This is a genomic window from Pedobacter segetis (assembly GCF_016623585.1).
Taxonomy (GTDB): Bacteria; Bacteroidota; Bacteroidia; order Sphingobacteriales; family Sphingobacteriaceae; genus Pseudopedobacter; species Pseudopedobacter segetis.
In genome coordinates this window covers 1-57,671 of sequence record NZ_JAEHFY010000016.1, presented here as the reverse complement: position 1 = coordinate 57,671, position 57,671 = coordinate 1, and the positions used below count along the sequence as shown (strand labels likewise).

Annotated in this window: 45 protein-coding genes (1 of these 45 running past the window's edge); 17 read left to right on the top strand and 28 right to left on the bottom strand. The window is 36.1% G+C overall.

Translation table 11 applies throughout. From position 1 onward, the window contains the following. A protein-coding gene (locus I5M32_RS11985) for an FUSC family protein (RefSeq protein ID WP_200586644.1) crosses the window boundary here: on the top strand, positions 1 to 1,500 show its 3' portion. Its footprint begins 621 nt before the window's first position; only the last 1,500 of its 2,121 coding nucleotides appear in the window; the start codon falls outside the window, past its left edge; its stop codon occupies positions 1,498 to 1,500. A gap of 2 nt (positions 1,501 to 1,502) precedes the next feature. On the opposite strand, the gene I5M32_RS11980 is transcribed toward I5M32_RS11985, so the two are convergent. The 4 genes from I5M32_RS11980 to I5M32_RS11965 all read right to left on the bottom strand — a co-directional run bounded on the left by I5M32_RS11980 (position 1,503) and on the right by I5M32_RS11965 (position 7,404). Beyond that, positions 1,503 to 1,727: a CDGSH iron-sulfur domain-containing protein gene (locus tag I5M32_RS11980; protein WP_200586643.1), complete on the bottom strand. Its 225-nt coding sequence runs from the start codon at positions 1,725 to 1,727 to the stop codon at positions 1,503 to 1,505. A 90-nt stretch (positions 1,728 to 1,817) separates the two neighbouring features. Continuing rightward, positions 1,818 to 3,917 carry an OmpA family protein gene (locus I5M32_RS11975; protein WP_200586642.1) on the bottom strand — a complete coding sequence of 700 codons (2,100 nt, stop codon included), beginning with the start codon at positions 3,915 to 3,917 and terminating at the stop codon, positions 1,818 to 1,820. An 11-nt stretch (positions 3,918 to 3,928) separates the two neighbouring features. Continuing rightward, entirely contained in the window at positions 3,929 to 4,858 is a 930-nt protein-coding gene (locus I5M32_RS11970; RefSeq protein WP_200586640.1) for a PorP/SprF family type IX secretion system membrane protein, read from the bottom strand. Between the two features lie 5 nt (positions 4,859 to 4,863). Beyond that, a complete protein-coding gene (locus I5M32_RS11965) occupies positions 4,864 to 7,404 on the bottom strand; it encodes an Ig-like domain-containing protein (protein ID WP_200586634.1) in 2,541 nt (846 codons plus the stop codon). Positions 7,405 to 7,844: 440 nt separating this feature from the next. Here I5M32_RS11965 and I5M32_RS11960 point away from each other — a divergent pair, with 440 nt between their 5' ends. The 9 genes from I5M32_RS11960 to I5M32_RS11925 all read left to right on the top strand — a co-directional run bounded on the left by I5M32_RS11960 (position 7,845) and on the right by I5M32_RS11925 (position 18,277). Then, positions 7,845 to 8,507: a TolC family protein gene (locus I5M32_RS11960; protein WP_200586632.1), complete on the top strand. Its 663-nt coding sequence runs from the start codon at positions 7,845 to 7,847 to the stop codon at positions 8,505 to 8,507. Next, positions 8,507 to 10,705: an exopolysaccharide transport family protein gene (locus tag I5M32_RS11955; RefSeq protein WP_200586630.1), complete on the top strand. Its 2,199-nt coding sequence runs from the start codon at positions 8,507 to 8,509 to the stop codon at positions 10,703 to 10,705. The genes I5M32_RS11960 and I5M32_RS11955 overlap by 1 nt, the downstream gene beginning before the upstream one ends. Further along, entirely contained in the window at positions 10,706 to 11,875 is a 1,170-nt protein-coding gene (locus I5M32_RS11950) for a glycosyltransferase (RefSeq protein ID WP_200586628.1), read from the top strand. It abuts the gene before it with no gap. 10 nt (positions 11,876 to 11,885) lie between these two features. Further along, on the top strand, positions 11,886 to 12,017 hold the full coding sequence (locus I5M32_RS16880; RefSeq protein WP_262895602.1) for a hypothetical protein: 132 nt from the start codon (positions 11,886 to 11,888) through the stop codon (positions 12,015 to 12,017). Next, on the top strand, positions 12,017 to 13,507 hold the full coding sequence (locus tag I5M32_RS11945) for an O-antigen ligase family protein (RefSeq protein WP_200586622.1): 1,491 nt from the start codon (positions 12,017 to 12,019) through the stop codon (positions 13,505 to 13,507). Before I5M32_RS16880 ends, I5M32_RS11945 begins: the two co-directional genes overlap by 1 nt. Positions 13,508 to 13,584: 77 nt before the next feature. Continuing rightward, complete coding sequence (locus tag I5M32_RS11940) at positions 13,585 to 14,793, top strand: glycosyltransferase (RefSeq protein WP_200586620.1); 1,209 nt, start codon at positions 13,585 to 13,587, stop codon at positions 14,791 to 14,793. A 2-nt stretch (positions 14,794 to 14,795) separates the two neighbouring features. Continuing rightward, the gene (locus I5M32_RS11935; RefSeq protein WP_200586618.1) at positions 14,796 to 15,896 is read left to right on the top strand and encodes a glycosyltransferase family 4 protein; all 1,101 of its coding nucleotides are present in this window, start codon (positions 14,796 to 14,798) and stop codon (positions 15,894 to 15,896) included. Between the two features lie 3 nt (positions 15,897 to 15,899). Then, complete coding sequence (locus I5M32_RS11930; protein WP_200586617.1) at positions 15,900 to 17,327, top strand: MBOAT family O-acyltransferase; 1,428 nt, start codon at positions 15,900 to 15,902, stop codon at positions 17,325 to 17,327. 2 nt (positions 17,328 to 17,329) lie between these two features. Next, positions 17,330 to 18,277, top strand: a complete 948-nt coding sequence (locus I5M32_RS11925) for a hypothetical protein (RefSeq protein ID WP_200586616.1) — start codon at positions 17,330 to 17,332, stop codon at positions 18,275 to 18,277. 172 nt (positions 18,278 to 18,449) lie between these two features. On the opposite strand, the gene I5M32_RS11920 is transcribed toward I5M32_RS11925, so the two are convergent. From I5M32_RS11920 to nagB, 22 genes are all read right to left on the bottom strand, one after another. Continuing rightward, positions 18,450 to 19,730 (bottom strand): sugar MFS transporter, encoded by a 1,281-nt coding sequence (locus I5M32_RS11920; protein ID WP_200586615.1) that lies wholly within the window; start codon positions 19,728 to 19,730, stop codon positions 18,450 to 18,452. 28 nt (positions 19,731 to 19,758) lie between these two features. Next, entirely contained in the window at positions 19,759 to 20,388 is a 630-nt protein-coding gene (locus I5M32_RS11915; protein ID WP_200586614.1) for a carbohydrate-binding family 9-like protein, read from the bottom strand. Positions 20,389 to 20,522: 134 nt separating this feature from the next. Continuing rightward, on the bottom strand, positions 20,523 to 21,521 hold the full coding sequence (locus tag I5M32_RS11910; protein ID WP_200586613.1) for an endo alpha-1,4 polygalactosaminidase: 999 nt from the start codon (positions 21,519 to 21,521) through the stop codon (positions 20,523 to 20,525). A gap of 166 nt (positions 21,522 to 21,687) precedes the next feature. Continuing rightward, positions 21,688 to 23,034, bottom strand: a complete 1,347-nt coding sequence (locus I5M32_RS11905; RefSeq protein WP_200586612.1) for a Gfo/Idh/MocA family protein — start codon at positions 23,032 to 23,034, stop codon at positions 21,688 to 21,690. Positions 23,035 to 23,149: 115 nt separating this feature from the next. Then, on the bottom strand, positions 23,150 to 25,174 hold the full coding sequence (locus I5M32_RS11900; protein WP_200586611.1) for an alpha-amylase family protein: 2,025 nt from the start codon (positions 25,172 to 25,174) through the stop codon (positions 23,150 to 23,152). A 4-nt stretch (positions 25,175 to 25,178) separates the two neighbouring features. Next, positions 25,179 to 28,292, bottom strand: coding sequence for a T9SS type A sorting domain-containing protein (locus tag I5M32_RS11895; protein WP_200586610.1), 3,114 nt, complete (start codon positions 28,290 to 28,292; stop codon positions 25,179 to 25,181). A 26-nt stretch (positions 28,293 to 28,318) separates the two neighbouring features. Then, positions 28,319 to 28,867 (bottom strand): DUF6252 family protein, encoded by a 549-nt coding sequence (locus I5M32_RS11890; RefSeq protein ID WP_200586608.1) that lies wholly within the window; start codon positions 28,865 to 28,867, stop codon positions 28,319 to 28,321. A gap of 27 nt (positions 28,868 to 28,894) precedes the next feature. Beyond that, the gene (locus tag I5M32_RS11885) at positions 28,895 to 29,446 is read right to left on the bottom strand and encodes a DUF6252 family protein (RefSeq protein ID WP_200586606.1); all 552 of its coding nucleotides are present in this window, start codon (positions 29,444 to 29,446) and stop codon (positions 28,895 to 28,897) included. A gap of 137 nt (positions 29,447 to 29,583) precedes the next feature. Continuing rightward, positions 29,584 to 30,702 (bottom strand): acyltransferase family protein, encoded by a 1,119-nt coding sequence (locus I5M32_RS11880; RefSeq protein ID WP_200586604.1) that lies wholly within the window; start codon positions 30,700 to 30,702, stop codon positions 29,584 to 29,586. After that, positions 30,702 to 32,198, bottom strand: a complete 1,497-nt coding sequence (locus I5M32_RS11875; protein ID WP_200586602.1) for a DUF4832 domain-containing protein — start codon at positions 32,196 to 32,198, stop codon at positions 30,702 to 30,704. Before I5M32_RS11875 ends, I5M32_RS11880 begins: the two co-directional genes overlap by 1 nt. A 20-nt stretch (positions 32,199 to 32,218) precedes the next feature. Then, complete coding sequence (locus I5M32_RS11870; protein WP_200586600.1) at positions 32,219 to 33,793, bottom strand: right-handed parallel beta-helix repeat-containing protein; 1,575 nt, start codon at positions 33,791 to 33,793, stop codon at positions 32,219 to 32,221. 100 nt (positions 33,794 to 33,893) lie between these two features. Then, positions 33,894 to 35,045: a hypothetical protein gene (locus I5M32_RS11865; RefSeq protein ID WP_200586598.1), complete on the bottom strand. Its 1,152-nt coding sequence runs from the start codon at positions 35,043 to 35,045 to the stop codon at positions 33,894 to 33,896. Positions 35,046 to 35,164: 119 nt separating this feature from the next. Further along, entirely contained in the window at positions 35,165 to 36,022 is an 858-nt protein-coding gene (locus I5M32_RS11860) for a PKD domain-containing protein (RefSeq protein WP_200586597.1), read from the bottom strand. Positions 36,023 to 36,059: 37 nt separating this feature from the next. Next, positions 36,060 to 37,391, bottom strand: coding sequence for a DUF4832 domain-containing protein (locus I5M32_RS11855; protein ID WP_200586593.1), 1,332 nt, complete (start codon positions 37,389 to 37,391; stop codon positions 36,060 to 36,062). A gap of 75 nt (positions 37,392 to 37,466) precedes the next feature. Continuing rightward, positions 37,467 to 38,933, bottom strand: coding sequence for a RagB/SusD family nutrient uptake outer membrane protein (locus tag I5M32_RS11850; protein WP_200586591.1), 1,467 nt, complete (start codon positions 38,931 to 38,933; stop codon positions 37,467 to 37,469). 23 nt (positions 38,934 to 38,956) lie between these two features. After that, positions 38,957 to 42,397 carry a TonB-dependent receptor gene (locus I5M32_RS11845; protein ID WP_200586588.1) on the bottom strand — a complete coding sequence of 1,147 codons (3,441 nt, stop codon included), beginning with the start codon at positions 42,395 to 42,397 and terminating at the stop codon, positions 38,957 to 38,959. Between the two features lie 238 nt (positions 42,398 to 42,635). Beyond that, complete coding sequence (locus I5M32_RS11840; RefSeq protein ID WP_200586587.1) at positions 42,636 to 43,772, bottom strand: FecR family protein; 1,137 nt, start codon at positions 43,770 to 43,772, stop codon at positions 42,636 to 42,638. A 169-nt stretch (positions 43,773 to 43,941) separates the two neighbouring features. Further along, positions 43,942 to 44,493, bottom strand: a complete 552-nt coding sequence (locus I5M32_RS11835; protein ID WP_200586585.1) for an RNA polymerase sigma factor — start codon at positions 44,491 to 44,493, stop codon at positions 43,942 to 43,944. 211 nt (positions 44,494 to 44,704) lie between these two features. Next, on the bottom strand, positions 44,705 to 45,778 hold the full coding sequence (locus I5M32_RS11830; protein WP_200586583.1) for a substrate-binding domain-containing protein: 1,074 nt from the start codon (positions 45,776 to 45,778) through the stop codon (positions 44,705 to 44,707). 123 nt (positions 45,779 to 45,901) lie between these two features. Continuing rightward, positions 45,902 to 47,032, bottom strand: a complete 1,131-nt coding sequence (locus I5M32_RS11825) for a phosphotransferase enzyme family protein (RefSeq protein WP_200586581.1) — start codon at positions 47,030 to 47,032, stop codon at positions 45,902 to 45,904. A gap of 7 nt (positions 47,033 to 47,039) precedes the next feature. Further along, positions 47,040 to 48,425 carry a phosphoglucosamine mutase gene (gene glmM / locus I5M32_RS11820; protein WP_200586580.1) on the bottom strand — a complete coding sequence of 462 codons (1,386 nt, stop codon included), beginning with the start codon at positions 48,423 to 48,425 and terminating at the stop codon, positions 47,040 to 47,042. 197 nt (positions 48,426 to 48,622) lie between these two features. Beyond that, positions 48,623 to 50,548, bottom strand: a complete 1,926-nt coding sequence (nagB, locus tag I5M32_RS11815) for a glucosamine-6-phosphate deaminase (protein ID WP_200586570.1) — start codon at positions 50,546 to 50,548, stop codon at positions 48,623 to 48,625. Between the two features lie 290 nt (positions 50,549 to 50,838). On the opposite strand from nagB, the gene I5M32_RS11810 reads away from it, so the two are divergent. Then, positions 50,839 to 51,096 (top strand): hypothetical protein, encoded by a 258-nt coding sequence (locus I5M32_RS11810; RefSeq protein WP_200586568.1) that lies wholly within the window; start codon positions 50,839 to 50,841, stop codon positions 51,094 to 51,096. Between the two features lie 691 nt (positions 51,097 to 51,787). Here I5M32_RS11810 and I5M32_RS11805 read toward each other — a convergent pair. Next, positions 51,788 to 52,432, bottom strand: coding sequence for a nucleotidyl transferase AbiEii/AbiGii toxin family protein (locus I5M32_RS11805; protein ID WP_200586566.1), 645 nt, complete (start codon positions 52,430 to 52,432; stop codon positions 51,788 to 51,790). Then, positions 52,432 to 53,004, bottom strand: a complete 573-nt coding sequence (locus I5M32_RS11800; RefSeq protein WP_234461946.1) for a helix-turn-helix transcriptional regulator — start codon at positions 53,002 to 53,004, stop codon at positions 52,432 to 52,434. The genes I5M32_RS11805 and I5M32_RS11800 overlap by 1 nt, the downstream gene beginning before the upstream one ends. 61 nt (positions 53,005 to 53,065) lie before the next feature. Between I5M32_RS11800 and I5M32_RS11795 the strand changes: the two genes are divergently transcribed. The 6 genes from I5M32_RS11795 (at position 53,066) to I5M32_RS11775 (ending at position 57,491) form a co-directional block, all read left to right on the top strand. Then, positions 53,066 to 53,230, top strand: a complete 165-nt coding sequence (locus I5M32_RS11795) for a hypothetical protein (protein ID WP_200586564.1) — start codon at positions 53,066 to 53,068, stop codon at positions 53,228 to 53,230. A gap of 98 nt (positions 53,231 to 53,328) precedes the next feature. After that, positions 53,329 to 53,457 carry a hypothetical protein gene (locus tag I5M32_RS16875; RefSeq protein ID WP_262895601.1) on the top strand — a complete coding sequence of 43 codons (129 nt, stop codon included), beginning with the start codon at positions 53,329 to 53,331 and terminating at the stop codon, positions 53,455 to 53,457. A gap of 624 nt (positions 53,458 to 54,081) precedes the next feature. After that, a complete protein-coding gene (locus I5M32_RS11790) occupies positions 54,082 to 54,726 on the top strand; it encodes a tetratricopeptide repeat protein (RefSeq protein WP_200586562.1) in 645 nt (214 codons plus the stop codon). A 6-nt stretch (positions 54,727 to 54,732) separates the two neighbouring features. After that, positions 54,733 to 56,280 (top strand): tetratricopeptide repeat protein, encoded by a 1,548-nt coding sequence (locus I5M32_RS11785; protein WP_200586560.1) that lies wholly within the window; start codon positions 54,733 to 54,735, stop codon positions 56,278 to 56,280. Between the two features lie 326 nt (positions 56,281 to 56,606). Continuing rightward, on the top strand, positions 56,607 to 56,870 hold the full coding sequence (locus I5M32_RS11780) for a hypothetical protein (RefSeq protein WP_200586558.1): 264 nt from the start codon (positions 56,607 to 56,609) through the stop codon (positions 56,868 to 56,870). Positions 56,871 to 56,948: 78 nt separating this feature from the next. Beyond that, positions 56,949 to 57,491 (top strand): hypothetical protein, encoded by a 543-nt coding sequence (locus I5M32_RS11775; protein ID WP_200586556.1) that lies wholly within the window; start codon positions 56,949 to 56,951, stop codon positions 57,489 to 57,491. Positions 57,492 to 57,671: the final 180 nt, after the last annotated feature.

Sequence of the window (57,671 nt, the reverse complement as noted above, 5' to 3'; positions counted from 1 at the left end):
ATTAAGGTAAATAATCATTTAGATAATGTAAGGGAGGCTTTATTTAAAACACGAAAGCTATTAAACGACTCTACCAATGCTGGCAGGTTAATGGTAAAAATATTTGTGGATATGGTAGATCTTTTTGAGCAAACCATGGCTACCAACAATGATTATGATACGATCAGAAGAAAATATGAGGGCAAAGATGTTTTAATTCATTTTAATGAGTTGATCTTAAAACTCTCTAAAGAAGTGAATTACATTGGTTTTTGCTTAGTTCACCAAGAAAAGCCCAATAATAAAACGGTAACCATCAAAGATTTAGATCATCTTAAATATAAAATCGATTTGTTAGAGAAATCTGGCGAAAATGTTTTGATACTTAAAAAGATATTGATCAACCTGAGGAACATTTATAAAAGGACGTTGGCGATCCAGAATTATTTTGGCAAGGAGACCCAAGAATTAAAGAGCAGCTCTACCCCTGCCGAGTTATCTCGTTTTGTGAACCATCAAAGTTTTGATTGGAAACTTTTTAAGAATAACCTAAACCTAAATTCATCTGTTTTTAGGTTTTCTTTAAGGCTTGCGGTGGTTTGCCTTTTGGGTTTTATGATCGGGAAACTGTTTTCTTTTGGGCACCATAGTTATTGGATCATACTTACCATCTTGGTGATCTTAAAACCGGGTTTTAGCAATACTAAGCAAAGAAATTTTGAAAGGGTAATAGGGACAATTATTGGTGGGATTTTAGGTGCTTTAATTTTAACGTTTGTTGTTAGCCAAACCTTAAAGTTTATCATTTTATTAGTAGCCATGCTTATTACTTACAGCTTTATACGGGTAAGGTACATTGTATCTGTTATCGCCATGACTCCTTTTGTTCTGATATTGTTCAATTTTATAAACACCACAAATAACACTGCCATTTTAGCCAGCGAAAGAATCTTGGATACTTTATTGGGTTCTTTATTGGCAATTTTGTTTAGTTACTTCTTTTTACCGGGATGGGAATCTTTACAGTTTAAATCTTATTTGGGGAATATCTTAAAAGCAAACCTCAATTATTTTGAGCATATCATTTTAAGGCAATCTTTAATGCCGGTTTCAGAAACAGAATATAAACTAGCAAGAAAAGAGGTTTATGTAAATACGGCAAACTTGGCCGCTGCTTTTCAAAGGATGATCAAAGAGCCTAAAAGCAGGCAAAACCATGTAAATGAAATCCATAAGTTTGTGGTTTTAAACCATATACTCTCTTCTTATTTGGCTAATTTATCTGCCATGTTTTTAGATAATAAATCTGCCATTAACTCAGAACAATTAAAATTGATAAGAAAAAGCAGGTTTTATTTAGAAGAGGCCATTGAAAAGGTAAATGACCGAATGAAAGGAACAACCAAGAACAAATTGCACATCCATTTATCAGAAAATAAAGCCGATCAAGAAGTTACAGAACAATTGCAATCAATAAACAAGCTTTCCGCAGATTTGAATAAAATAAGCGAAAAGCTATAATCTTAAACTTTTTTTGGGGGCAGATCAAAGGCTATGGCCTCATGATCAAAGTTCCCTTTATGAGAACCATCACAAAATGGTTTGTTGGCGGATAATCCACACCTGCAGATAGAAACTATATCTCTACCCTGTAAATTATATTCGTTCCCATCTTTATCAACTATTTCAAAATCGCCATGTACTTTTAGCGATCCATTACTGTTTACCGTAAGTTTTGTTTTAGACATCTTTATCGTTTTGGTTTCAAAAGTAGGTAATATTAGCACAAAAAAATAGCGTCATCGGTAAGAAAGACGCTATTTAAAATGATTATTGTTCTATTTACAATCTATCAAAGCTAGGTTGATACCGTTATAAACAATCTCGAACTCGGTTCTTCTGTTCATTTGCTGTTGGGCCTCTGAGCATGGTACACCATCTGTGCAGCCATTTACCAATCTGCTTTTTCCGTAATATTCTACACTTATCCTGTTGGCGGCTATTCCTTTTTTTACCAAGTAAGCTTTGGCAGATTCTCCCCTGTTGTAAGACAACACCCTGTTATAGGCTTCTGAAGCCCTGCTATCACAATGGCTTCTGGTAATTACCTTTATATCAGGGTATTTAGTCATTAAATCTACCACCTTATTTAGATTATATTCTGCATCTGGCCTGATGTAGTATTTATCCAAATCATAATAAATATTATCTACGTTAAATACCTTTTTAAGAGAATCGCAATGATCAATTACAAACTTTTGCAGATCGTTAACCCCTTTAAGTTTTATAGGGATATAAATGATGGTGTCTTTTGTAATGCCATCGGTCCCGATATATCTTCTCTCTGGTAGATAATCTTTAAGTACTCCACGTAGTTCATAACCTTGGTCTTTCGCCAAGGGTTTTTCAAACTCTCCATTTTCGTTTAATGGCAATATTTCTTCATCATCGCCATTACGTAAAGTAACTTTTGCCAACATTAAGGGTTTGCCCGTATTGGCATCGGTAACTTTTCCTTTAAGGATAATCCCAAATTCTTTCTTTACAAAAGAATAGATATTATCATCGCCCAAGCGGTTAGAGCTCATATAGCCCGTTAATTTACCTGTTTTGGCCACTCCAAAATCATCATAAGGAGAATTAAACGGTGCACCTAAATTTTTTGGTAACCCAACTGGTTGTAAATCTTTTAGTTTGATAGAAAAAACATCTAAACCGCCCAAACCCGCTAAACCGTTAGAAGAAAAATAAAGGGTGTTATCATCATCTAAAAAAGGAAATTCTTCATCACCTTCTGTATTTATTTTTCTTCCCAAATTAACGGGACGGCCCCATTCACTTTTTTCGTTCAATCTTACAGAATAATATAGATCTACACCACCAGAACCACCGGGCATATCAGAGGCGAAAATCAATATTTTACCATCTTTACTTACCGTTGGGTGCCCAACAGAATATTGATCGTTGTTGTATGGGAAGGGAACTATTTCTGAAAGGTTCTCTCCCTTTGCGGTAAACATTTTTAGTTTTACCTTGCCATCTTTGCTGGTTGATTTGCTGGATCTATAATAATTATTACGAGTAAAGATGATTCCTTCTGGCACCACTGCCGATGGGCCTTCGTGAAACTTAGTGTTGATCCTATCAGTTAGTGGTACTATCTCATCTGTTGCATTTACGGCAATAGAAGTATAAACTTTTCTATCATAAACACCTACGATCTTTGTATCGTTAGCTGTTGGTGCAGTATTATCATCATTATAGATACCCTGTGTAGTTTTGGATGTAATGGTACTATCGCCAGAACTAGGTTGAGATTCTTTAATGGAATTTCTGTCTTTTATATAATAAAGATCGGAGAAGGGTGTGTTGTTCCAAGCAAAAACATATTTTACCGGTTTGCTGTAATACCTGTTGCTGGTAAACACAAGCCCGTTTTTATAAAGCATTGGGCTGTATTCTGATGCCGAGGTATTAAAATTTAGATAGTTTATAGTCCAGCTAGATTCTTTCCCAAAAGAATTTATATCCGCTTTTGAAAATGAGGCTGCCCTCCTATCGCTTGGCACCATGCTCAAATACCTTCTGTACCAAAGTTCAGATTTTTCATATTCTTTATCGGTTGCCAAGGCTTCTGCATATCTTAAAACCCATTCTGCTTTTAAATCGCTCTTTTTACTTAGGTTTTCATACCATTTTAAAGCTTGTGGATATTGCTTTGTTAAACGATAGCTATTTGCCAACATTTCTACAGCATTAGTATTAGAACTGTCTTTGGCAACTATTGGCAGCAATTGTAAAATTGCATCACTGTATTTTAAATTATTGTATGAATTGGTTGCAGCAACCATTTTAGCTTCTTTAGATTGAGCCATACTTAAATGCCCAACCATTAACATTAAAATAAAAAAGCCTAATTTTTTATATAATTTTTTCATTTTCAATATCGTTAAAAGAATCTAGGTGAAATAAATTTATCTTTCTCAAAACCAAACTCATAACGCAACATAATCTCATGACTGCCGCTGTTAAAACTCTGTAATTTTGTGGTACTGTGATCATAAGAATAACCAATTCTTATTTGTGGCGTTACTTGTAATTCTAACAAACCAGAAATATCTGCATTGGTACGGTATTGCCCTCCAATACCAAGTATATCTTTAATCCAAAAAACAGCATTTAGATCACCTTCAATTGGTGCGCCTTTTACTTGTTTTATCAAAACAGAAGGTTTAAGCTTTAAATCATCTGATAAAGAGGCAACAAAACCGGCAGCCAAAAAGAGATGTATCTGCTGTGTAGAAAGCCCAGATGAAGATTGTGCACCGTATAAAGTTGCTAAAAGCTCTGGAGCCGATAATCCCAAATAAAACTTATCCGAATTATAATATATACCACTCCCGATATTGAAGTTTGTTCTTTTAACAAATTCTTGAAAAGCTGGGTCTATAGAAGTGCCCGTGGGATCTAGTTTTACTTGGGTATAATCGGCTTTTCTAATGTTCAAGCTGCCTTGTAAGCCAAAAGACAATGTCCCTTTTTCCATTCTTATCCTATAAGCAGATGATAAAACCAGACCGGTTGTATTGGTAATACCCAACCTATCGTTAAAAATCTGTAAGCCCAACCCAATCTTTTTATCGTTAACGGGGGCATCTATTGAGAAAGTGCTAGTTTTTGGCGCACCGTCATAACCTGTCCATTGGTTGCGATATAAAGCGGTTGCAGAAACTACATTTCTACTACCTGCATAGGCAGGGTTGATGGCCAAGGTATTAAACATGTACTGTGTGTACATGGCATCTTGTTGTGCTTCGGATTGTTTGGCAAAACCTATCAGCAACAAAAAGAAAATGCTCTTATATATAATTTTTTTCATGATGTTTATCTGTTTAGAGTTAGGTATCCATTGTATTTTTTACCGTTGTAAACCACTATGTAATAGTAAGTGCCTACGGGTAAATCCTGGCCAATCAATAAACCCTTATTAGAGGTTCCGTTCCAAGTATTTAAATAATCTGCAGATTTGTAAACTATGTTTCCCCAACGGTTGTAAACCTCAAGATCTACGGGGGTTAAGCCCGCGTTAGGAATCACAAATTTATCATTGGTGCCATCTCCGTTTGGAGAGAACCCGCCCGGAATAAATATCTTATCTACAATAAATTTAACAGGTGTTGGAACGGCTGGGGTTACATCGCCAGGTGTTATTGGATCTGGAGTAACGCCGTCTGTAGATTGATCCGTGGTTTTTGTCCCATCGGTAACGGATGCTCCTTCTACAAATGAAGTGTTAGTAAAACTAAAGTTGTTACCAGGGATAAGAATATTAACTAAAAGCTCTACTTGTGCCGTTGCGCCACTAGGTAATTGATTGTTTCCCGTTAATAGTTCTGTTATAGAAGTTCCGTTAAAAGCGTTATTGGTGTTTAAATTGTTTGCTCCGGTAGAAGCTAGAGTTATAACCCTGATGGTTGTGCCGGGAAAAGCAGCGGCCAAATCATCTTTAAGAGATATATCTTGTAACACCACATTCCCATAATTTTTAATATTGAATTGGAACTTCACATTAAAAGAACCATCTGCTTGATTATCGATACTTAAAAGAGATTTTGCCAAACCTATTTTAGGGGGTGCCGGCACTGCAATAGTAACTGTTGCAGGGTTAGATTCTGCTCCTCTATTATCCTTAACGGTATAAGTAAAGCTATCTGGCCCAGAGTAACCCGCATTTGGGGTATAAGTAACTACACCTGTTGTTGGGTTAACCGTTAGCGTTCCGTTAGTTGGCTGCGTTTTGATCACTACGCTAGTATTATCAATTGTTGCGTTTCCGTCTCTATCCGTATCGTTATTAATAACATTTATTTGTGTTGGCGAATTTACATTCCCGTTTACAATATCATTAACAGCAACTGGGATAGCATTGATAATAACCTGAATATCATCTGTAACCGGACACTGGCTTTGGGCTGTTAGCGTATAAGTGAAAACATACGTTCCGTTTGGCCCTGTTATGGCTGTGGATGCAGCGTTAGGAGAATTTATTACCGCACCATTAGGACCTGATTTTTGCACCCATTTACTGGTAGAGTTTGCAGGCGAGTTACCCGTGATGGTAGTAGTACCTGTTGGTGAACCAATGTTTATCAGCTGGTCTATACCCGCATTTGCCATGATGGTTGTTACAGGTTCTGCAATGGTAATGGTTGCTGGAGCAGATTTATAACCAAAGTTATCTGAAATGGTATATTTAACAGTAACAGTTCCGGTTACGCTGCTGTTTAAAGGGGTAAAAGTAACCGTACCGTCATTATTGGCGGTAAACACACCTTTGCCTGCAACTAAAAAGCTTTTTTGTTCGCCAGAGACAAAAGGATCTAGATCTATAGAATTTAGATCGATATTGCCGCCCGGGTTTGTAGAGGCATCATTACCTGCAACATTAATAGTACTTGTTTTTCCTGCGCACTCGGTAATTTGATCGTTCAGCGCTATTGGGCTGGTAAACGGACGCTGATAAATATCAATCCTAACATTTCTGATCTCGTGGAAATTGGTTAGATCACCTGTGGATGATGCGATACCATATCTTACCAATGCTGGTGCAGCATCGGGATAATAATAATTATCTATAACCGTAGTAGTTTTTGTAGGTGTGCCCCCTACCTTTATCCTAACAGAAACATTGTAACCACCGTTAACGTTTGGTTGTAAATCTATGTAAGCTTTTCTGTAGCCCAATTGTGTGCTATCCGGCGAACGCATGGTTGCTGCACCATCATCAACCAAATCTACCCCTTTATCACTTGCGCTTACAGAGGTTAGGTATCTATAATTATCTGGGGTTTGTGCGGCACCATTACCTTTGCCCCTTAGTACAACAGATTTGGATGATATACCGTATAAGCCTGGGCCAACGATCCCACCTTGCCTACCTTCCCTTGGGTTAGGAAAGTTTCCAAATTCATCTAATGCAACACCTATATAACCCTTACTAACCCCTGGCGAAACCGGATCGGTAAGATTAAATTGGGCATAACCCAAAGAACCGCCAAAACCGCCAATATTAAACGGGCTGGCGGTTGCATCAAATAAAAAGAAACAGATCCCATCGGCACCGCTACCTCCGTAAGTGAAATACTCAAAAGAAATACTTAAACCTTGGTTGGTAGAAAAATTATCTGTTCCGTAAACGTATCCTTTTTGGTTAAGCAAACCGTTTGTTAACCTTAAGTACCCTGCCCCTGGCGCATCTATACCTGCGGCTGCAGTTAAAACTGCAGTTGGCGAACCCCCAAATTGGATATTGTTTGCAGTTGTCTCTTTAAAACTTTGGAAATAGGGTAACTGTGCTTTTGTTAATAAACTCGTTAGCACAAATACCATAGTCAAGATAAGACTTGGTAAAGATTTAATTTTCATACTGAGCGTTGTTTAGTTGAGTACAATTTTACAATTGCGTTATCATATAACCAAATATCAAACCACTAAACCAGTTTTTTGAGATGTTTTATCCATAGCCATCCCTGTGCATTATATGCTAATATTTATTCTTTTTTTGCGATGGTAAAAAAAGTTGCTCTATAAAATTCTTAAAGAATTAATTTCCACAATTAGGTATAAAATTCCCCGATAATCAACTTCTATCCCAGTAGCGTATTTCTTGGATAAAAACCATCCATAACCTTAAAGTAGGCTTGGTTATCTTCAAAGCCCACTACCTTTTAGATTTTATGTTAAGAGGCAAAGTTGGCATTATATTGTATTAAGTTGGGGATAAAGCGTTAAAAGGCATAAGCTTTTTTTTAGCTTCTAAACGTAAACGAAATAACATGAATTGCTCTCTTAAAAAAATTAATTGTTTGTTACTGATTGTTTTGGCTTTTGTGGTATTTACGCCTAAGGTAAAAGCGCAGCAAAGTATGGTGCAAGATGTTAATTATCTTTTTTTAGAAAAGCTGTTGGCAACCGCCAGGCAGAATTACCCTATCGTAAAACAATATGAGATTCAAAAAAACATCGATAACCTTAACATTAAGGGCCAAAAACTAAATTGGTTTTCCCCGCTTAACTTTTCTTATTTATCATCACCCAATAACACCATCAATTTTGTAGATCCCAGATTTTTTACTGGCTACCAATTTGGTGTTAACATTAACGTGGCAGATATATTACAGAAACCAAACAAGATAAAAATTGCAAAGCAACAACTTCTGTTAACAGAGGCCAATGAAAGCCAATATGCACAAACCTTAGAGATAGAGGTTAAGAAAAGATACTTTCTTTATATACAAGAGCTTAATACGGTTAAACTTTTTTCTAAAAGTGTGCAAGATGCGGAAGGGCTTTTGAATGATTTGAGGGTAAAGTATGAAAGAGGTGAAGTAGAGTTTAGGGTTTATAGCGAAGCATTGGTAAACTTTAGCAGTATCAGTAAACAAAAACTAGAGGCAGAGGCAAATTACCTTACCGCAAAAGCTTCTATAGAAGAATTAACCATAACCAAACTAGAAGACATCAAATAATGGAAGAATTAAAAAAGTTTTATAAGCTACTGTACAAGTATAGGTTTGTAATCGTATCGGTCCCGATCATCACCATCATTATTGCTTTTTTTCTAGTGCGCAACCTAGAAGATCAATATGTGGCAGAGGGGCAAATTGCAACAGGCATAGTAGATGAAACACAGGTTTTATCAAATACTGCCGATAAGCAGGAAGGCAGCGTAATTAGAGAGTTTAGTAACTTGATAGAGATTATGAAGTTGCAAAAGATAGTAAACATGGTTTCCTATCAGTTGATCATCCATGACCTAACTTCTGATAAGCCTTTTAGAGAATGGAGCGGAAAGATCAAAGATTTATCTGAGGTTGATAGGAGAAAGCTTTTAAACAGTTTTAAAAGAAAATTCTCTTTAAGGGAACCGATCAATAGGTTTAATGATGACAACAAAAATCTCTATGACGTTTTGAAATCTATGAATTATACCTCTGAGGATATTCTGGATAATTTAAGTGCAGACAGATTAGAGAATAGCGATTTCATTTCTGTAAAATATACTTCAGAAACGCCAGAACTATCTGCTTTTGTTGTAAATACAGAATGTACAGAGTTTGTAACCTATTATACATCTATCTTAAAAGAGAACCAAACAAAAGCGGTAAAATTCTTGTCGCAAAAGGCTCAGCAAAAAAGTGATACCCTTAACAAAAACGTACAGGCATTAAAACAGTACAAGATAAAGAACAGGATCATCAATCTGCAAGAGCAATCTAGAAAGATGTACGAGCTTTCTGCCGAGTACGAAAGAAGAGAACAAGAGGCAGAAAAAGATATCATCTCTTTAAAAAGTACCATATCAAACATAGACAAACAATTTGACCCCAACCAAAGAAGGTATTTTGAAGCATCTCTAACCAAAATAAACCAAGCCTTGGTACAAACCAAAAAAGAGTTGGGCATTGTTACAGAGAAGTATGTGCAAAGTGGCTTTGATGAATCTTACAAAACATCGATAGACTCTTTGATGGATATCATGAACAAGCAGATACTTACGGCATCCGATAAATACATAGATAATCCTTTGAACCAAAAAAGGGATCTAATAACCAAAAAATTAGGCCTTCAGGTAGAGTATGATATTGCCAGGTATAGTTTAGGGCTTTTGAAAAGAGAATTGGCGGATATGAATAACCGATTTGATAAATTGGTTCCCCATGAAGCAGTGATACAATCTTTAGAGCGTAAAATCGATATCTCAAGTAAGGAATACCTTGATATTTTGGATAAATACAACGATGCCAGTTTAGAGGCAAGCCTAACATCAAGATTGAGGCAGGTGCAAGTGGCAAACCCCGGGGTAGAACTACCATCCAAAAAAATGCTGTTGATCATTTTAAGCGGCATCATCAGTTTTGTTTTTTGCTTATTGGTTTTCTTTATCATCTTTTATTTTGATAATAAGATCGGTACGCCAAGAGAGCTTGCACAAATTACAGAAATACCGGTTTTGGGTAAAATAAACCGTGTAAATTCTACAAGTTTGGCTTTAAAAGAGATATGGAGCAATCTGCACTCTAACCCAGAAATGCAAGAACTCAAAAAACAGTTAAGATCTGCCAGGTATGAGATTAGCAGGGAAATGGTACCAAAGGTAAACACCAAGGGGCAGGTTTTAAATATCACAAGTATGAACAACTCTGAAGGTAAAACCTTATTGGTGGCTTGTATTGCTTATTCTTATGTGGTAATCAGCAAAAAAGTACTTTTAATTGATGGCAATTTCGACCATCCTAGTATTACGGAAAACTCTAATTCTAAATTTTTTATCGAAGACTATTTAAAGAGCGGGAATTTGGGATCTGCCGAGTTTAGCGCAGGGATAATGGTTATGGGAAATAAAGGAGAGGATAAATCATTATTCGAGATTGCAGATGAAGAAACCGTTAAACAGCGTTTTGATCAGCTAAGATCTGAGTTTGATCTAATCTTAGTAGAGACACCTTCTTTAGAAACATTGAGTAAAGCAAAAGAATGGAATTCCATTTCTGATAGGGTAATGGGCGTATTTGAAGCAAACCAAAGTTTAACCACGGGTAAAAAACAACATATCAATTACTTAAAATCTTTAAACGGGCAGTTTATAGGCTGGGTTATCAACAAGGTATCGGCAGAAACTAATATCAAAACAGAAAGTAATTTTAATGCTAACTTTATAGAATAAATGGTAAAAGAAGCAATAGAGATCAGTTGGTTGGTTATTCAAATCCTCATCGGGTTCCACCTATTTTTCCCTATTGCTTTGTTTTGTTTTAGTAAAATTGGCGGGCAAGCAAAACCTCGGGCAAATTTAGGTCTAGCAAATTTAGATTACGCAATAATTTTAACAGCATACCAAGAAACCTTTCAACTACAAAATGCGGTTGCTTCTATTTTAAATCAAAGTTACCAGCATTTTATCGTTTATTTGGTTGCCGATGATTGTGATATATCGTCTCTAATTTTTGATGATGAAAGGATAATTGTACTGAGACCAGAAAGGGTAATAGGTAGCAATACCGGGTCGCACCAATATGCAGTAGAACACTTTATCCGCAATCATGATATAATAACCATCATGGATAGCGATAACATACTGGATAAAAGCTATCTATCAGTACTTAATTTAGATTTTAACTATGGGTTTAAAGCGGTACAAGGTGTAAGGGAAGCTAAAAACTTGGATACCAATTATGCTTGTTTAGATGCCGCAAGAGATATTTACTACCATTTTTTTGATGGAGAGGTATTGTTCAAGAGCGGGTCTTCAGCAACTTTGGCAGGATCTGGTATGGCATTTAGATCAGATTTGTATGCTAGTTTCTTAACCCAGAATAAAGTGAGCGGGGCGGGATTTGATAAGGTTTTACAAAATTGGTTGGTAAAACAAGACATACAAATAGCGTTTAATAAACAAGCGATCGTTTATGATCAAAAAACATCACACAAAGATCAATTGGTAAAACAAAGATCTAGGTGGATAAATACTTGGTTCAAATATTTTTCTTATGGTTTTGGTTTAATATCACAAGGGATAAAAAACAAATCATTGAACCAGTTTTTATTTGGGCTTGTGCTGCTTAGGCCTCCCCTTTTTATGTTTTTATTATTATCTGTGATGGCAATAGCAATAAATATAATATTGGGGCTTAATTATTTGGTTTGGCTTTTAGGGCTTCTGTTTTTTGTGTTAAGCTTTTTTTTGGCCTTGGCAAAAAGCAATACCGATAAAAGAATTTATAGCGCATTAATAGGGATACCCAAATTTATGTTTTACCAAGTATTATCATTAACAAGAATTAAATCGGCAAATAAAATATCGGTGGCAACCAAACACCAAAAAACAATAGATTAATTAAATTAAGATGAGAATAGACCCTAAAGGAACGGTAAAAGAAAGGAATGAAGCTAATTTGATCAGGTTTAAAAGAGCATTGGCCATTGTTATCTGTGCTGTTTTGGTTTATTTTTTCGTTTTTAAAATTGTATTCTTTTAATGGAAAATCTAGAATTGCAAAAAGAAGACATCAATAAAAAAGTGCTGTCTATTTCATTGGTAGTATTGGTATTACTATCATTGATAAGTGCATTTATTTTTACCAATTATGGTTATAAATACGGTTTATTGCCCTTGGCAATTTCATTTGCAGCGGTATTTATATATATAGTGATAAAAGAACCTAAATTTGCAGTAATAGCCTTGATGCTAGGTTCTTATTTTATTATATTTTTAATCACTTTGGTTACAACAACCTTCCCTTTGGGCACCTTAATGGATGGGATGTTGGCCATTTTAACCTTGGCATTTTTTATAAAGCAAAAGTATAACCGTAATTACTGGATCTTTAAGAACCCTATTTCTTACATACTGGTGATCTGGATTTCTTATAATATATTACAGTTTTTTAATCCGGCTGCCGCATCTAGGCTGGCTTGGCTTTACACCATTAGAAGTGTGGCCTTGGTAATGCTTTCTTACTATATATTCACTTATTACATAGATAACGTTAAGTTTTTAAGAACCATTTTAATGTTGTGGTTGGGCTTGTGCGTTTTCGCCGCACTATGGGCAATCAAACAAGAGTATTTTGGTTTTTTCGGTTTCGAGGAAAAAAACCATTACGATCAACTCTATATCAATTTGAACTTTATTGACGGACGATGGAGAAAAAATTCGATATTCTCTGATCCCGTTTCGTTCTCTTACAACATGGCTGCTGCCGCTCTCTTATGTTTAGGTTTAATGACAGGTCCTTATAAAACAAAATATAAGGTTCTATTGGGCTCAATGGCTGTTTTGTTTCTTACCGTGATGACTTATTCTGGCACAAGATCGGCCTATATTTTAGTGCCTGCCGCATTTTTAATGTTTGTGGTTTTAAAACTTAACAGATTTTTGATCGCTATAACCATCCCCATTAGCCTCGCATTTTTGATATTGATAAATGTACCCACATCTAACATAACCTTAACGCGTTTCCAAAGTGCTTTTAGGCCAAATGAAGATGCCTCTTACAATGTGCGTAAACTAAATCAGAAAAGGGTGCAGCCTTTTATACAGACACATCCTTTTGGAGGCGGTTTGGGCGGATCGGGCATTTGGGGGGTACGTTTTGCCCCTAATTCTTTCTTGGCACAATTTCCACCAGATAGTGGCTACGTTAGGGTTGCGCTAGAATTAGGTTGGGTTGGTCTATTGTTGATCTGCAGCATTATGTTTACTGCACTTTACGTTGGTATCAAAAACTTCTTTACCATCAAAGATCCAGAACTAAGGGCAATTTGTTTATCAATGATATTGATTGTATTTGCATTCTCTTTGGCAAATTACCCACAAGAGGCAATTGTGCAATATCCCTTAAGTATCTACTTTTACCTGGTTTTGGCAATAATCACCTTAACAAAAGTATTTGACGATAAAAAGCAAGGCAACATGGTAAGCAATTTAGAAAAGAAGAAAAAATTGGTTGATTACAGAGTTGTATAAAATTCAATGTTTTTAATTGATACTTAAATGTTTATTTTGGTGGATATTTGTTGGATCTAGAAACATAAAATTGCCCCATGCTTAAAAACGCTTTTGTATTTATCTTAAGCAACGCAAAATACGATGCCCCGATAGAATCTACCGGTTTTACCGTTGCAAAGCATTTATCAAAAGATAATACTGTTTTTTACATAGAGTACCCGGCAACGATCAAAGATTACTATCAATTAAAAACGTCTCCAGAGTTTAAAAAAAAGAAAGATCTTTTCTCAAAATCTTCCGATGGATTGTTGGCAACAGAAACGCCCAACCTCCATATTTTGATTACCCCGCTCCTACTATCCATTAACTTTATCCCAGAAGGTGCGTTTTACAGAAAAATTTTAAGCTACAACGAAAACGTAATAGTCAAAAGGATTCAGAAAATCATCAAAAAATTTAAGATACAAGACTTTATCTTCATCAATTCCTTTAATATCCATTATCCAAATATTGGCAAATTGTTAAATGCCAAACTTAACGTTTACCATTGCGTAGATCCAATTATTGAAGATTATGATGCCAAACATGGGCACACATCAGAAGAGATTATCCTAAAAGACAGTGATTTAGTAATATGTACCAGCAAAGAATTGTACAGAAATAAATCAGAGCAGCATCCGTACACCTATTTTATACCAAATGCGGCCGATTTTGAGCACAGCAAAAAAGCAGTTTTAGAAAACACGGCAATCCACCCAAAAATTTTAGGTATCAAAAAACCAATAATCGGTTATTTTGGCAACATCGAAAGAAGGATAGATTATAGAATGTTGGCCAAGGCAATGAAAATGAACCTTGATAAAAGCTTTGTTTTTGTTGGCCCAATTGAAGCAGAATACCTCAAAAAAATAAAAAAAGAAACGCCTAATCTTTATTTGATAGAGCAAGTACCTTACAAAGAAATGCCTGGTGTTTTAAAAGGATTTGATGTGGCCATTATCCCATTTAAAAAAGACGAAGTGAGCCATACCATATTTCCACTTAAACTTTTTGAGTATCTAGGGAGCGGCAAACCTGTTGTTTCTACAGATTTTAATATAGATTTAGAAGAATTTACGCAAGGTGCTGTTCCTTTTTGTAAAACCGCAGAAGAGTTCTCTAATGCCATTAACAATGCTTTAACTAACGATAACGATGAAAAACGTAAACTAAGGTTAAAAGCGGCAAAAGACAATACTTGGGATAAAAGATTACATGAGTTTTCTTGCATCTTGCAAAAACATTTAGACAATAAGTATAATTAGCTATGCCTAAAATCTTTTTTGATCATCAAAAATTTACCACCCAAAAATTCGGAGGCATCAGCAGGTATTTTGCAAATATCATCCATACCATTAAACAAGAGCCAGATTTTGGGTATTCGCTAGGTGTTGCAAATTCTAACAACTATTATATAAAAGAAGAAAAGCAATTTTTAAATAATGCTTTCGCCGATTTTTTACTGCAATCTGAATATGGTTTTAGAAAGTTTAAATTGAACGAACTTTATTGTAAATACTTGCTCAAACAGAACAATTTCGATGTTTTTCATCCCACCTATTACGAGCCTTATTTTATAAAAGACCTCAAAAAACCGATGGTTACCACCATCCATGATATGACGCATGAACGCCTTCCACAATATTTTTGGGTTAAGGATCCCCTTACCCAATATAAAAGAATAAATGCCAATAGGGCCGATAAAATTATTGCCATATCCAATACTACCAAAAATGATTTGTTGACTTATTTACCCGTTGATGAAAGTAAAATAGAGGTTATTTACCACGGGATAGATCTAGAAACCCCTTTGGTTTTTGAAGAAATTATAGGTTTACCTAAAAATTATTTGTTATTTATAGGCGATAGAGGTGGTTATAAAAATTTTTATTTGCTGTTAGATGCTTTTGCAGAAATATCTAAAAAAAACCCAGATATAGAATTGGTTTTAGCCGGCGGGGGAAATTTAGAAGGTGTGGATATTGAGACCATCAACCGTTTAAAGCTGAACGATAGGGTAAAACATTTTAACGTGAGCGATGGGCAATTGAATTATCTATACCAAAATGCTCTGATTTTTATCTACCCATCTTTGTATGAAGGTTTTGGATTGCCAATTTTAGAAGCCTTTAAAGCAAAATGCCCTGTTTTATTGAGCCAAACAGATTGTTTTGAAGAAATTGCACAAAACTCTACGGCTTTTTTTAGTCCTTATTCTTTAGATGATTTGATTTTTCAAATAGATAAACTCATCAACGATAGCAAATTGAGAGAAGAATTGGTAAAAAAGGGCGAGAAAAGATTAGCTGATTTCCCGTTGCAAAAATCTATGGATAAAACCTTAGCATTATATAAAACACTTGCCTAGTTTATGTTATTTAACTCGCTCGATTTTGTATTTTTCTTTGTAATAGTAACGTTTCTTTATTACGTTTTACCGTTTAAAAGCAGATGGTTTTTATTGCTGGCCGCCAGTTGCTATTTCTACATGGCATTTGTACCCATCTACATTTTAATTCTGGGTTTTACCATCATAGTTGATTATCTGGCGGGTATTTATATAGAAAAATCAATCGGAAAAAAAAGAAAACTATTATTGATCTGTAGCTTGGTGGCCAACATTGGTATTTTGGCGGTTTTTAAATATTATAATTTCATTAACGATAATATTTCATTCTTGGCCACCAGTATCCACCTAAAGAACAACATTCCCTACCTAAATATGCTGTTGCCCATTGGTTTGTCTTTTCACACTTTTCAGGCTATGAGTTATACGATAGAGGTTTATCGTGGTAAGCAAAAAGCAGAAAAACACTTTGGTATTTATAGTCTTTATGTGATGTTTTACCCCCAGCTGGTTGCAGGCCCAATAGAAAGGCCACAAAATATCTTACCTCAAATGCACATTAAGCATCAATTTAGTTATGCAAACATGGCCGAAGGTTTGAAACAAATGGCTTGGGGATTTTTTAAAAAACTGGTAGTTGCCGATCGGCTCTCTATTTATGTAGATACCGTTTATCCCAATCCAGAGCTACATAATGGATCAACCGTAGCCTTAAGCTCTATATTCTTTGCCATACAAATCTATTGTGATTTTTCTGGTTATTCTGATATTGCCATAGGTGCAGCCAGAACCATGGGTTTTGATTTGATGACCAACTTTAAGCGTCCGTACTTTGCTAAATCTATATCAGAATTTTGGGGGCGATGGCATATTTCACTCTCTACTTGGTTTAGGGATTATCTATACATCCCTTTGGGGGGCAACAGGGTAAAAGTATCAAGAAGGTTTTTAAATCTTTTCATAGTTTTTATAGTGAGTGGTTTGTGGCATGGCGCAAGTTATAATTTTATCATTTGGGGTGCTTTGCATGGCATTTATCAAATAATTGGGTTGTTGATCAAGCCTTTTGTTTCTGCTTTTGAAGGTAAACTACCCAAACTAGGTGCTAAAACATTTAATCTATTTAAAGGTGTTTTTATATTCATCATTGTAACCTTCGCTTGGATTTTCTTTAGGGCCAATAACCTTTCAGATGCCTATTTGATGATCAAGAACTTAAAAACATTGGGGCAAATGCCATTTTTGGGGAATGGGGTCAATCAATTGGGGCATTGTTTTATTGCCATTACCTTGCTGTTTATCATAGAATATTTTATGGAGTTTAAACCAGAGATTAAACTTATGGATAATAAATATATAGCCGTTAGATACGCATCTGTTTTAGGTTTACTTTTTATTATCCTAATATTCGGTGTTTTTAACGGCGGCCAGTTTATTTATTTTCAGTTTTAACGATGGAGAAGATAAACTTAAAAAGATTCTTTAAAAACCTTTTGATATTTACCGCACTATTGGTTGCCGCTGATAGGATAATTGGGTATGCTTTAGAAAAAGCATACTTCAGTTTAAAAGCCGGGCAATTTGCACAAACAACCTATACTTTAGATAAGGCTGCGCCAGATATATTGGTTTTTGGTAGTTCTAGGGCTTTGCACCATTACTCCTCATCTATTTTATCTGATAAGCTGCATAAGAGCATCTATAACGCGGGCAGCGATGGGCAATTCTTACCTTATTATTGTGCCGCACAAGAAGTTATCTTACAACGGAAAATACCAAAAATCATAATTTTAGATGTAAATATCTGGGAGTTAGGGCCAAATGATTCAAAATATATAAAACTTGCTAGTTTGTTGCCATACGTGAGCGAACACCCAATCCTTAAAAAATACACCGCAGAGATCAGCGATTATGAAAACATCAAATTTATAAGCAAGACTTATCCTTATAACTCCACACTGCTTATTTCTGCTTATGACCATCTTTTCTCCAATAAGCTCCCTTCTGATGATAGAGGTTATTTTCCGCTAGTAAGAACCATCCCAAAACAGCAGTTTGAGCATTACAGAGAACAACAGCGCATTTATAACGAGAAAAGAGCCAAGCAAAAAATAAAAATCGATATGAACGCCGTTGATTATTATCGGGCTTTTTTACAGCGATGTGAAGATTTAAAAATTAAGACTTATGTCATCATCTCGCCTACCATCTTAAAAGAACCAAAAACAAAAGAGAAAATATTATTAAAAATTATTGCCGAAGAATATCCTAACGTTACTTTTTTAGATTATTCTTCAGATGCAACATATAACAACCATTATAAGCTTTTCGCCGATGAATTTCATTTGAATGATACTGGAGCCAAGAAATTCTCTGAGGAATTGGCAGATAAGATTAAATGATAAGCCGATATTATCCACAGATGGTTTAGGAGCATACCAATTTTATAAATAGTTAATAAAAAAATCAAGCTATCTTTTAAATAATCTTTGCTTTTTTAAATACGATATTCTGAATAAACCATTAAATAGGCTAACACAATTTTGCGAAATTATGTTAGCCATTATTATTCCTCTAATTTGTTTTGTGACCTTTAACCGCGTAAAACAATATGTATAGATAGCAAGGAACCATACTACATAAAAATGCTGTTTGTGAACCTATGTTAATGGCCAGGGCTGCGTAAATCTGCGGTAATACTGCTCCCCCGGCTATTCCCATAACTAATAATGCGGATCCAAATTTGGTGTATTTCCCTAAGCCCTTGATAGCTAAAGGGAATATTGCCGGCCACATTAAAGAGTTTGCCAAACCTAAGAGTGCGATAAACATTACGCTGATATAACCCGTTGTTAAAAATGCACCGACCGTAAATAAAACACCCACTATTGCCGATAGCATTAATGCTTTTTCTTGTTTGATGTATTTTGGGATACAGATGATGCCAATGATATAGCCGATTACCATGGATACCAGGGTATAGGATGTGAAAATTTTTGTCTGATCTAGGCTCATCCCCAAAGATTTGCCATAAGTACCGATCACATCGCCCGCCATTACCTCTACGCCCACGTATAAAAAAAGACAGATTACGCCTAAATTTAGGTTGCTATATTTGAACACACTAGATTTTGGTGCTACCACATTTCCATCATCCCCAACATGGTCTTTATCGGTATCAATTTCTGGTAAAGAAGAGTATTTTATTACCAAAGCCAATATGGTTAACACCAAGGCTATAATAATGTAGGGCGTTATTACCCTTTGCGCCAAAGCATTCAACAAAGCTTCTTTTTTTACGGAATCGGTAATGATTTTTGCTTGATCCTCTATAGCTTGTGCGCCTTTTAACACCAGCGCACTTAATATAATTGGGCTTAAAGCACCTGCCAATTTATTGCAGATACCCATAATGCTGATGCGTTTAGCGGCACTTTCTATTGGCCCAACAATGGTGATATAGGGGTTTGAAGCCGTTTGCAATAAGGCCAAACCCATACCTTGTATAAATAAGCCTAACAGAAATAACGGAAAGGTCCTCATATTTGCGGCTGGTATAAATATCAATGCGCCAATTGCCATCACAAATAAACCCAAAGACATCCCGTTTTTAAATCCTGTTAGTTTTAAGATGTATGATGAAGGGATGGCAAGAAAAAAGTAGGCCATGTAAAATGCAAAAGTTACCAGTAAGGCCTGGGATGTGCTTAACTCGCAAGCTAACTGTAAAAAAGGGATTAATGTACCGTTAAGCCACGTTACAAAACCAAAAACAAAGAAGAGTGCACCAATAATGATTACTGGGTTTATGCCTTTTTTTTGCATTGAGGCAGATAAAGAGTTTGAATTTGACATATATTTAGGATTGGTTTTTTACAATTATTTATTCGAAAACGGCGTTACCAAAAAACTCTGGCAAATGGAAATTAGGTGTCTCTGATTTAATGGGTCTCCAACTTAAAAAATGAGGCTCTGGTAAATCATCGCCACACTTATATAAATTAAGTCTTGCTGCCCTTCTTTTAAATGATTCTATTTGATGAAACTGAAAAACAGATTTAGGGATCTCTAACTGTAACTCCCATTTGATCATTTTTTTATCTTCAAAAATCACAGATTTAAAGCTAGAGTTTGCTCTAATATTTCTGATATTTTTTGCATCCAACAATTTTCTGTTTTCTTTAGATTCGCCAAAACCCGCCAAGCAGGTGCCCTTGCAATTAAACTCGAAGTTATAGTATGCTTGATCGTTATCTAATGCTATAAATAATTCTACACAAGAATCTTTATATACCGGATCATTTGGTTGGTTATATATTGCAAGTATGTTTTCTTCTATTACGTCAAATTTTACCAACAAGGCATCGTCTGTATAGGCTATTTCAAAATTGGCTTTTCCGGCAAATTTATAATCCCAAGCATTGCTGTTTATAGCATATGAAATGTTGGCCTCTACTTTTTTATCAGTGAAGCTGTTTGGCAAAATATAGGGTATTAAAATGGGCTTATTCATTTAATATTTCTAGGGCAAAAGGTCTAATTATTCTTTCAATTTAATAAATGTGTTCGGAAACACTAATTTAGAAAATAATTCTATAATAACAGTAAAATGTTTGCTGATCACATTTTATTAAATTAAGGCTTAGTTTAATGTTCATAATATTCAAACCCATCTATAATATCTAAATAAACGCCGTCAAAATTGGCATCCAATATTTTTTGTAGGTAAGAAGTGCTGTTTCCATAAATAATTTTCTGCCAATCGTTTTCCCAATAGTGTACTTTATAATTTCCTTTCCAATTGGGGTTTTCTGAATCAAGCCAAAGGGGCTTGTTTTTTTTCCAGTCAGTTTTCCAATAGTATCGGTAATCTTCTGCTTCGCCGATGGACATATAGGAAATTACCAGTCTTTTACCGCCGTTGGCTTTGGTTTTTAATTGGGCAATTTCTGCTGAGGTAAACGCTTTATCGTTAAAAAACAGATCCATAATAATCAAATCGTAATTGGTAGCTTTTACAGCATCTATAAATTGTGATTTTGAGCTAAACTTATCAGGATTGATGAGGTATAAAAAGTTTTGAGCTTCATTAATATTACTGATGTTATTGCCGTTTGCCTGATAAATTGGGTTTGGAAAGCTTGGGATATTGTTAAGGTCCCTTTGGTTTGCGGCGAAAGAGATATAGCCCGCTTCTTTGTTTTTTGCATAAGAATTGCTCATTTTAGAAACTGCGGAGCAATAATCTGTCACGAAGATTTTTTTACCTGCATTTTTAGAAATATTTAACAAACTTTTGAGGTAAGTAACCGTTGCTGTTGGTGTGGCTTGGTCATCATTATCATAACCATATAATAAATCTTCTTGGCCGTTAGCGTCAATTGCGTCTAAATAAGTAGTTGACGGAGGTGCTTGACTGTCTCCGTTTGCTGTAACTAATTCTATCCCATTTTGAGGCACAATTGCGAAATTTTTATTTTCTGCTTTAGCATATTTGCTGATACCGATCACAAAATCCCTCATATCTTGTTTAAAATCTCTGCCTGTCGGTGGTGGGTTATTCATTAGGTTTAGCTTGGCACTATCTCCGTTTTTACAAGAAACAGAAAGCAGAAATATGATGAGCATTAAGGTATAATTTTTCATAACCTATGGTTTTATTATTTTAAAATTTGTTGTTTAACAATGATGAGTTTTGGATTAGGGATTGTAACGGCACCCCGGATTGCCAGCCCCAAGGCAGGCAAACGGTGTACAGTGAAAAGCCCGACCCCGCTTTTTCTGCGGGGGAAGCCCCTAATTATCTTTCCAATCAATAATCATCATTTAAAGCAAAAATTGGTTTGCGGTTCATCCATGCGCCTCCTGTAAAATCAGGGAAGTCAACAGTGGCAAAGCCAAGCTCTACCGATTGTTCACTTAAGGGCGTAATGGCACTCCATGTTGCGGCATCATAAACGTCCATTGGTGTTTTTTCGCCTCGTTTGGCAGCTTCAATAAAAGCATGTACCACAAAGAAATCCATCCCACCGTGGCCGGCACCTTCGGCATCTTCGGCATATTTTTTCCAGAGAGGATGATCATATTTAGTTAACCATTCATCTGCGCTATCCCAAGCATCAGGGCTGCTTTTGCCATCTACATAAATACTGTTGTTAACATCCATCCAAAGTCCGTTTGTACCCTGCACCCTAAAACCCAAAGAATAAGGGCGAGGCGAATTGGTATCATGTTGTAAAATAATGGTTTCGCCATTGGCACAGGCAATAGAAGTGGTCACAATATCGCCCAAAGCAAATTTTACTTTTGCATTAGGATGATCTTCGCCGGCCTGATCTACAATGTACTTATGTAAACTACGCGACTTTGTAGAAAATGAGTTGAGTTTTGTGAATCTGTTCCCTCTGTTGATGTTTATATAATGTGCAATTGGACCAACACCATGTGTAGGATATAGATCGCCATTGCGGTGTACAGAATGGTTGGTACGCCAACGGGCTTCAGAAAAAGCTTTTGGCCCAAATTCTACACCATGCCCATAAGGATGTACGCCATCGTTAAACTTTACTTCCCTCAAATCATGCTGATAGCCGCCTTGTAAATGTGTAAGCTCACCAAAAACATTTTGCCTAGTCATGTTCAAAACCGCCATTACATCACGGCGATAGCAAACATTTTCTAGCATCATCACATTTGCGTTGTACTTCTCTGCTGCTTTAACTACATCCCAATGATCTTGAAGGGATATACCCAATATTACCTCTGTACCTACATACCTAAGTCCGGCTTCTAAAGAACCAATAATCATGGGTTTATGCCATTCCCAAGGTGTGGCGATAATTACCGCTTGTAAACCTTTGGTATTCAACATATCTTTCCAAGCTTGGTTGCTACCTTTAAAAATTCTGGGCATTGGTTTACCTGCTTTGTTGATATCTGCTTTTGCCATTTCTAGCATACGATCGTCCACATCACAAATAGCCACTAAATCAACATCGTCTCTTTTTAAAAGTAGGTTTAAATGGTTTTGCCCCCTTAGCCCTACCCCTATAATGGCTACTTTTACTTTCTCGCTAACCAATGCAAATAAATTTTCTGTAGGTAACATGCTTATTGCAGCAGCAGTTAGTCCTGTGCCTATAAATTCTCTTCTTCTCATTTTTATTTCAGTTTTTGTTTATCGTCATTTCGAGGTAAGAGGAATCTCATTTGCAGTTGCGATATACTTGTTTTGATGAGATGTCTCCTATCATCGGCATGAGACGGGATAATGATTACTTAGTTAAATATCCATCCATTACTTTTACTTCAAATGGGGCAAGTGTTATGGTAAATTCTTCGCCATTTGCTACCTTATCGCCATTTTCTTTGGCATCTTTAAAAATGTAATTGCTTTTAAACTTTGTGGGTATCTGCAAAACATCACGAACATTTACCTTAAAGGTTTGCGTTTGATCTGACGGGTTTCTTAAACTTAAAGTAGCTTTTTGAGGGTTCCAAGATGCAAAGCCATAAACTTCTTGTTTTGCAGGGTTGCCACCTACCCAATGTACATCAGCCAAAACAGTAGCATTTTTTCTGGACCAAGCAATTGCTTTTGCCAGTTGATCCCAATTATTACTGTTTAACAAATGTGGGTTAACATAAAGTTCTTGTAAACTGGTGCCGCTACCAAAAAACGACCAGATTTCATCTGCAATCTCTTTATCGTTATTTTTTACCGTACCCGGTATGCCATTGTTAGCGATACAAATGCCATGGCTCATGAGCGCATTTAAAGGATATAGCGGTGCCCTAACCACAATGTTCTTATGGATTTGCGCATCACGATAGTTGATCAATTTTTGACGAACCGTTCCTTCGCCATCCAATCCGGTATCATCGCCGGCTCTCCAAATGTTGTCACCAATCTTTAACCAATAAGGCGAAGGCCAAGTGCCCACCGTCATGCTGATGTATAGCTTAGGATCTAGCTTTCTTAATGATTCTATCAATTTTACAAAAGCTTCAATATCAGCTTGATATTTTAAGCTCGCTCCATCTGCTCCGTTGCCTGCACCAACCCCATCAAACTTAAAAATCTTGATGCCGTTTTTAGTAACAAACTCGCTGGTAACGGCTTTAAACCTTTCGTAATAACTTTTTCCGGTTAAAGAGAAACCGTTTTCGTTGGTTTTAAAAGGTGGGTTTTGCGCCATCCCGTATTTTAAACGTTGCACTTTTGCCTCGTCATAACCACCCCAGGGCGACATCCACACGCCCAGGTGTGCATTGTATTTGGCAGCTAACTTTGCCAAGTTATCAAACCCTTGAGGGAAATTCTTATTAAATTTCCATAAGCTTTGGTTATCGTCCCAGCCATCATCAAAAAGAAAAGCATCCATTGGCGTATTTCTTTTGGTAATTAAGCTATCTGCATAAGTTTGGATGCGGTCTAAAGAACTACCTTCTTCCATTTTTCTATCGCTCCACGATAAATCGTACCAAGAATTGTAGTGCAACAGCTGATGATAAGGTGCTGCCCTCTCTCTTTCTATATAATATAGATAAGCTCGGCGTTCTTGGTCTTTGGGGTAAACACCCCAAGCTACAGAAACATCTAAAACCCCGTTGTTTAAAGCTTCTAATCTTGGTAAAAAACAAGAAATGTTTTTTGCGGCACTATCTATCTGGCTCATCGGATGCTCGATAGCGAAAAACAGTTGTTCCCCCGCCAGTGGAGAACCATCTACCCTGCTTGTTTCTTTAATATTTGGGTTTGCGGGTAAATTGAGCAATATTACCCTTTTTGCCATTACCGGATTTGGGCTGTTGATGCTAAAATTCTGACGTATATAATTTGCATTATCACGCAAACTCACCGTCCATTTTACGCTAATGTTTGCTTTCTCTTCTATTAAATTTAAAGTGATGCTCTTTCCTGCAAACCTATCAGCTAGTTTTTGGGCAGCAGGATCTGCAGAAATATCTTTAATAATAGGCTCTCCTTGTACTTTAAACGTAGTAGATTTTATTCTGCTCTTATCCTTTAAAACAAACTCGAACAAGGCTTGATCTTTAAAATCAATTTTTGAGGACGATTGCTCTTTATTTTTAAAATCCAGAGCAGCTAAGGTTCCATTGATAATGGTAAAATCTGCCTGTAAAGTTTTGTTTTTTAATTGGATAAGCTTGTCACTTTTTTTGATATTAATACTTGCAATTCCTGGGTTTTTACCCGCTAGAAAAACTTGAGCGGAGCTATTTAGGTTTGCTAGGAGAGTGAAGATGATGGAAAATAAAAGGGTTGTTCTTTTCATAGTTTTAATGCTTGATGATAACTTGCTTTTTAATAATGTCTTTATCATTCTTTATATGGAGATAATAGGTGCCATTAGGGACATCTTTTACATCCAGGACTGCTTCTCCTTCATTATTTTTAATAAAAGCAGATTTGAGCACTTCGCCTTTTTCGTTGTATAAAAAAATCTCTTTTGAGGAAGTGCTCAGTTTTTCTTCTTTTAATGCTTTAGCATCAAACTGCCCATCTACTATAGTGAGTTGTGTATCAGCTGGGTTAGGATATATCGCAAAGCGGTTAACATAGTTGGAATTAAAGAATCTGAAATAACGAGTAATTGGTGTACCGCATGATAAGGAATTGTACTGCACCCGTACCGTTACCCCATCATAAGAAGGAGTATTTGGATAAAGCCATGTAAATGCGTTTCCGCTGGCATGAGGAACTATTGAACCTATTGCCAGGAGCTGAACCGAGATATTGTGGGCGTTAAAAGTCATTTGTAGAGCACCACTTGCTTTAAGGTCAATAAAATAGGGATCGGTATTGTTGATTATTGTTGCACCCGATAACGCAAAGCCCAGATCAAAGCTACTTGTGCCTGATTGAATTATTCTATACTTACTGAATGTTGCACAGGGAGTAACAATATTTGCAGTTAACGAAACTGTGCCGTTTCCTGTTTTTGTTAGAGTTGCGGTATTGCCCGAAGTACTCAAACTTGCCACGCCGCTTGTTGGACTGATGCTCCAATTTACGGTTACGCCAGCTGGTAATCCTGGGACGGTGTAGGTTTCTGAAGCATTACAGATTTGGGGAAAGCCCTGGATTGATAAGTTAGAACTACAAACTTGAGCACAGTTGTAATTAGCATTTTGCCATTCTAAAAGAAAGTTACTACTCTCTTGCGTGTAGGAAATGTGTAACTGATTTTGTTGGGGTACATAAGAAGCAGAAATTATAGAAGGCTTAATACAATTTATATTATTGCAAATATTTGCAAAAAGGCTCTGCTGGGGATTACTCAAAGCTAAAGAACTTACGGTAGGCACAAAGCAAAAGCGTGGTTGTAAAACTGTGGCCTGAATGCCATTGAAAAAGTCAGGCAAGCTATTCTGGATGACGTTTGCATCAAACCCAAATTCGTTAATATCATAAACACCTCCCGGGGCGTTGTCTAAAGGAAGCATACCGCTAGTAGAATTTATATGGGTTTTTATGAAATAGGTGTTTACGTTAATTATACCTAAGATTTTTCTTTTGCTGTATATATCGCCTCTATACAATTCGGCTGTTCCGCTCTGAGGAACAGAATTGATTCTAAAATCCAGATTTATCGAAGATTTAGTGGATAACAACCCCAAGGGTAATTGAACCAAAAATGCTAAAGGATTGGTATTTCCTCCAAATATAACAATAGGAGAAAATGGGGCACCAATTGTAAATGCTGCGGAAAGCCAAAGATTATCTAAGTATTTTATTGATTTGCCTCCAATTAATTCAAATATCCTGCTGTTATTAGGGTAAATAGGGGTGCCATCACAACTTCCGTTGCTGATGGTTATGTTTTTGCAGTTTGCTGGCCATCCCATGGTGTTGAGTTCGTTCATAAAAGCGTCATGTACAGTATTATCAGACGTTAAGGTGTAATTGGCTGGATTAAGCAGGTATCTTTGAATCAACAATTGCTTGGCGGCCGGTGTGTTAAAGGTTGCTAAACTTTCAGCAGTACCCTGAAATAAATCTACCCATTTAATGTATGGAAAATTACCATCTGTATTAACAATTTTAAAAGGAGAAAGATGTTGGACTGCAATTTGCGCCCCCACCGGAACATTTGCCCCCCAATAAGGCGTATCATGGCTGATGAACAACCGGGTTTCATGGGCTACATTATTGATTTCCATATCTCTTAAAGCATAGCGGGCTACCAAACCGCCCATACTTAAACCCATAACTACATTACTTTGCCTTACGCCATTATAAGTTGTTTTGCGTGAGTTTACTATGGCTATGGCTTTTTCTAATAAAAAAGCATTGCGTTGTATGTAATCTGCACCATTTTTATAATTCAAAAATATCAGGTCATAATCATTAATGTCGTCTAAGCCTTGGTTTAGGGTAATTTGACTATTTGTATTATCATTTACAGTAATACTTCTGACATATGAATCAAAACTATATCCATTATCCGGGTCAAAACCTTCTGCCACAATCAATGGTTTTCGTATTTGCCCGGTGCTGTTGTTAAGTGCCAATTGTATCGTAATATCTCCCTGCCCGGCCACGCCCAGATAACTTTTATCGGCAGTTATATCCTCATTGCTTAAGGTTCTGTATGGGCTAAAACTATTGGTTTGCAGTCCACCGCTATTAAGCGTATCTAAGGCCTCGGGATTTGGATAAACTGCTATTTTGGTATGCGCATATTTTATGCTGTTATCTGTAAAAGTGAAACGGATGGCTATGGGATAAAAACCCTCGGTACTGAAGCTTATATTAAAAGGGCTGTTTAAAGTCACATTTTGCCAGTTCCCGCTACTGTCAATATCTACTGCAATGGCACTGATGGTTTTGCCGGTATTGCCAAAAATAAGTTCGGGCTTAAAAATAAGCTGGTTATTACCCGTAAGCATCCCCTGCCTTATTGGAGCTACCGCAAATAGGTCATTATCCTGATAAGGGCTTTGGGTGCGGCCCGGCACATCATACAATTGGTCGTTACTTACCGTGAACAAATTGGCGGTTAAAGCATTGTCTTTTAAGCTTTGGTATTGGTAATACAAAGCTGTAAATGCAATGGGCTGATTGCTGTAGCTGTTGTTTTTTAATAAGTTGTTCAAAGTGTCCAGATACAGCATACTGGCCGTATTTATTTGCGCACTATATAAACTGGCATACAACATGCGCCACTCATCCAGAGAGACATAGTTGCTGTCGTTAAGCGTTGTTCCTGCAAAATTATCGAGGTTTAAAAAATCAATCCCATAATCGCGGAGGATGCCAGAGCTGATTTGGTTTTTATCTATATGGGCATAGATGTAATTCATTTTCCCATAATAGGAAGTAGTGTCTTGCGCTCTCAGCGTTGATGAAAACAGCAATAGACCTGCAAGCAATAAGTAAATTTTTTTCATGATGTGAGGTTTTAGTTTTTCTGACATTAATAATATCTGATATCGAAACGACCGTTGGTAATCTTCAATTCCCCACATTTGTCGGTAGGTATATTAAACCAGAAGGTGCCGGATAAGATTTTTTTTATGTTGTCAACTTTAGTGAAAATAACCTGACCATCTAAGGATTTAGCGGAGCCTACACCATAACCAGAAACGTCACTAAAGCAGTTTTGATTTGTTAAATAATAAGCATAAGAATTTTGTGAATCATCAAGATGATACTTAACGCCTTCTTTTATTTCGGTATTAAAGATTTTAATATAAAAATCTTCAAACTTTGACTTTAGTGCCCCCTTTAAATTTAAAGTATCATGTTTGAAAACAGCACTTAAGTGATAGCTGTCATTTTCAGCTATCCAATTTTCCCCGTTCACTTTACATGCAAATACATTAGCACCTGTTTGTGTGGCTTTTGGCAAGCCATCCGGGTCCAAATTGTTTTCTTTTTTACATTTCATACCTGTGGTAAGCAGAAAGCTTAAAATAAGAAGAAAGAAGATTGATTTCTGAAATTTTAATTTTTGTGTTTTCATGTTGATGAAGTTTTAGTTTTTCTGACATTAATAATATCTGATATCGAAGCGGCCATCGGTAATGTGTAGCGTGTCGCAATAATCAGTTGGGATATTAAACCAGAAGGTGCCGGATAAGATTTTCTTCTGGGTATCGACTTTTGTGAAAATTATTTGGCCATCCGTTGATTTAGCCGAACCTACACCATAGCCTTGAGATATTTTAAAACAATTTTTATTGGTAGCATACTCCGCATAATTAATTGTATCGATAAGCTGGTATTGATTTTTTTTGTTACTGAATTTGTTAATCCTAATTATATATGTCTCAAAAAAAGTTTCTCCCGATGGATTAGAGCCGCTTACTACTAATGTATCATGTCTAATACTTCCTCCAATATCATAGATACTTTTCGAAGAAATCCAATTTTCCCCGTTCACTTTACATGCAAATACATTAGCGCCTGTTTGTGTGGCTTTTGGCAAGCCATCCGGGTCCAAATTGTTTTCTTTTTTACATTTCATGCCTGTGGTGAACAGAAAGCTTAAAACAAGAAGAAAGAAGATTGATTTCTGAAATTTTAATTTTTGTGTTTTCATGTTGATGAAGTTTTAATTTTGACCCTTTGGTCGGTTTTATCACCGTACCAGGTGCAGGTGTTTTATCAATGTCAGGTATGGTGATAACAGCAACCTGAAGTTTAATAGACGCATTACCGGGCTTTACAATCAAACCCTTATATTTTAATAAAAGCTTTCCGCTGATAAAGCCAAAAGCACATATACCATTCTAAAAACAGCACCACAAAGGCATTTACAATATCCATCATAGATTTTGGCGTATTGAAAAAGCCTAAAAATCCCTGGGTAAATATGCGGACGGCATCATTAAACCATTGTGCACCCAGGGTTTCAAAAAATAGGTAAATAAAAATGGCATTCATGCCGATGCTGACGAAAACCCAGGCGTACCGGTTATATTTTTTGATGTCGCAAAACCAATAAAGAGCGGCTAAAATAAGGATAACCCAACCGCCGGATGCCAGGGTAAAGGAGCTGGTACTGATGCGTTTAATGATGGGGGTGATATTGCTGATATCGAGGCTAAAGCCTAAAACCAACAAAATTACTCCTGCCATCAATAAAATGGAGATGGGTTTCTGCGAAGCATTTTTAGACATCAGCACTTTAGCTGCCAAAACACCCCATATCGTATGTGCCGCCGTGGGGATAATATTTATCGCCACCCAACCATCGGTATTTATTTTTCCCATGAGCAAAGTATCGGCGTAAGCCCCAAAATTATGGAACTCTGTAAAGGGCTGGCTAAAGTCCGGAACCTGAATGTACCGGTATAAAAATTCGGTAATCAGCAATAGAACAATGGAGAAAGCAATCTGAAAAGTAAAGCTTTTATTGATAATGAGGTAAGCGATGACGGTGGTAAACGCCAACTGCGTTAACACATTCCAAAGTTCAAAAACCAGGTGGTCAGCGTAAACGCAATGCAGGCCGGTGCCCAATAAAAAGAGTTTCAGGCTCCTGATTAAAATGTGTTTGAGGTTTTCAGACCAGCTGATGCCTTTTTTTAATTTACTATGATAAGAAAGGTACATGGCCGAGCCGGCCATCATCATAAAGGCAGGCTGTACCAAATCCCAGAAATGTAGCCCATGCCAGGGATGATGGAAAAACTGAATGGTTAGGTAAGAAAAAATGGTGTTTTGCGCTACATGGTTTAGCGATTCATAAACCAAACAACTTTCGCCAGCCAGTAAAATCATGATTAAACCACGCATCACATCTAATGAAAGTAAGCGTCCGTTATCTATTGGCTCGTTTAATTTGTGGTCCATTATTTAATGATTTTTAAGAGGTGGTTTAAGCTGTTATATCCTGTTTGGGATTCCCAAACCTGATTATTTGCAAAACGAATACTGTATTCGGGTCGGTTATTTAAACTTTTAGCTACATCTGGTAAATGGAGAAGCATTTCATATTGGCCAGGTTTAATTTCCCGGGGTAAAGCAATGTTTTCATTGATGTGAGTTGTGCCGGAAAACCATTTTTGGACATTTGTTTTTAGGGCAATTGTATAAATTTCTTTAGAAGAGGTATTCCGTAAAATGATGTTTGCCTTCCGGGGATTATAAGGGGAGGCAAAACCCTGATTGTTGATTTGAATATCGATTTTTAAAGAATCTGTTATTTGCTGATTGACTGGCAAGATGGCTTTTTCTAAGACAAAGCGATAGCCTAAATGCTGCTTAATTGCTGTCATGCAGCCCTGGGTTTCCCAATCGTTATTTACCAGATTATTATAGCTTACATTTAAGAAGCTGTAATGCATGGCCGCCATTTCTTCTTCGGCATGTCCTTTGGGGCCGCAATCGTTTTGCGGACTAAAAGCATCGTCGCAGGTTTCGCCGCCAACGGCTACGTATTTACTATCCTGCTCAAAATAATTTCTTAAAATTTTATTGGCAGGTTTCTTTGGAGAAGTGGAGCTGCCATAATCGGCAAAAGTGCCATAATCATCCTCGCTGGATAAAAAACAATCATTATGAAAAGCAATCCGGGCTTTATCAGACTGGCTGAAGGCTTCTGCAGGTTTAAGCGGGGCATGCACACCATATACAAAATGCTGTTTGATTCTTGGCGTTCTAACCTGTACCATCCTATCGGGAGGCAAAGCATCCAATAAGGCCTTTAATACTTCGTTCCTATCTCTCCAGCTGCTATCTGGCATGTAGCCTAAATCATTTTTAGAGGCATCGCCAAAATAATCGGTATAATAATTTTCGCCCCAAATGCCAATGAACCCTTCCTGCATTACCGCAATTACATCAGCATTTTTTTGTAGAAGTGGTTTAAGCTGGGCAATGTGTTTCAGCACAATTTCTTTTGGCGCATCGCCATAAGGCGGACAAATTTGACCTTCAGGACAATCGCCTTTATGGCTGGTGTTGGTATAGGCAAAGCGTAAAATCATTTTCAGTCCGGCTTTGCGGGTAATATCAAAATCTGATTGAAGCTGATTTAAAAAATCATCAATAATAGGTTTATCTCTAAACTCCGTCAATAAATAACCTTTGTAAATTAAGGTAATAAAGGTTGCATAATTTGCATTACTGCTTTTAATAGAATTGGTGGTTCTTAGTTTGATGAGCTCATCTTCTTTTAAGTCTCCGGGTTTACTGTGTGAGGCTAAGTAAAAGCCGCGTTCGGGGTTAGGAAAATCTTCTGAACTGGTGGCGTAGCTAATTACCCTGTTTTGGGCAATAGCTACACCATAGCACAGAAAAACCAAACCTAAACAAAATACTTTTTTAATTTTTTTGTCATCAAACATCCTAATTCACAAATTTTAACTTAAATGGTTGGAGGATTTGCAGAAGAAACTTCATCCGCCCCCTTTTCTACCCTACCGTTTAGTAACCTTGTTCCGTTATCAATATCCTTTTCACCAATACCTGTTGCAAAAGACGGGTCTCCGGAGTTTATTGCCGGTGATGTAGAGGTTAGGTGTAAATCTGGATTGGGCAAAGTGCTGCTTACAAACAGAGGATTATAATAATTAGAGTGGGTATCTTTACCTGTGCCAGCTATAAAATTGGTTAAACTGTAATAACCACCGCCATTGATTCCTCCCCAATCAAAAGTGATGGAACCACTGCTGCCGGAAAGCGTATAGTACATGTTATAATCCATGTTAAGGTTAGTGCTTGTATAACCAGAGAGGGCAATTACTGCAACATTACTTGCCGATTGAACAATGTTATTTTTAAAAGTGAGGCCATCCACGTTTTGGAAATGAATCTCGCCCCCGTAACCTCCAACAGCGTAGTTTTTAAAGAAGGTATTGTTGGTTACCACAGCATCGGTTACTTTACTGCCAAAAGCATTTGCACCGATAATAATCCCTGCGGTACGGTTGTTATAAATGAAATTGTCTTTAACCTCAATCTCAGAAGAAGTGTTATTCGCGTTTTCGCATCCTAAAGAAATACCGCAACCATTACCTGTTAATTTATTACGTACAATGTCTATATTAAATGCCCCATCAGCATAGATACCGGCAGATATAGCCACTAAAGAGACACAATTGGAAACTGTATTATTACTTACTGTTCCGTTACGGGCTTGGTTTACAGCGGCAGGAGCACCTGTGTAGGAATAATGGCCGGCAACATCAATCCCGATATTGGTATTATCATGCACATTATTATTATCAATCAAGAAACCGTTGATGTTTCCGTTAAGCGTTAAACATTCGCTATATCCGGTAACGCAATCGTAAATCTCTGTTCCGGCTATGTAAATGTTACTGTAAGCTGTTGCACCAGTACCTACAACCACTAAAGGATTTGCCTGATTGGCCCCGGAAGGAACAATAGTTTTATCTGTTGACCAGCCTATGTTATAAAGTTTACAGTCTTGTATAGAAACGTTAGCACCCGAACCATAAACGTAAATCCCTTTTGCATAAGCCCTGATATTGTTTCTGATGTTAATCCCTTTAATGGTAAGGTTGCTCTTATCATTCACTATAATCATCGCATCTTGTGCGGAAGCTGTTGAACCATCCAGATAAACAACTTCACTTCCATAATTACGCAAAACAACATCGTTATTTGTGGTGCCAGAGTTTGTCCAATTTAAACGCTCATTATAAACACCGCCTCTTACATAAATATCAGATCCAGGCCCGGCAACATCTAACCCCTTTTGAATGGTTTTAAATGGTGAGGATATTGTACCTGAATTGCTATCGCTACCGGTTGTTGCTACATAATAAGATATTGAAGATACAGAATTAACTGCATTTGAGCTCATTTGCGAATTTTCTGATAAGACTTGAATGGGCTCTACATTAGTTTTAGTACAAGCAGATAACAATCCGCAACCCGCTACAGCCAACGCAATGGTTTTTTTTAAAAATCTCATTTTCGTTTTCATTTTAATGATTATTTATGGTTTATGATTAATTGATTACTTAATGATGAGCATTTATTTAGATTGAATTGGCTATGCCGGGTTGTTTAGCTTAAAACATATATTTTTGGCTCAAAACCTTTTCAGTAGTAAATAAAGTTGCAATATTTAACCCGGTGCCTTTGTTAAGCATAATTTTGAATTGTTGGTTGCCAGAGACCAGATTCAATTTTTTAGTTACCAATCTTCTGCCCAAAACATCTGTTAAAGTAAATGTGGATGTTTGGTTAGATGGGGAATAAATAGAAACTGAAATTTCATCTGCACCATAACTTTTAGTTACGTTAAGGGTTAAGCCCGATAAATCTGAAGAAACGCTGATGGTTTTTAACAAGGTAGATTTTCCATTAAGATCATATTGTGATAATTGATAATAAGCAGTACCCGGTGTTACATTTTGATCTACATAGCTATAAAATTTTTGGCTATCAGAATTTATACTTCCTGATACAGTAGCAATGGATGAAAAACTTTTACCATCTATAGATTTTGCAACATCAAAATATGCGTTATCTTTTTCAGATGCTGTTGACCAATTTAATTTTACACCGGCATTTTCTACTTTACCATTAAAGGTTAAGAAAGAAACTGGGAGTGTGCCACCTGTTAAAGGAACGGTAGCGTAAGTTGGGTTAGCACTAGCGGTGCCAGGTAATGCACCTAATGTTGCATAACTAGAATTACTATCATTAAATGAAAATGTTACCGTACCAGTTGTTAAGCTAATTTCAGATTTCTTGATTGAAAATTCAATAATCTTTTTAGAACCAACCGTAGTTAGTGCAGAAAAGTTGATAGTACTTGCAAATGTAGCACCGGATGGGGTCCATGAAAAACCACTTCCACCCGATTGATTAAAAACTGTACCACTTGTTAAATTTCCTTGAAAAAGTAAATCTGCACCAGAACCACCAGGGTAAGACCCTTGGATATAACCTGTAGCGGCATTATTATCAGAATTTAAAAAGAAATCAAATCTTTCTAAAGTCCATGCAGTTGTACCTTCCATGTAAATATAAATGTAATCTGCATCTGCATAGGTTTTTAAGCCTGTTAATGTTCCTGTGCCATCTGTACTGGTATATGCGATACCGTCCCAATCTGTAAATGTTCCGTCAATTGTAATAGAGATAGCAGCTTTTGCTGCATTGTTTAGTGCAAGCATTAATGCTAATCCTAAAATTGTTGTGTAAATTTTTTTCATGTTTTTTTATTTTAAATTGATTTATAAATTGTGTTCGTACACGCTTTTATTTAAGATATTATTTAAGTTTTAGCTCTTACCTAGTTATACAAGAGCTAAAACTTAATTTTATCACTAAATTATTTTAAACTAACATTGATGAATTTTTTGGCAGGACTTGCAGGTAATGCACCCTGTACAGCATAACCAGAATTTTCATCAAATAAAAGAAAGTTGATAGAGTTTTTAGGGTTACCGATAGAACTTTTCTTGATGGAAAACTCTATCACATTTTTATCAGCTACCGGTTTAATATCAGAAAATTTCATCACATCTATCATGTTTGCAACAGGGTTAAAAGTAAATGCTGTAACAGCACCCGTATGTTCAAAAACAGATCCCCCAGTATCTTTAGTTGCTGGTCCTTCGGCTAAATAATCTGCACCAGAACCATCAGCATAGGCTCCTACAAAATAACCAGTCGCAGGATTGTTGTCGGCATCAAAATACATATCAATTAATGCCATGTGCATATCTTTTGTGCCTTCCACATAAAAATAAATATCTGTTGCAGATGCGTAAGTTTTAACGGCCAACAATGTACCAGTGGTAGCTGCTGGATTTTGATAGGTATAATCCACATATTCCCAATCGGTAAAATCACCATCAATTTTAATATTTGGACCTAAAACAGATACCGTATCTATAAAAGTGCTACTCTCTGTACCGTTCTTTGTAGTTAAGGATACCAAAAAATCTCCTTTACTTTTAAAAATATGGGTAGGTGCTTTCTTATCAGATGTTTCTCCACTTCCATCACCAAAATCCCAACTGTATTCTGTAGAGTTTCTAGAGAAATTTGTAAAGTTAACTTTGTAACCATCGGCAACATAACTAAAAACCGCCTGGATACCACTCCCAGAACCTTCTTTTTTACAAGAAGCAATAGACAGCATTACCATGGTGATGCTGAATAAATAAATGATATTTTTTTTCATGTCTGTTTATTTTACGTTTGAAAATTTTATTTCTTAATTATTGGGCAACTACTTGTAAGTCTTTTGCCAATTTATTCATCCCTCCGTTTTCTGTTACCCAAACATCGGGGTTTGCCAATCTTATTGCATATTCCATTAATGGTTTAAGATTTGGGGCTTTATCTGCTATTCTTAAATAAACAGAGTAAGTACCAACTGGCACATTACTTAGGGTAATGCTTTCATCTATAACCACATTAACATTTGGTTTACATTTCCTTAGATCAACAGTTAAAGGGAATTCATAATAAGTGCTGGTAGTTTTGTTTTTTAAAATGATGTAAGAATTCTTTTTATTGTAATAAGGGGCGTAACCTCTATTTATCATGGTGATATCTAGTTTTAAAGACCCGTTGTTAACTGCTTGTTCTGGCAGATTGGTATTTAAAAATGCTAAACGATAACCTAGATTTCTTTGGAATGTATTAAAGCAGTTGTTGTTTTTCCAAAGTGCGATAGTTGGCAGATAGTAATCTAAATTAAGGTAAGTCCATTTCAATAACCTCATTTCTGCATCAGCAATTTCACAAGTTGGCGAAAAACCACTAGTTGGTACACAGGTTTCCCCACCGGTAGGCACATAATTAGCATCATTACTTATGTATTGCTTGTCGGCCAAAACATTAGTATAAGTACCATAATCTGTACCACCAGTTAAAAAACAATCGTTATGGTGCCCTACCCTGGCAATACCTTGTTCAGAAAAAGCATTTGCTTCTGTTACCGGACTTGTATTGTCAAAAATTTGTTGCTTAAATGCTGGTGTTCTTACCTGTACCATCAAATCCGGCGGTAATACGCTCAAAATTTTCTGCAATACGGCTTTCTCGTTCGCAAGAGTAGTTAACCCGTTTGATGAATCATGCCACTCGCCATAATTACCAATAATACCTGCTTGCATAAACGCTATTACATCTTTATTTGCTTCTAATAATGGCTTAAGTTGGTCTAAATGTTGATTAACAATAGATAATGGGGCATCATCACCAGTTTCGCTATAAGCAAAACGTAGAATTATTTTTAGGCCCGCTTCTCTTGTTTTATCAAAATCATCTTGGATGAGCTTTAATTCCGAAGCGCTTAATGGGCTACTTTTAAACTTATCAAAATAGAAAACCCTTAAAAATATAGATACGTTTGCCGCTCTTAAAGATTGTAATAGAGGTAAGCTTAAAGATTCACCTTCAGAAAAAACGATATAAGTGTGCATAAAGCCTCTTTCTGGATTCGGAAAAATCTCATTAGATTGTAGGTAGGTGGTACCTTTTACTTCGCCAGAGCCAGGATCCTTATTTTTTTTACAACTGACTATGCATGTAACTAAAATCAAACTAAATACTATTTTATATATGCTTTTCTTTATCATCGTTTCCGTTGTTTTATGGTAAATTATTAAAATTGATTTTTAGTTATACCCTGGGTTTTGGATAAATTTCCCTTTTCCTTCACTTACAGCTGTTAATGAAAATGGATATAATTTCTTAGAATCGTTGGTGTAAACAGAGTTTTCTACCAGCTTGCAACGAGAAACAAATTTTCCCATCCTGATTAAATCTGCCCGGTACTGGCCGTTCTCGCACCAAAACTCATGACTGCGCTCTAATAAAATCAGATCATTAAAATCTGCCAGAGAGGTATAATTTGCCAATTGTTTATCGGCTAAACCAGCCCTTTCTCTAATTTGGTTTACCAAATCTAATGCGGGTTGTGTGCCTGCACCAGCTAAATTGGCAATAGCTTCTGCTTTTGATAATAATACATCGGCATAACGGTACATGATAATATCCACGGTGGTTAAACCAGTAGTACGGTTAGCATCCTGGTTAATTTTTAATGGTAATGGACCATAGTTCAAAAAAGTTCCCGGGCTGCTGCGGTTATAGGTAATGCCATCTGTACCGGTATATTGAGAAATCAACATTGTTCTTCTTTTATCGGTTGGCTCAAAAGAATCATAAAAATACCAAGTACTTTGTATGGTTCCAAAACCTCCTTTTGGAGAGAAGTTAGCTGGCAAAACCATCAGCTGCCATTGATTTTCACTAGTACCAGCATAATCACAGGGGATAGCCCAAATTACTTCTTTACTGTTTTTTGCCCCTTCTAAATCCCACATCCCAACATAATTTGGATCTAATTGATAAGTGCCATAACCAATAATATCGTTAGCCAATGCTAAAACCTTATCATACCTTTTTTCATGGAGGTTAAGCCTTATCAAAATCATTTTGGCCAAGCCTTTACTAAAACGTCCGTACTCTGCTTCTGATGGTAAAGGAAGGTCTGCATCGGCGGCAGTTAGATCATCCTCAATAAATTTTACCATGTCATCATTACTTAATCTGGCCAAAGGTGCTTCTACTAATGGATTATTTAATACATCTAAAGGCGCAACCACTAAAGGGCCATAAAGATCAAATAAAGTATAGGCCAATAAACCCCTTGCACAACGTACTTGGGCAATAGCTTTTCTTTTTACCTCTTCACTTACAGATGACTTATTTATTAGATCTATGGTTTGAGTCATCATACTGATTTTATTATTATAATCATCGTAATAATGGGTAAAGCCTAAGTCTTGCGGATTAAAATTATGTAAGGTAGCTAATAGCTGGTCTCCATAAGCACCATGTAGTGTTTCAGTTGTTGCATCTGATAAATACATCACCCCTTTTTCTGAGGTGGAGAAAATACCGTTACCGTAAGCCCCTCTTAACGGATAGTAAGCTGCATTAACCAAAGCGTCTATATCTGATGCAGATTTAGGAAAAATACTAGTGTTGATATCCCCATAATCAACAGGGTTTAAGTCTTTGGTACAACTACCTAATGCAAACACGCCAGATAATATTAATATTTTATATACTTTCATTTTCGTTTCTTTTAAATGTTAAATTAAAATGTAAAGTTTAATCCAAGAGTGAAAGTTCTTATATAAGGATAAGCCGCTGTATAAGAATCTGTTTCTGGATCTACCCCAGTATAAGGTGTAATTACAAAAAGGTTTTGCGCATCGGCATGGATCCGAGCATTAGAGAAAACCCCCTTCAACAGTTTGGTTGGTACATTATATCCTAATGAAACGTTTTGTAACCTTATAAACCACGCTTTTTGAACAAAGAAATCTCCGCTACCATAAGGTGATCTACCGTAGAAAGAACTAGGTTGGGTAGTAGAGGGATTAGTTGGTGTCCATCTATTTTTTACGGTTCTTAATGCATTATATCCTTGTACATATACTGGCTCTGCAACAACACCATAGGTTACAAAATTAGGATCGGCAAAACTTCTACCAAACAAACCATTAAAATCGAAATTCAGACTAAAGTTCTTATATCCTAATATATTGGTCATACCCGCCATAAAGCTCGGGTCTGATGTTCCCATCAATTTGGTGTCCGCATCATCAATAATACCATCCGGCGCACCTGTTCTTTGGAATCTACCGTTGGCATCCACTACAGGGTTACCAGCTGCATCTCTAACAAAACCATTAATATCTTTTATTTTAATATCACCTGGTATTAATGCAGGTTGCGATATTGGCGGTGCTTCTCCGATTTGTAATATACCGTCAGAAACCCTACTGTATATTGCTCTGATTGGATCTTTATCACCTACATAAACCGCGGGCTTAAAGTCTGGTGCTCTTTCTAACCAATTATCTTTATATCTGGCAATGTTGAACATTGTTCTCCATTGAAAATCTTTTTTCTGGATATTCCTGGTGGTTACGCTAAACTCAAACCCTCTACTTCTAGTTTTACCTATATTAGCAATAACGGTATTGATCTGTTGGTAAGAGTTAAGTATTTTATTATCTAAAAGATCGGATATAACATTATTATAAATCTCTAAAGAACCTTCAACTTTTCCATTGAATAAAGAATAATCAACACCAAAGTTTGATCCTGTTGTGGTTTCCCATTTCAAATCAGGGTTTTCTAATCTAGTAAGTGAAACACCCGTTGTAGGAACATCACTACCAGAAAGATAGGCGTTATAAGCACCATAGGCGGCAAAAGCATTAGCGCCAGAACCTCCATCAATTCCAGAAATAGAAGCATTACCAGTTTGTCCATAACTAAAGCGCAGTTTCAATTGAGAAACAGTGTTCTTAATTTTATTAAAAAAAGGTTCCTCTGCAACATTCCATGCAATGGCGGCAGATGGAAAAGTGCCATATTTATGATTCTTTGCGAAAACACTAGCACCATCTGTACGTACAGTAGCAGTAAATAAATATTTGCTCTTATAATTATAGTTAAGCCTACTAAAATAGGATACAAAAATATTATCAGACCCTGTTGAGCTAGGCGCAATTTGATTTGTACCTGCACCTAAATTATTCCATAAAAAAGCATCTGTAATAAAACCCGAAGCTGCTGCACTATTAAACCTATTGTATAGTTTCTGTTGTGATGCACCCACTAAAAAACTAAAATTATGCTCTCCTGCAAATGTTTTGTTGTAATTACCGGTAGCTTCTAACAAATAATCGTCAGTTGTAGCATCAGATATTGATGCTCTACCGTTTTCTGTAGCACCGTTGACCGTTGTTGTTGGAATATAACTTTTTCTATCTGTTACACCCCTATCCAAACCTGCTTTCAATTTAAAAGTTAAATCTTTAATTGGGGTTATATCTAAATAAGAGTTTAACAACATCCTATCTACCCTGCCCTGATCAGAAATGGTTAGTAAAGAATATGGATTGGGCTGTAATGCCAATTGAGGGTTTAGAGGATAATTTCCATTTTCATCTATGGCTTGTATTTGCGGCCCTTGTTGTATAGCTGCCCTAATTACACCAGAGTTTTCATATTGATCGCCCCCTAACTGACTGTTTAAATTATCAATCCTACTGGCAGTTAAATTAACCCCTAATTTAATATATTTATTGATGTCTTGATCTATATTGGTTCTTATAGAATATCTCTTAAAACCCGAGTTTTTAACCACTCCGTCTTGATTATAGTAATTCCCAGATATTAGATACTTGGTATCTTTTGAGCCTCCAGAAATTGAAAGATTATGTTGAGCAGTAGAACCATTTCTAGTCACTAAGCTTAACCAATCTGTTCCTCTGCCTACATTATTTATAGCATTTTGAGTAAACTGGTTTCTGTAAGGTTGTACGCCATTAGCTATTACTTCATCTCTTGTGCTAAAGCCATAAGGGGCAACTTTGTTTTCAAAATCCCACTGTTCTTGTCCTGCAGCATTTCTAACCTGCATCCATTCATTTAAAGGCAAAACATCAAACGTGTTTTCATTAAATTTTTGGAACGAAAAGTTATTAGAGTAGTTAACACTTGGTTTTCCTTCTTTCCCTTTTTTAGTGGTGATCAAAATTACACCATTAGCGGCCCTTGCACCATAAATTGATGTTGCACTCGCATCTTTTAATACTTCAATAGATTCAATATCATTTGGGTTAAATGAATTTAAAGGACTTTGCGTACCTGTTTGGTACCTGCTATTTAGTGCTGGTTGCTGTATATCAGTTATGGGAAAGCCATCTACCACGTATAAGGGTTGGTTACTGGCCTGTACCGATCCAGCACCACGTACCAAAATATCAAAACCGCCGCCTGGTTGTGCGCTATTTTGCCTGATTGTTAAACCAGCAACTTTACCTTTTAACATGCTCCCAATCTCTGGCCCGGATGACATTACCAAATCCTCGGCTTTAACAGATGAAACCGCCCCGGTTAAATCTCTTTTTTTAACGCTACCATAGCCAATTACCACAACTTCATCAAGGCCACCTGTAATAGGCTTAAGACTGATCTGTAATTTTGTTTTTCCCGCCAAAGGAACTTCTTGAGTTGCGTATCCAATAAAAGAGAAAATTAAAGTTCCGTTCCCATCAGGAACCGTAATAGAAAACTCACCGTTTACATTAGAAAGAGTACCTATTGATGAACCTTTGAGCTTTATACCAACCCCCGGCAAAGGCTGACCATTTTCATCAACTACTTTCCCATCAATTTTAACCACAGAAAATATTTTATCTAGATGATCAGCAAAAGGGGTTTCCTTAGGCATGATCACCACTGTTTTATCTTTAATAGTATAGGATAATGGTTGGGAAAGAAACAGCTTATCTAAAGCATCTTTAAGCGTGAGATTAGAAAAATCTACGGTTACGCTGTTAGATGTTCTTAAAGCATCGTCGTTATAAAGAAAACTATAACCGCTCTGGCTTTTGATTTCTTTCAATACTTTCTCAAGAGGTGCGTTCTTCTTGGATAAAGTAATGTTTTGAGCAAAACTCACAGCTGCATGCGCTTGTATAAGCGAGCTTAATAGAATGATGATCGTAATTTTCATGACCAAAATGATTTTTTTTATGTGGCCACGATAGACACATAAATCTTTTTGCGTATAAATTTTATACATTTGAATGGGTTTAATTCGTAAATATTTAGTTTTTTGAGACAAATTTTTTCGATAACCTGAGTTTTAACTGGAATTTTGGTTGCCGCCAAGATTTCAGTTTTTTTATTTTCTAGGTTAAGGGCTTTCTTCGATTTCTTGTTTTTTCATGATTTGGGTTAGTTTAGTTTAATTATTCTGTTACAGTGATTGTTTTATCTTTAATCTTAAAATGTACGCTGTTTGTTAATTCTAGCGTAGCCAGTACTTCTGAAACATTTTTATATTTAGATATGGTACCCGTAAATGTTGAACTAGCAATCCCGCTTTCATAATTTACATCAACGTTGTACCACCTAGCCAATTTTCTCATGATACTTTCAAGGCTTTCGTTCACAAACATAAACTGTCCATTTTTCCAAGCAACGGCTTCTTCTACGTCCACATTTTTCTTAAATAGACTCTTGTTGGCCAATACAGATTGATTACCCGGTTCTAAAATTAAATGTCGGTCTGTTTTTTTAGATTTTACCTTTACAGAACCTTCTAATAATGTTGTTTTGGTAGAAGCCTCATCGTTATAAGCATTTATATTGAAATGAGTACCTAGAACTTCTACAGTTTGAAGATCAGAAATTACCCTAAACGGTTTTGTTTTATCTTTTGCTACTTCAAAATATGCCTCGCCTTTGAGGCTAACCTCTCTTTTGCTACCCAAGAAACAAGTAGGGTAACGCAAAGAAGATGCTGCATTTAACCAAACTTTTGTACCGTCTGGTAAATTGATTTGATATTGGCCGCCTCTGGGAGTCTCGATCATATTATACGCATTAAGGTTTGTGTTTGATGATCTTGGATCTGTTATTGTATATACTAATTTCCCGTCTGCTGTTTTTGTGATTAAAATACCCGATTGTTTTGCAAGCTCTCCATCTTTTGCATCATCCAAACTTATTTTTTTGCCATTTGCCAAAGTTAAAATAGCCTTATTCCCTCCGGGTTTTATATCTTTTACAAATTGTTTCTCAATATTGTTAACCTGTTTTTTGGCGTTATTTTTATAAAAATATAAACCGGCACCTATAAAAAAAATCACAATTGCTGCCGCAATTTGAGACCATTTAAACATTCTTCTTGTAGGATGGTATTCTTCTTCTAACCTGCTACTAACCTCTTTAAGATCGCTTAGTTGCTCTTCTTCGGTTAGATCTAAATGATGATCTAAATTCTGTTGTAAATACCAAGTTTCAATTAAGGCTTTTTCTGTTTCGGTACAATTACCCGAAAGATATTTTTGTATGAGCAGTTTAGCCTGGTTTTCTTTCATCATATTATAAGAATTAATATTCCTATATAAAGAGATACAGGCAACTAAGCCTTAGGGGGTAAAAAAATTTAATATTTTGTTTACGATATTTTAATATTTGGTTTAAAGCAAATTTTAGCACCTATCTAAGTCACATTTAACTAAAAGGCTTTCTTCTATAAATGAGTTAAGACTAAAAAATGCCCAATTTAAACCTTAAAACTTTTAATGCGTGTTGTATATGCTTACGGACGGTTTGTTCAGAAATATCAAGCTCATAAGCTATCTTTTTATGACTGTAATTTTGTTTTCTGCTCAGTTCAAAAACATGGCGCATTTTTAAGGGCATTGCTGCAATTTGCTTTTCAATAACTTTAGATAATTGGCTTTCTCTAACTAAGTGATCGGTTACACACTCTCCTTTTTCAATAAAACTACCCAGAGAAACAATATATGCCGATTCAATTTTTTTATGCGATAGAAGATTAAAGATTCTGTTCCTTACTGCGGCGTATAAATAAGTAGAAAGGTTAGGGCCAAATGAAAGCTGGTCATGTTTCATCCATATGGTAGAGAAAAGTTCGTGAATAATATCTTTTGCTTCTTCTCTATTTCTAATCCATTTATAAGTATGAATATGCAATAACCAATGGTATCTATTATAGATTTCTGTAAATGCGTCCCTATCCCCTTCTTTTAGTAAAGCAGTCAATTCAGCATCGTTAAAATCTTGATATATTGGCATATTAAATCAATTCTTAAGAAATAAACAATAAATTTTAATAAAAAAATGCTACTGCAATTTCTTATTAACCTCTTTAAGTTTGGTTTATATTGGTATTATAAAAAACTAATCTAATGATAAAAAATCGAATAAAAAAAATAAATGTTTGCGAACACACATTTTTCTTTAAAAAAATTATTCATCCATCATAGAAAAGAATATTTTAGTTAACCTAGGCGCTCTCCAAATCCTCCTCAATAAAGTAATTAACGTTTTCTTTGGTAATAATATCTAATGGAAGATATTTTAATAAAGGAACTTCTTTATTAAAAATAAGCTTATCGGTTAAAAGCTTTAAACTCCAAAACCCTTGTCCTTTAGGGTTTTGATTAATTAAAAAACTAATGGTATTATTTTTTAGGTAGTGTAAATTTTTTGCCAGAAGATCATATCCTATAATATTTACATCATGTATATGTTTCTGGTTTAAATAACTGGCTATTTCAAAAGATTTAGAGGTGGTTACGAAAACACCTTTTATGTTTGGATTGTTTTCAAAAATGTTATCCATTTGGCCAACAAAAGACGCATAATTTGGTCTCGTAATTTCTGCTTTTAAGATATCATATTGTTGTAAATTGTTCTGGCTAAAATAATTTTTGAAACCCAATTCTTTTTTCTCTAGATGCGCAGCATTTGAAGTTTCTTCGTCAAAATGCGCCAACAGAATTGTACAAGGTTCTGATAGGCCATAATGGATCAACTTACCGGCTAGATAACCACTTTGATAAGAATCTTGACCAATATAACTTAGTGGCTCAAAATCTGATATTTCTGTATTGAACAATACAAATGGGATTTCGGATTTTTTCCAACTCTCAAAAAATGGAAGTACTTCCCTATGAAAAATAGGGGTTAAAATAATCCCATCGGGGTTATCTAAACTAACTTCTTTTGCTTTATCTACAAAAGATGAAGCTGTGTAGGGATCAAAAAAGTAAAATTTAACCTCTAGGCCAAATTGCTTAAGTTCTTTTAAAGATTTTTTTATGCCTGCCTTGGGCGCAAACCAATAACTGTCATAAGATTCATCAGGAATTAAAACCGCAACTTTATACTTTTTTTTAGAACTTAAGGCTCTAGCAATAATATTTGGCTCATACTCCATTTCTTTTAAGATACGGAGTATTTTTTCCTCTACTTTGGGGGCAACTTTACCCCTCTTATGTAAAACACGATCAACTGTGCCCGCACTTACCTTAGCTTTTAAAGCGATATCCTTTATAGTGATAGTTTTATCATTCATGGTTGAGCCGCATTTGGTTGGATAGCGAAAATAAAAAAAATTGACATTAATTTACTAACTTAAATAAAAGCCTGTTTAAGCTACAAATAATCTGGCAAAATCTTTTAATGGCAACAATTTTATCTAAACTAAAACATTATTCTTCGCATCGTTAATGATTTTTTCTAATTCTTCTTTTTTTGCATAAAGCTTCTTGAACAATTGGAACTGTGCTTTTGTGCGTACCAAATTATGGGATGGATAGGCAATTTTATAATAAGTATCTCCTTGCAAATAATCTGTCAAGAAACGGATTGCTTGCATAAAAGGGAAAAGAAACACAGCTAAGTACAAAGATTTTATTTCATCATCTGTTAAAAAAACCAAAGCTTCTTTTAAATAACCTTCTGTATAAGCTTTAAATAAAGAAATATTCACATCAATTTTATTCAAATTGGCTTCGTCTTCTTCTGCGGTATTTGCTAAGGTTCTAATGGCATCACCAAAATCATAAGCAACATAACCAGGCATTACGGTATCTAGATCAATGATACAGATTACTTTATCGTTCTTATCAAACAATATGTTGTTAAATTTTGTATCGTTATGGGTAATTCTTTTAGGTAACAAACCTTTTTCTCCCATTTCATAAAGGCTGCACATAAAATCTTTATGTTGCTCAATCAATGCAAGTTCTTCATTAACTTCATTTACCCTCCCGGCGCAATTTTCTGTTACTGCGTTATAAAAATTTGCTAATCTAAATTTAATGTTATGGAAATCTTTTAGTGTCTCTTTTAATAAATTCGGATCCATATCGGCCAACATCCGCTGAAAGCGACCAAAAGCTTCGCCACCTTCATAGGCCTGCTTGCTAGATGTAATTAAATCATAGCTGATAGAATCTTTTATAAATTGGTACATTCTCCAAAAATTTCCATCATCATCTTCAAGAAATAAAACACCCTCGGTTGTGGGGATTAGTGTGAGTACTTGTTCAAAAGATTTATCGGTCTTAAATTCTCCATTTAACTTAGCCCCTAAATGTGCAGAAACCCTAGAAATATTTACCACAACCCCTTCAACATCTTTAAAAATATGATGGTTAATACGTTGTAAAAGATAATCTGGGCAACTTTTATCAATATTTTGAATAAAAAAAGTATCATTGATATGCCCCGAACCAAAAGGTTTTGTAGTTAGAACATCTCCCTCAATAGCAAACTTTTTGGCAAGGTGTTCAATTTTGTTTTTCTGGAATGTTGTGTTTTCCATATCTATGTTACTTTTGGATAAAAGAGATAATATCGTTCATGATGTTGTTTGCTAGTTTATTCGCCCCTGCTTCAGATGTTGATTCAGAATAGACCCTGATGATGGGTTCGGTATTTGATTTTCTCAAATGCACCCATTGCTTTTCAAATTCTATCTTTAATCCATCTATGGTACTATGTGGCTTGGTTTTATGTTTATCCTTTACTTTTTGAAGGATGTCATCCACATCCATCCCTTTTTTTAGGTTGATTTTATTTTTTGAAATAAAGTACATTGGATAGCTCGCTTTAAGCGTTGAAATCTTTTTTTCTGATTTGGCCAAATGAGTTAAGAAAAGAGCAATACCCACTAAAGCATCTCGCCCGTAATGCAATTCTGGATAAATAACACCTCCGTTTCCTTCCCCACCTATAACAGAACCTGTACTTTTCATCAGGTTTACTACGTTTACTTCTCCAACGGCAGAGGCATTGTAAACTTGATCGGCAGCTTCTGTAACATCTCTTAAAGCTCTTGTAGATGATAGATTTGATACGGTATTACCAGGATTATGTTTTAAAACATAATCTGCAACCGCAACCAATGTATATTCTTCGCCAAACATCGTCCCATCTTCACAAACAAAACAAAGGCGGTCAACATCTGGATCTACCACAATGCCTAGATCTGCTTTATGCTCTTTAACGGTATCAGAAATTGCTGTTAAATGCTCTGGCAAAGGTTCTGGGTTATGTGGAAAATGTCCATTAGGCTCACAAAAAAGCTCATAAACAGTTTCTACACCTAAAGCTTTTAACAATGCGGGTATAAAAACCCCACCAGAAGAATTTACACAATCAATAGCTATTTTAAAGTTTGCATTCTTAATAGCAACAGCATCAACCAAAGGGAGCAATAAAATTTGATCGATATGTTTTTGAAGGTAACTATCATCAAAACTAACATTCCCCAAATTATTTACTTCCTCAAAATCAAATTCTCCAGCCTCTGCAATAGTTAAAACCTCCTTACCATCTTCTTCATTAATAAATTCACCCTTATGGTTTAATAATTTTAACGCATTCCATTCTTTAGGGTTATGACTTGCTGTTAAGATGATACCACCTCCTGCTTTTTGATCTGGAACGGCAATTTCTACGGTAGGCGTTGTAGAAAGACCTAAATCTACCACATCAATTCCTATACTTTGTAAAGTACCAACCACTAAATTCCTTACCATCTCTCCAGAAATCCTAGCGTCTCTGCCTAAAACAATTTTTTTATTACCTGTTTTAGACAATATCCATTTACCATAAGCAGCGGTAAATTTAACAATGTCAACGGGTGTTAATCCTTCTCCAGATTTTCCACCTATGGTTCCCCTGATACCGGAAATTGATTTAATTAATGTCATTTGGTTAATTTTAATCTTACTAATAATAAAATCATTGTTTAACAATTATTATTTTGATGTTTAAAAGGGTTTCAAAATATTCATTTGTGAATTTTACAGTATTATTTTTTGCAGTTCCATATTTGATACAAGAAACAACCGAATACTACTTCTATTTCTAAAGCATTAATCGGAATTAGAATGAGTTTGGGCCGTCGTTAAAATTTATATCTCACAAATGCCTCAATAGCTTCGTATTCTGCCAATCCTAAATTATTATAAGCTCTGGCTGTTTCACTAGTCCTATCCTCTGCCCTTACCCAAAACTCACGGGCATCATCGCCGGGGAAAACAGGAATGTCTTTTTGTGATTGATGTTTAAAAATAGCCTGCCTTTTCCTAATAACCTCATTAGGAGAGAGTGGAACAGCCATTTCAATTTCATCAATTTCAAACTCATGCCAGGCACCTCTGTAAAGCCACAGCCAACAATCTTTTGTCCATGGGTCTGTTTTTCTTAAACGAGTGAGTGCCTCTAAAATAATATTGAAACAAACTTTATGCGTACCATGTGGATCGGCAAAATCACCCGCAGCAAATATCTGATGAGGCCTTATTTCTTGCAAAAGAGCTATGGTTTGCTTGATGTCGTCTTCAAAATCCACTTTTTTAGAAGTTTTCCCTCTATCGTAAAAAGGGAGGTCCATAAAATGGATATTTTGATCTGGCAAACCTGCAAATCTAGCGGCTGCGGTGGCTTCTCCTTTTCTTATCAAACCTTTAACAGTACGTAATTCTAAATTATCTGGCTGATTGGGTTTTTTACCTCTCAAAAAAGAACAAGTATCCTTATAGATTTTTTCTAATTCTGCGGCATTATGGTTTTGGGATTTAGAAAAATCGATATTGAACTCCATAAAGCGTAGAGCATCCTCGTCCCAAACTGCAGTGTTTCCAGATGTTTGATAAGCTACATGGACATTATGCCCTTGATCTGCCAAACGTATGAATGTGCCTCCCATAGAAATCACATCGTCATCTGGGTGTGGAGAAAATACTACGGATTGTTTTTTTGCCGGTTCTGACCTTTCTGGGCGTTGCGAATCATCTGAGTTAGGCTTGCCACCGGGCCAACCCGTTATTGTATGTTGTATCTTGTTAAAGATATCGATATTGATATCGTAAACCGGACCTTTTTCTGTGGCTAATTGCGCCATACCGTTGTTGTTATAATCAGATTCGGTTAACTTTAAAATAGGTTTATTTAAAGTTTTCGCCAACCAAATTACCGCTTTTTTAATCATGGCGCTATTCCAAACGCAATCTTTAACTAGCCATGGGGTAGCGAAACGGGTAAGATTGGAGGCTGCGTCAATATCCAATATGAACTCCACATTATCTGATAGTTGTAAGTAAGTTGCAGGTACATCGGCAGAGATACCGCCCTCAACCGCTTTTTTAACAATGGAAGCTTTTTTCTGGTTCCACGCCATCAAAATGATCTGTTTAGCTTTAAAAATTGTACCCACACCCATTGTTATGGCTTTTTTTGGTACATTTTCTTTACCTCCAAAATCGCGTGAAGCATCCCTGCGGGTTAAATCATTAAGGGTTACTAATCTTGTTCCAGAATTTGGTGCCGACCCTGGTTCGTTAAAACCAATATGCCCTGTACGGCCAATTCCTAAAATCTGTATATCCAAGCCCCCGTGTGCGGTTATCTTCTTCTCATAATTGGCACAAAAATCAAAAATTTGTTCTTCTGCCAACTCACCATTAGGGATATGAACATTCATCATATCAATATCTACATGATCAAACAAATTTTCTTTCATAAAAGCCACGTAACTTTGGGTAGCATCAGGTTTCATCGGATAATATTCATCCAAGTTAAAGGTGATAACTTTTTTAAAACTCAAGCCTTCTTCTTTGTGCAAACGGATTAACTCTTTATAAACATTAACAGGTGTTGCGCCCGTTGCAAGCCCTAAAACTGTTTTCTCGCCTTTAGCATCCTTTTCTTTTATTACAACCGCAATCCTGTTGGCAACCTTAATAGACGCAGTCATTTCGTCTTTGTAAATGCTTACTGGCAATTTTTCAAACCTTGTTTCTTCAAGAAGGTTTAATCTGATAGTGTTCATGAACGTTTAATTTTAAAATTGGTTAATGTGTCCGAACACAAATATAATATTTTTTATTTGTGTTCGGACACATATATTTATTATTATTTTTAGTAATATATAAAGCACCTGTTAGGTTCTCCTATAACTAGTATATCCAAAATCGCATCTTTTAACCTCTAATTCCTAAATAAACCATCTCGATCAATTGCAATTAGGTATTAAAAAACCTAAACTGTAAGGAATTTAAGGCCGATGAAACAAATAAAGACTTTGAAAGAAAACCGCAAAGCTTTGTTAACAGAACATGAATGGCAGAACTTTATAAACAGGTGATATTTGATGCGCTCGGAAATGACAGAAAAAACTTTGAAGAAAAGCGCAGGAAATTAATTGCCGATATTTCCGGGCAGAACAATTCGCTAACCAATATAAGAGCTTTACTCCTATCAAATGATATTGATATTGAAGATTATAAAATCATGAAGTCAAAATGTGAAGATAAAATTGACAGACTTGAGGCCCAGCTGAAAGAATTAAAAACATGGCTGGTGTTAAAAGTGATATAAATGAAATTGTGAATGAAGATTTAATAAGGCTAAAAAAGTTTACGGAATTATATTTCAAAGGCAATATTGAGGACAAAAGCTATATCATCGGACCGATCTTGTTAGATAAATGGACGATTTATGAGAATAAAGGTCGAACCCGGTAAAGTGAACCATGCCGCTCTTCTTATCTATCAGATCAACAAAATGTTAGGGAATAAAAAAACCGGAGTTAGAATTAACTCCGGCTGGGTACTCAAAGACATATTGGAGTCGAATCAATTCTTGGAAGATTTGATGAAATTGTGCAAGATTTAGGAGAGTATCTACTCCAATTTGTAATTTTAAAATGGGGCCCAGAAAAGGGCATATTATTTTTATTATTGGTTTTATTGACAAAATATGGTGGCTTAAAACAAAAAAATCACTTGAATTTAAATGGTTTATTTCTAGATGAACTGGCTTCTATCGGGTGGCAGATGCCACCAATAGTCTGCCAAAATAACCTGCATATTTTTTATCAAGAAACAGAGGAAATATAATGATTTCCACCAATATTCTCCTATTTCTGTAGTGCTTCCCTTTATAAGCCCAGTAACAGGTTCCGGGCCTACAATGGCATATATATCAAATTTCCGTGTGCTATTGTCCCGTTATTTTAATAGTTCCAGATATTGCAGTTCCTGCCAAATCATCGTCCGATCAAAGTCTGTTATTCTAAATTCACAGCCTCTTCAATATCCTCTTTAATAAATCCCCAATGTTTACCCCTTAAGCAGATCGGATCGGGATCATTATCCGCTTTTGAAAAGTCGGTGAAATTTTTTCGGATTGCAGACTCATCATGTGTCCACTCAAACCGTTGAAAGTGCAACGAAATCATATTATTGACTTGATAATTTTCAAGTATCTCATGCAAGTCCCAAAAATCCTTTTTCCTGCCACCCCGTTGTACAACATCTACTTTCATGGCAATAATTTCTTCAAGAGTAGCCAATCTTATACCGTCTTCCATTACAGGTTCCTGAAAAAAAGAATCCATAGAATAAAAAAGATCAAGCTTGACAACATTGTCCTTATCATTACCAATGAGATAGGTTTTACCCATACCCGGATTTCCTCCAAAATCTCCCGACACATACATAAAAGAAGCCATAAGCAGATTTTCTATGGCGTCAAAATCAACAGATTGATAAGGTGCATCAGTAAAGAGGTCGATATCAATAGACATCCTATGCCCAAGATGCAAGCTTAACGCCGTACCGCCAACCAAGCGAAAATCTTTAAGCTCTTCAGTCTGCATCAATAACTGAAGACTTTCTTTTAACAAATCGTTTACAGTTTCCCAATGCAACATTATCTGGCTTTTAAATGTTGCATTACCGGAATTCGACTATATGGGTCGGATTTTCCCGTTACTTCCCTTATTTTATCTTCACTGTAAAACCTGAATATCTCCTTTTTCTCCTGCTCATTACCACGTTCAAAAACACGGTTTATAACATAAGCGGAATTTTTATCCCAGTCTATCTTGTTGATATCAGTATCCCAGAAAAGTATTTTACGAAGGATAGAAAGATCAGGACGGCTGGGTGTGCATTCTTTTTTTTTCTGCTTTTCTATATCGTAAAAAGTTTGCAGCAATGCCATTGTTCCTTCTTCAAGACCAAGCATTTTTTCAATCTTTAGTGCCAACGGGATGTTTAAATCCCTATTCCCCTTTGTAATGGCATTAATGGTTTGGGGATGTTCAGAAAGTGAAAGCGCAAAGTAACGCTGCGAAAGCCCTCTTTTTTTTAGTTCACGCTCCAATACTGCTCCGGGATGTATCCCTTTATATTTTTCGTATTTCCAAATCACACTCAAATATAAACAAATCTGTTGATATTGTAATACGTAAAATCTTACAACAATTGCTTTAACGATCAATTACAGAGTTTTACTGGTCTGCATTGCGTGAATTTAAGCAAATAACAGGTCATTTTAATACATGAAAGTTATCAAAGGCGGAAAAGCGGAGTTTTCGGAGGCTCTTAAAAAGGTAGAATCAGCGAAACTTCCTATCGACAGAGACCCTGAATATTACAAAGAATGGAAACGTATTTTCGTTGCAGAACACAACAAAAGAATTTCAAAACCTGAGATTTCCTACTAATATCAGAAATTAATCATGAGAAAACAATTCTAATTATTTTAGTGTTATCTATCTTAACGTCATATAAAAAGGACGAACAAAGAAGATTTTAATTAGAGTTGAAGCTCCAGAAGCTAAGATACACCTTTGTAAACGATAGAGGGGCAAAGATAGAGCTTTCATCTGCTTTGTATGAAAAAGAGGTTATGTTTATGACAGAGAAACTATTGATGTTCAAGTTGGATTAATCAGTAATATAACTCACTTCAAAAGGATCTCATTATTAAAAGTATTTTTCCGGTTATTCAATCAATAACGTGTGTAATACCGTGTGCATTATATTTTAAAAAGAATCATATTTAACCCTTTCTACAGATGAACTCATAAGGAGCATTCCTAATCTTCTTATATTTCTTACACCACCAAATGTACCAACCGGATTATTCAGCATCTGTTTCATCAGACTGAACAATGTCTTATATACGTTATCTTAGTTTCCGTCTAATCAAATCCGTTCTTCAATTCTTCGCGAACCTTGATTTTCAGTCGTCGTGATGCCGGTTTGAAAAACCGATAGTGGGACTTTAAACATCGCTACAGGCTGTTATAAACACCCTGATCTTTGCAATTACTCGCTGTAACCGCTTTACTTCTCTTTTTGTTTCCTTCATTATTTTTAAATTTTATGAACGGATTATACCCAGGAATTGCGATTCGTTTCACTAAGACCCAAATATTCACGGGAGTTTTTAGAAAAGAAGAACTGCATAGATAGGTATGCTTAAATACCAGTTTATTTTGTATCTGGAAATTAAACTTTAGCTTTAAGTTGGCTTAGAGAAAAGTAATTGGCTTCAAATTAGATTTTAGATATGAATGATGATGTACAAAAAATTAAAGAAACTCCATACCAATCGGAAATAAACAAAGCCTGGGATGAGTTTCATAAAGATAACATTGATGTAAGTCAGCAGATTTGTCTAAAGTTGATTAGCCAATATTCCGACAAATCCAGTTGTAATTACCTTTTAGGACATATACACCGTATAAAAAAGCTGTTTCAGCAGTCTGCTGATGAGTTTCAAGCTGCACTGGAAAAAGATAATGGTAGTAATGCGGGATATATATATTACTGGCTCGGCGAAATATATGGCGAATCTGGTTGGGGAGACGATGAGTGTATTTATATCTATGACAGAAACAAGTCAGATCAATTTTATGAACAAGCTAAAGCCTGCGAAAGTTACCCTGCGGACTTGCTGTTTAAAAATGGCTATAAACTAAAAGGAAAACAGAGAGTTGATAACTACGAATTAGGGATCAGCAAATTTCCGGAAATGCCGGATTTTTACATCAAGCTTTCACATCACTATGAGCAGCTTGGATTGTCTGATTTGCAACTCGCTACGCTAGAAAGGGCTTTGGAAAATGATTGGCTGTCAGCCTCAATTTTTTACAATTTGGGGCTATTCTACTATAAAAAAGGAAATTTTAGTGTAGCCCGAGATTATTTTTAAAAAGCCTTGTCAAACAACACAGATCGTTCAGCATACAATTTTGCTATAAATTACTGGTTGGGCTGTTCAGCGGAAAAAGCTGGCGACTTCACTGTGTCAGAAGCCTGCTATCTATCAGCTTATAAAGATGAAAAAGATCATCAGGACAGGATGTTTGGTTTTCTTGGCCTAATCTCCATTTATATTCAAACAAACAATCGCCCAAAGCTAGATGAACTCATTATAAATCTTGAAATCAAGGCAGGGCTTATTAGCGAAATGGGTAACATCAACGGTGGCCCCATACACTTATCTCAACATGCTACTGATAGCATTCATTTTGAGCAATTGAGTGATTTGTATAAAGTGTTTAATAAAGTTACGCTCGACCGCGGTAATGACCATCTAAACGGTAAGATTTGGTTGGTAAGGGGTTTTATGGCAGTCAACCTATCTAAGTATAATGACCAATATAAAGCAGTGGTGAACGCAAGAAAATACATCAACAGTTACCAGTATGATTTTCTTGATGATTTACATATTCAGGCATTAAGAGATTTGCTTTTTAATAGTGGCGAATCTATTGCTGATGTAACTAAGTTTTATAACACACTCGTAAAGGATTTGGATACTTATGACGTGGGGGGATTTTTGGTAAAATACGGTGAGAATGTAATTAACATGTTATTTGAACATGCCTTATATGACAAGGTGGTTAACTTTTCAGCCTACCTGAATCTGGAAAAATTAGAGGAAAGCAACTTCCTGTTTAAGATCGCCTATTCCTACGCCCACATTAAGAATTACACAAAGGCGCAGCAGTTATACAATCAATACCTGAGGGAGCATGGTGATAACAGCGCTGTACTGAACAATCTCGGTATTTTGATGGCAAATGACAGTAAACACGAAGAAGCTATTCAACTTTACAAACGAGGGTTGCTTATTGCACCTGAAGATGTTAATTTAAGCAAGAACCTGAAACTGGCGGTGCAGAAAAAGGAAGATGAAGAAGAACGTATTAATAAGGAAAAAAATCTTCGCCAGGAGCATTTGGCATCTACCAATTACCTCAAGTCGGAAAATGATTGGGTATTGGATAAGTTGCTGCACTTCGTAGCAGAAGTAAAAAAAGACGAGGGGTTTGAAGACGGGGAAGTGCCGTTAGCCAAGTACAAATTTCAAAAGTACCTGAATGTAGATAAGCAGCGTGCCGAATCATTAATCTCACAATGGCTGAATAAAGGATATCTAAAAGATACGGGTTATAGACATGACTATAATGTTGTGATTTATTCGGTAAACCCTTTTATCGAAGATGAAATCAAACGGGTGCAGAAGAGAAAGATACCTAAAGGGTGGATAGATGGTTTTGTTCAAATTTCAGTCGATACTTTGGATGTCTGCGAGTATTTTTCTATGATAGATAAAATCGCAAAAGCAAACAAAAAGTTTCGTGACCTTTTAGAAAGAGATTTTAATGAGCTTACATACAACTACTTGGTCGGGCACGAAAAAGCTACTATCGTTCTTTCAGGATCTTTAGTAGAACTGGCACTGATCTACTACTGCTAAAAGAAAAAATTTTCTACAATTAGCTGGAATGATCCCAAAGGAAATGTGAAAAGCAAAAAGCTCTATGATTGCGTACTGAATGATCTTATTACTTTTATCGAGCAATCGAAATCATTCGGTGCTGATTTTACCCATCTTAGCAATCTGTCCAGATTATACAGGAATTTTGTGCATCCTGGCAAAGAACTAAAGTCGTCTTTGGATAAGTCAAAAGCTAATATTTGTTACCTGAGTACAGTAGAGATATTGAAAAATATTCTTTAGTCATAAGTTGACTTCTATTTAAGCTGATATTTAACAATAATCTTATCGTAACTATTTTTGTAATGAATAATACCCTAGAATATTTAACAGATGTAAGAGATAGGCTGGAATTTGTGCCCTATAAACAAATTTTTCAAGCTATTACGGATATGCGCGATAAATTCATACCGACCGCGGTTATACATAAGGGAGCTTATATTGACCGCGTTCGTATACATAAACAGATAACGGACGTTTTTTACAAAGAAGAGGATGTAAGTTACATACATGATAAGGAGATTATTGAGAAATACGTTGGTTATGGCCGAGCCAATAAGGAAAAATAAGCAATATTTTATGGGGCTGTTGAATCACCTGAAATTAAGCAACCCAGGATAGTTGCTTACTTTGAAACCTCACCTATTTTGAAAGAACTTGAAAAACATGATAATGTTGTCGAACTTTTTACGGTCAGCAGGTGGCGAGTAATTGAAGATATAGAGGTTTTAGAGATGATTTTCAGTGATGAGGCGCTTAAGGTAAGTAAGTATGCACAAATGTCACTGGAACATCAATTGCAACACTATCAGAATTTACCTATGGCTACGGAATATGAAGAAGAAGGCCGGTTCTTTTCCAATGAATTTGCACATAGTCATATACGTCCTGACGAGGACTATAAGTATAAAATTACTTCTGCTTATGCCAACTATGTTTGGGAAAATACGCATTTAAAAGGTATTACCTATCCGAGTGTACGGTCATTGTATCTTGGGCAGAACGTTGCATTGCTACCGGAGGTTGTAGATAGTTCATTGCGATTGGAAGCTCCTGTTGGCATATTCAAATTCGAGCGGATTAATGGTGTCAACCAGCCGGTTGACAGTACCCACACTGCTATGGATCTCGGTAAAAACAACACAGCGTTTATTTGGGAGCTTACATACCAGCCGGAAAATTTTAGGTAAAGGACATATTTGTAATGACCCAACCCTGCCATTCTTTAATATTATAAAAAGGGATATCAGACTTAATAATATCGCAGGAGATGTTGAATTGTTTTGTCATAAGTGGAGATTCCGATGAAGTTGACCACCCTATTCCGATTTAAACTGGCCAGTCATTCCGTTAGAAACTGACCAGAGTAT

Bases quoted from the DNA above. Each gene is read 5' to 3' on its own strand.
- I5M32_RS11980 (WP_200586643.1), bottom strand. From the start codon at position 1,727: ATGTCTAAAACAAAACTTACGGTAAACAGTAATGGATCGCTAAAAGTA.
- I5M32_RS11975 (WP_200586642.1), bottom strand. From the start codon at position 3,917: ATGAAAAAATTATATAAAAAATTAGGCTTTTTTATTTTAATGTTAATG.
- I5M32_RS11970 (WP_200586640.1), bottom strand. From the start codon at position 4,858: ATGAAAAAAATTATATATAAGAGCATTTTCTTTTTGTTGCTGATAGGT.
- I5M32_RS11965 (WP_200586634.1), bottom strand. From the start codon at position 7,404: ATGAAAATTAAATCTTTACCAAGTCTTATCTTGACTATGGTATTTGTG.
- I5M32_RS11955 (WP_200586630.1), top strand. From the start codon at position 8,507: ATGGAAGAATTAAAAAAGTTTTATAAGCTACTGTACAAGTATAGGTTT.
- I5M32_RS11950 (WP_200586628.1), top strand. From the start codon at position 10,706: ATGGTAAAAGAAGCAATAGAGATCAGTTGGTTGGTTATTCAAATCCTC.
- I5M32_RS16880 (WP_262895602.1), top strand. From the start codon at position 11,886: ATGAGAATAGACCCTAAAGGAACGGTAAAAGAAAGGAATGAAGCTAAT.
- I5M32_RS11945 (WP_200586622.1), top strand. From the start codon at position 12,017: ATGGAAAATCTAGAATTGCAAAAAGAAGACATCAATAAAAAAGTGCTG.
- I5M32_RS11940 (WP_200586620.1), top strand. From the start codon at position 13,585: ATGCTTAAAAACGCTTTTGTATTTATCTTAAGCAACGCAAAATACGAT.
- I5M32_RS11935 (WP_200586618.1), top strand. From the start codon at position 14,796: ATGCCTAAAATCTTTTTTGATCATCAAAAATTTACCACCCAAAAATTC.
- I5M32_RS11930 (WP_200586617.1), top strand. From the start codon at position 15,900: ATGTTATTTAACTCGCTCGATTTTGTATTTTTCTTTGTAATAGTAACG.
- I5M32_RS11925 (WP_200586616.1), top strand. From the start codon at position 17,330: ATGGAGAAGATAAACTTAAAAAGATTCTTTAAAAACCTTTTGATATTT.
- I5M32_RS11920 (WP_200586615.1), bottom strand. From the start codon at position 19,730: ATGTCAAATTCAAACTCTTTATCTGCCTCAATGCAAAAAAAAGGCATA.
- I5M32_RS11915 (WP_200586614.1), bottom strand. From the start codon at position 20,388: ATGAATAAGCCCATTTTAATACCCTATATTTTGCCAAACAGCTTCACT.
- I5M32_RS11910 (WP_200586613.1), bottom strand. From the start codon at position 21,521: ATGAAAAATTATACCTTAATGCTCATCATATTTCTGCTTTCTGTTTCT.
- I5M32_RS11905 (WP_200586612.1), bottom strand. From the start codon at position 23,034: ATGAGAAGAAGAGAATTTATAGGCACAGGACTAACTGCTGCTGCAATA.
- I5M32_RS11900 (WP_200586611.1), bottom strand. From the start codon at position 25,174: ATGAAAAGAACAACCCTTTTATTTTCCATCATCTTCACTCTCCTAGCA.
- I5M32_RS11895 (WP_200586610.1), bottom strand. From the start codon at position 28,292: ATGAAAAAAATTTACTTATTGCTTGCAGGTCTATTGCTGTTTTCATCA.
- I5M32_RS11890 (WP_200586608.1), bottom strand. From the start codon at position 28,867: ATGAAAACACAAAAATTAAAATTTCAGAAATCAATCTTCTTTCTTCTT.
- I5M32_RS11885 (WP_200586606.1), bottom strand. From the start codon at position 29,446: ATGAAAACACAAAAATTAAAATTTCAGAAATCAATCTTCTTTCTTCTT.
- I5M32_RS11880 (WP_200586604.1), bottom strand. From the start codon at position 30,702: ATGGACCACAAATTAAACGAGCCAATAGATAACGGACGCTTACTTTCA.
- I5M32_RS11875 (WP_200586602.1), bottom strand. From the start codon at position 32,198: ATGTTTGATGACAAAAAAATTAAAAAAGTATTTTGTTTAGGTTTGGTT.
- I5M32_RS11870 (WP_200586600.1), bottom strand. From the start codon at position 33,793: ATGAGATTTTTAAAAAAAACCATTGCGTTGGCTGTAGCGGGTTGCGGA.
- I5M32_RS11865 (WP_200586598.1), bottom strand. From the start codon at position 35,045: ATGAAAAAAATTTACACAACAATTTTAGGATTAGCATTAATGCTTGCA.
- I5M32_RS11860 (WP_200586597.1), bottom strand. From the start codon at position 36,022: ATGAAAAAAAATATCATTTATTTATTCAGCATCACCATGGTAATGCTG.
- I5M32_RS11850 (WP_200586591.1), bottom strand. From the start codon at position 38,933: ATGAAAGTATATAAAATATTAATATTATCTGGCGTGTTTGCATTAGGT.
- I5M32_RS11845 (WP_200586588.1), bottom strand. From the start codon at position 42,397: ATGAAAATTACGATCATCATTCTATTAAGCTCGCTTATACAAGCGCAT.
- I5M32_RS11840 (WP_200586587.1), bottom strand. From the start codon at position 43,772: ATGATGAAAGAAAACCAGGCTAAACTGCTCATACAAAAATATCTTTCG.
- I5M32_RS11835 (WP_200586585.1), bottom strand. From the start codon at position 44,493: ATGCCAATATATCAAGATTTTAACGATGCTGAATTGACTGCTTTACTA.
- I5M32_RS11830 (WP_200586583.1), bottom strand. From the start codon at position 45,778: ATGAATGATAAAACTATCACTATAAAGGATATCGCTTTAAAAGCTAAG.
- I5M32_RS11825 (WP_200586581.1), bottom strand. From the start codon at position 47,032: ATGGAAAACACAACATTCCAGAAAAACAAAATTGAACACCTTGCCAAA.
- glmM (WP_200586580.1), bottom strand. From the start codon at position 48,425: ATGACATTAATTAAATCAATTTCCGGTATCAGGGGAACCATAGGTGGA.
- nagB (WP_200586570.1), bottom strand. From the start codon at position 50,548: ATGAACACTATCAGATTAAACCTTCTTGAAGAAACAAGGTTTGAAAAA.
- I5M32_RS11810 (WP_200586568.1), top strand. From the start codon at position 50,839: ATGGCAGAACTTTATAAACAGGTGATATTTGATGCGCTCGGAAATGAC.
- I5M32_RS11805 (WP_200586566.1), bottom strand. From the start codon at position 52,432: ATGTTGCATTGGGAAACTGTAAACGATTTGTTAAAAGAAAGTCTTCAG.
- I5M32_RS11795 (WP_200586564.1), top strand. From the start codon at position 53,066: ATGAAAGTTATCAAAGGCGGAAAAGCGGAGTTTTCGGAGGCTCTTAAA.
- I5M32_RS11790 (WP_200586562.1), top strand. From the start codon at position 54,082: ATGAATGATGATGTACAAAAAATTAAAGAAACTCCATACCAATCGGAA.
- I5M32_RS11780 (WP_200586558.1), top strand. From the start codon at position 56,607: ATGAATAATACCCTAGAATATTTAACAGATGTAAGAGATAGGCTGGAA.